The 57,671-nt window shown below is 69.5% G+C and carries 50 protein-coding genes (1 of these 50 only partly in view); 22 read left to right on the plus strand and 28 right to left on the minus strand.

The window, feature by feature from the left end:
* Positions 1–210 precede the first annotated feature (210 nt).
* From CHB84_RS16000 to CHB84_RS16030, 7 genes are all read right to left on the minus strand, one after another.
* A complete protein-coding gene (locus CHB84_RS16000; protein ID WP_089302426.1) occupies positions 211–957 on the minus strand; it encodes a CPBP family intramembrane glutamic endopeptidase in 747 nt (248 codons plus the stop codon).
* Positions 957–1,655, minus strand: coding sequence for a CPBP family intramembrane glutamic endopeptidase (locus CHB84_RS16005; RefSeq protein WP_245818782.1), 699 nt, complete (start codon positions 1,653–1,655; stop codon positions 957–959). The genes CHB84_RS16000 and CHB84_RS16005 overlap by 1 nt, the downstream gene beginning before the upstream one ends.
* A gap of 74 nt (positions 1,656–1,729) precedes the next feature.
* Positions 1,730–2,857: an amidohydrolase family protein gene (locus CHB84_RS16010; protein WP_089302428.1), complete on the minus strand. Its 1,128-nt coding sequence runs from the start codon at positions 2,855–2,857 to the stop codon at positions 1,730–1,732.
* Positions 2,858–2,875: 18 nt separating this feature from the next.
* On the minus strand, positions 2,876–4,414 hold the full coding sequence (ffh, locus tag CHB84_RS16015; protein WP_089302429.1) for a signal recognition particle protein: 1,539 nt from the start codon (positions 4,412–4,414) through the stop codon (positions 2,876–2,878).
* 466 nt (positions 4,415–4,880) lie between these two features.
* A complete protein-coding gene (locus CHB84_RS16020) occupies positions 4,881–7,232 on the minus strand; it encodes a [protein-PII] uridylyltransferase (protein WP_089302430.1) in 2,352 nt (783 codons plus the stop codon).
* Between the two features lie 34 nt (positions 7,233–7,266).
* Positions 7,267–7,605: a P-II family nitrogen regulator gene (locus tag CHB84_RS16025; protein WP_089302431.1), complete on the minus strand. Its 339-nt coding sequence runs from the start codon at positions 7,603–7,605 to the stop codon at positions 7,267–7,269.
* Entirely contained in the window at positions 7,602–8,912 is a 1,311-nt protein-coding gene (locus CHB84_RS16030) for an ammonium transporter (protein ID WP_089302432.1), read from the minus strand. The genes CHB84_RS16025 and CHB84_RS16030 overlap by 4 nt, the downstream gene beginning before the upstream one ends.
* A gap of 308 nt (positions 8,913–9,220) precedes the next feature.
* Here CHB84_RS16030 and CHB84_RS16035 point away from each other — a divergent pair, with 308 nt between their 5' ends.
* Positions 9,221–9,898 (plus strand): (2Fe-2S)-binding protein, encoded by a 678-nt coding sequence (locus CHB84_RS16035; protein ID WP_141134714.1) that lies wholly within the window; start codon positions 9,221–9,223, stop codon positions 9,896–9,898.
* 48 nt (positions 9,899–9,946) lie between these two features.
* Here CHB84_RS16035 and CHB84_RS16040 read toward each other — a convergent pair whose 3' ends face one another.
* Complete coding sequence (locus tag CHB84_RS16040) at positions 9,947–11,368, minus strand: NCS1 family nucleobase:cation symporter-1 (RefSeq protein ID WP_089302433.1); 1,422 nt, start codon at positions 11,366–11,368, stop codon at positions 9,947–9,949.
* On the opposite strand from CHB84_RS16040, the gene CHB84_RS16045 reads away from it, so the two are divergent.
* Positions 11,327–11,650, plus strand: coding sequence for a cupin domain-containing protein (locus CHB84_RS16045; protein ID WP_217898587.1), 324 nt, complete (start codon positions 11,327–11,329; stop codon positions 11,648–11,650). The two genes, CHB84_RS16040 and CHB84_RS16045, sit on opposite strands and share 42 nt — an antisense overlap.
* 87 nt (positions 11,651–11,737) lie before the next feature.
* On the opposite strand, the gene aceB is transcribed toward CHB84_RS16045, so the two are convergent.
* Positions 11,738–13,315, minus strand: a complete 1,578-nt coding sequence (aceB, locus tag CHB84_RS16050) for a malate synthase A (protein ID WP_089302434.1) — start codon at positions 13,313–13,315, stop codon at positions 11,738–11,740.
* A 132-nt stretch (positions 13,316–13,447) separates the two neighbouring features.
* Between aceB and CHB84_RS16055 the strand changes: the two genes are divergently transcribed.
* The 18 genes from CHB84_RS16055 (at position 13,448) to CHB84_RS16140 (ending at position 36,029) form a co-directional block, all read left to right on the plus strand.
* Positions 13,448–14,230 (plus strand): IclR family transcriptional regulator, encoded by a 783-nt coding sequence (locus CHB84_RS16055; RefSeq protein WP_089302435.1) that lies wholly within the window; start codon positions 13,448–13,450, stop codon positions 14,228–14,230.
* A 467-nt stretch (positions 14,231–14,697) separates the two neighbouring features.
* Positions 14,698–15,450, plus strand: a complete 753-nt coding sequence (locus CHB84_RS16060; protein ID WP_089302481.1) for a GntR family transcriptional regulator — start codon at positions 14,698–14,700, stop codon at positions 15,448–15,450.
* A gap of 472 nt (positions 15,451–15,922) precedes the next feature.
* Positions 15,923–16,795 carry an NTP transferase domain-containing protein gene (locus CHB84_RS16065; protein WP_089302436.1) on the plus strand — a complete coding sequence of 291 codons (873 nt, stop codon included), beginning with the start codon at positions 15,923–15,925 and terminating at the stop codon, positions 16,793–16,795.
* A 5-nt stretch (positions 16,796–16,800) separates the two neighbouring features.
* The gene (locus CHB84_RS16070; RefSeq protein WP_089302482.1) at positions 16,801–18,603 is read left to right on the plus strand and encodes an aldehyde ferredoxin oxidoreductase family protein; all 1,803 of its coding nucleotides are present in this window, start codon (positions 16,801–16,803) and stop codon (positions 18,601–18,603) included.
* A complete protein-coding gene (gene fdhF / locus CHB84_RS16075) occupies positions 18,600–21,506 on the plus strand; it encodes a formate dehydrogenase subunit alpha (RefSeq protein ID WP_089302437.1) in 2,907 nt (968 codons plus the stop codon). Before CHB84_RS16070 ends, fdhF begins: the two co-directional genes overlap by 4 nt.
* Complete coding sequence (locus CHB84_RS16080) at positions 21,503–23,194, plus strand: NAD(P)H-dependent oxidoreductase subunit E (RefSeq protein WP_217898588.1); 1,692 nt, start codon at positions 21,503–21,505, stop codon at positions 23,192–23,194. Before fdhF ends, CHB84_RS16080 begins: the two co-directional genes overlap by 4 nt.
* A gap of 19 nt (positions 23,195–23,213) precedes the next feature.
* Positions 23,214–24,440, plus strand: coding sequence for a molybdenum cofactor synthesis domain-containing protein (locus CHB84_RS16085; RefSeq protein ID WP_089302438.1), 1,227 nt, complete (start codon positions 23,214–23,216; stop codon positions 24,438–24,440).
* Between the two features lie 81 nt (positions 24,441–24,521).
* Positions 24,522–26,471: a molybdopterin biosynthesis protein gene (locus CHB84_RS16090; RefSeq protein ID WP_089302484.1), complete on the plus strand. Its 1,950-nt coding sequence runs from the start codon at positions 24,522–24,524 to the stop codon at positions 26,469–26,471.
* The gene (locus CHB84_RS23815) at positions 26,468–26,848 is read left to right on the plus strand and encodes a substrate-binding domain-containing protein (RefSeq protein WP_281251766.1); all 381 of its coding nucleotides are present in this window, start codon (positions 26,468–26,470) and stop codon (positions 26,846–26,848) included. Before CHB84_RS16090 ends, CHB84_RS23815 begins: the two co-directional genes overlap by 4 nt.
* Positions 26,845–27,666, plus strand: coding sequence for an ABC transporter substrate-binding protein (locus CHB84_RS16100; protein ID WP_089302440.1), 822 nt, complete (start codon positions 26,845–26,847; stop codon positions 27,664–27,666). The genes CHB84_RS23815 and CHB84_RS16100 overlap by 4 nt, the downstream gene beginning before the upstream one ends.
* Positions 27,666–28,322: an ABC transporter permease gene (locus tag CHB84_RS16105; RefSeq protein WP_217898589.1), complete on the plus strand. Its 657-nt coding sequence runs from the start codon at positions 27,666–27,668 to the stop codon at positions 28,320–28,322. The genes CHB84_RS16100 and CHB84_RS16105 overlap by 1 nt, the downstream gene beginning before the upstream one ends.
* Entirely contained in the window at positions 28,307–29,422 is a 1,116-nt protein-coding gene (locus CHB84_RS16110) for an ABC transporter ATP-binding protein (RefSeq protein ID WP_089302441.1), read from the plus strand. The genes CHB84_RS16105 and CHB84_RS16110 overlap by 16 nt, the downstream gene beginning before the upstream one ends.
* A 78-nt stretch (positions 29,423–29,500) precedes the next feature.
* A complete protein-coding gene (locus tag CHB84_RS16115; protein ID WP_089302442.1) occupies positions 29,501–30,304 on the plus strand; it encodes a hydroxypyruvate isomerase family protein in 804 nt (267 codons plus the stop codon).
* Positions 30,305–30,328: 24 nt separating this feature from the next.
* Positions 30,329–31,213 carry a 2-hydroxy-3-oxopropionate reductase gene (locus CHB84_RS16120; RefSeq protein ID WP_089302443.1) on the plus strand — a complete coding sequence of 295 codons (885 nt, stop codon included), beginning with the start codon at positions 30,329–30,331 and terminating at the stop codon, positions 31,211–31,213.
* 48 nt (positions 31,214–31,261) lie between these two features.
* A complete protein-coding gene (gene gcl, locus CHB84_RS16125) occupies positions 31,262–33,088 on the plus strand; it encodes a glyoxylate carboligase (protein ID WP_089302444.1) in 1,827 nt (608 codons plus the stop codon).
* 6 nt (positions 33,089–33,094) lie between these two features.
* Positions 33,095–34,270 carry a glycerate kinase gene (locus tag CHB84_RS16130; protein WP_089302445.1) on the plus strand — a complete coding sequence of 392 codons (1,176 nt, stop codon included), beginning with the start codon at positions 33,095–33,097 and terminating at the stop codon, positions 34,268–34,270.
* Positions 34,271–34,390: 120 nt separating this feature from the next.
* Complete coding sequence (alc, locus tag CHB84_RS16135) at positions 34,391–35,572, plus strand: allantoicase (RefSeq protein ID WP_089302446.1); 1,182 nt, start codon at positions 34,391–34,393, stop codon at positions 35,570–35,572.
* Positions 35,573–35,663: 91 nt separating this feature from the next.
* The gene (locus tag CHB84_RS16140; RefSeq protein WP_425432310.1) at positions 35,664–36,029 is read left to right on the plus strand and encodes an allophanate hydrolase-related protein; all 366 of its coding nucleotides are present in this window, start codon (positions 35,664–35,666) and stop codon (positions 36,027–36,029) included.
* Between the two features lie 100 nt (positions 36,030–36,129).
* Here CHB84_RS16140 and CHB84_RS16145 read toward each other — a convergent pair whose 3' ends face one another.
* From CHB84_RS16145 to CHB84_RS16190, 10 genes are all read right to left on the minus strand, one after another.
* Positions 36,130–37,563, minus strand: a complete 1,434-nt coding sequence (locus CHB84_RS16145) for a nucleobase:cation symporter-2 family protein (protein WP_245818779.1) — start codon at positions 37,561–37,563, stop codon at positions 36,130–36,132.
* Positions 37,536–38,441 carry a factor-independent urate hydroxylase gene (gene pucL / locus CHB84_RS16150; RefSeq protein WP_089302448.1) on the minus strand — a complete coding sequence of 302 codons (906 nt, stop codon included), beginning with the start codon at positions 38,439–38,441 and terminating at the stop codon, positions 37,536–37,538. The genes CHB84_RS16145 and pucL overlap by 28 nt, the downstream gene beginning before the upstream one ends.
* A gap of 2 nt (positions 38,442–38,443) precedes the next feature.
* Positions 38,444–38,776 carry a hydroxyisourate hydrolase gene (uraH, locus tag CHB84_RS16155; RefSeq protein ID WP_089302449.1) on the minus strand — a complete coding sequence of 111 codons (333 nt, stop codon included), beginning with the start codon at positions 38,774–38,776 and terminating at the stop codon, positions 38,444–38,446.
* Positions 38,773–39,315, minus strand: a complete 543-nt coding sequence (gene uraD / locus CHB84_RS16160) for a 2-oxo-4-hydroxy-4-carboxy-5-ureidoimidazoline decarboxylase (protein ID WP_089302450.1) — start codon at positions 39,313–39,315, stop codon at positions 38,773–38,775. The genes uraH and uraD overlap by 4 nt, the downstream gene beginning before the upstream one ends.
* Before the next feature lie 259 nt (positions 39,316–39,574).
* Entirely contained in the window at positions 39,575–39,952 is a 378-nt protein-coding gene (locus CHB84_RS16165; protein ID WP_089302451.1) for a helix-turn-helix domain-containing protein, read from the minus strand.
* Complete coding sequence (locus CHB84_RS16170; protein ID WP_089302452.1) at positions 39,945–40,199, minus strand: thiamine-binding protein; 255 nt, start codon at positions 40,197–40,199, stop codon at positions 39,945–39,947. Before CHB84_RS16170 ends, CHB84_RS16165 begins: the two co-directional genes overlap by 8 nt.
* Before the next feature lie 52 nt (positions 40,200–40,251).
* On the minus strand, positions 40,252–41,580 hold the full coding sequence (gene allB, locus CHB84_RS16175) for an allantoinase AllB (protein ID WP_089302453.1): 1,329 nt from the start codon (positions 41,578–41,580) through the stop codon (positions 40,252–40,254).
* A gap of 159 nt (positions 41,581–41,739) precedes the next feature.
* Positions 41,740–43,179, minus strand: coding sequence for a signal recognition particle-docking protein FtsY (gene ftsY / locus CHB84_RS16180; protein ID WP_089302454.1), 1,440 nt, complete (start codon positions 43,177–43,179; stop codon positions 41,740–41,742).
* 72 nt (positions 43,180–43,251) lie between these two features.
* Positions 43,252–46,890, minus strand: a complete 3,639-nt coding sequence (gene smc / locus CHB84_RS16185; RefSeq protein ID WP_089302455.1) for a chromosome segregation protein SMC — start codon at positions 46,888–46,890, stop codon at positions 43,252–43,254.
* A 272-nt stretch (positions 46,891–47,162) separates the two neighbouring features.
* Positions 47,163–47,444 carry an acylphosphatase gene (locus tag CHB84_RS16190; protein ID WP_089302456.1) on the minus strand — a complete coding sequence of 94 codons (282 nt, stop codon included), beginning with the start codon at positions 47,442–47,444 and terminating at the stop codon, positions 47,163–47,165.
* A 245-nt stretch (positions 47,445–47,689) separates the two neighbouring features.
* On the opposite strand from CHB84_RS16190, the gene CHB84_RS16195 reads away from it, so the two are divergent.
* A complete protein-coding gene (locus CHB84_RS16195) occupies positions 47,690–48,385 on the plus strand; it encodes a hypothetical protein (protein WP_089302457.1) in 696 nt (231 codons plus the stop codon).
* Positions 48,386–48,464: 79 nt separating this feature from the next.
* On the opposite strand, the gene mutM is transcribed toward CHB84_RS16195, so the two are convergent.
* The 7 genes from mutM to rsmD form a co-directional block, all read right to left on the minus strand.
* Positions 48,465–49,364 (minus strand): bifunctional DNA-formamidopyrimidine glycosylase/DNA-(apurinic or apyrimidinic site) lyase, encoded by a 900-nt coding sequence (gene mutM, locus CHB84_RS16200; RefSeq protein WP_089302458.1) that lies wholly within the window; start codon positions 49,362–49,364, stop codon positions 48,465–48,467.
* A complete protein-coding gene (gene rnc, locus CHB84_RS16205) occupies positions 49,357–50,100 on the minus strand; it encodes a ribonuclease III (protein WP_089302459.1) in 744 nt (247 codons plus the stop codon). Before rnc ends, mutM begins: the two co-directional genes overlap by 8 nt.
* A 14-nt stretch (positions 50,101–50,114) precedes the next feature.
* Positions 50,115–50,297 carry a 50S ribosomal protein L32 gene (gene rpmF, locus CHB84_RS16210; RefSeq protein ID WP_089302460.1) on the minus strand — a complete coding sequence of 61 codons (183 nt, stop codon included), beginning with the start codon at positions 50,295–50,297 and terminating at the stop codon, positions 50,115–50,117.
* Positions 50,298–50,380: 83 nt separating this feature from the next.
* Positions 50,381–51,016 (minus strand): YceD family protein, encoded by a 636-nt coding sequence (locus CHB84_RS16215; RefSeq protein ID WP_089302461.1) that lies wholly within the window; start codon positions 51,014–51,016, stop codon positions 50,381–50,383.
* 175 nt (positions 51,017–51,191) lie between these two features.
* Positions 51,192–51,911, minus strand: coding sequence for a DivIVA domain-containing protein (locus CHB84_RS16220; RefSeq protein WP_089302462.1), 720 nt, complete (start codon positions 51,909–51,911; stop codon positions 51,192–51,194).
* A gap of 140 nt (positions 51,912–52,051) precedes the next feature.
* Entirely contained in the window at positions 52,052–52,534 is a 483-nt protein-coding gene (coaD, locus tag CHB84_RS16225) for a pantetheine-phosphate adenylyltransferase (RefSeq protein ID WP_089302463.1), read from the minus strand.
* A gap of 65 nt (positions 52,535–52,599) precedes the next feature.
* Positions 52,600–53,172, minus strand: coding sequence for a 16S rRNA (guanine(966)-N(2))-methyltransferase RsmD (gene rsmD, locus CHB84_RS16230; protein ID WP_089302464.1), 573 nt, complete (start codon positions 53,170–53,172; stop codon positions 52,600–52,602).
* 298 nt (positions 53,173–53,470) lie between these two features.
* On the opposite strand from rsmD, the gene CHB84_RS16235 reads away from it, so the two are divergent.
* Positions 53,471–55,645: a HelD family protein gene (locus tag CHB84_RS16235; RefSeq protein ID WP_089302465.1), complete on the plus strand. Its 2,175-nt coding sequence runs from the start codon at positions 53,471–53,473 to the stop codon at positions 55,643–55,645.
* Here the strand turns inward: CHB84_RS16235 and CHB84_RS16240 are convergent.
* Entirely contained in the window at positions 55,605–57,230 is a 1,626-nt protein-coding gene (locus CHB84_RS16240; protein ID WP_245818780.1) for an adenylate/guanylate cyclase domain-containing protein, read from the minus strand. The genes CHB84_RS16235 and CHB84_RS16240 overlap by 41 nt on opposite strands.
* A 24-nt stretch (positions 57,231–57,254) precedes the next feature.
* Positions 57,255–57,671, minus strand: the final stretch of a protein-coding gene (locus tag CHB84_RS16245; RefSeq protein ID WP_089302466.1) for a pyruvate carboxylase. The gene runs 2,958 nt beyond the window's last position; the window shows 417 of its 3,375 coding nt (coding positions 2,959–3,375); its start codon lies beyond the right edge, outside the window — the gene reads right to left on this strand; it ends in the stop codon at positions 57,255–57,257.

The following is a 57,671-nucleotide window of genomic DNA, read 5'->3' on the forward strand; positions in this document are numbered from 1 at the left end:
TGAATAACCCTCCTTGCATCTGTCCGTTCGATCGTGGTCGGCCACGCGCCATCCGAGTGGGGGGCGGACGCCGCAGCCGGAAGGCTGTGTTCATCAGAACCTCGACACGGTGAGAGGGCCCGGTCGAGGCAGGCAAGGATTCATTGTGCCAGACGTCGTCCCCGTCCTCGTCGACCACCCTCGGGCATCCGAGCCCCGCACCGTCCGTCCCTACAGCTGCAGCACGCCCAGTGCGGTCAGCAGGATCGCCAGAGCCGGGAAGAAGTTGTTGACCTGGTGCGCGATGATGCTGGCGAGCAACCGCCCTGTCACCAACCTGGCTAGCCCGATCGGGATGGCGATCACCAGCAACAGCGTGGTCCGCAGCGGTTCCAGGTGGCTGACGGCGAACACCGCCGTGGAGATCACGAACGCGGCGAACCTGCCCCACAGCATCGTCTTCCACTGCAGGCGCTCGATGGCGCTCCACAGCAGGCCACGGAAGATGATCTCTTCACAGATGGGGCCGACCAGCCACAGGTAGAAGAACACGGTCAGCGCGGCATACACCGACAGCGGCCGGTCGGCCACCAGCGCGCCGATCGCCGACTGCGCGTCGTCCTCGCCGACGAACCGGGTCCACACGGCGACGCCGAGCGTGGTGATCACCAGACCGAGCGCACCGAACCGCAGGCCTGTCTTGACGTCGTCCCAGCGCGGTTGGAGTGAGAGGTCCCGGACGGGGCCGTTACCGCGCACCACCGTGACGAGTAACGCGACGGCCACCGCGACGAGGGTCGGCGTGATGGTCCCGATCAGCACGTGCCGGGTCGGGATGCTCGCCCCATCCGACGACGACCCCAGCAGCGCGGAGACGAAGGCCGCTGTGGTCAGCAGCACTGCCTCCACCAGCAAGAACGCGCCGAACCCCCAACGAGGGCTCGGCAGCGACTCTGTTCGCACCTGCACCGACGCCATCAGGACACCAGGAACAGCAGGATCGCGGGTGGGAGGTTGTTCGTACCATGCGCGACCACGCTCGCGCCGAGGCGACCGGTGACGTAACGCGCGAGGCCGATCGCGACACCCTGCCCGAACAGCGCGAGAGTTCGCGCGGGCTCGGCGTGCAGGTACGCGAACAGTACGGCGCTGAGCACCACGATGGCCCAGGCAGGCACCCGGTAGTGCGCGAGCGCGTTCCACAACGCGCCCCGTACGAGCAGCTCCTCGGTGAGCGGGGCCACGATCACCAGTGCGCCCGCGAACACCAGCAGCCACACCAGGTCGTCCCCCAGCCCTTCGGCGAGCCCGTGCAGCGGGCTGTCCGTGAACTCGTCCGACCCGTAGACAGTGATCGTGACCAGGTTGATCAGGTAACCGGCGAGCAGGGCGAAGCCACCGCAGGCGACGCCGATCTGCACATCACGCCAGTTCGGCAGCAGCGCGTAGTCGGAGCGCGGCCCCTGCCCCCAGAGCCGGGAGCCGAGCAGGGGCCCGACACCGAGAAGCAGGTTCGGCACGAAGGCGAGCAGGAGCACCGGTCCGAGCTCGGGCACGGTCAGCGGCCCGACGCCCGGTTCGGCTCCGGTCACCGCCAGCCCCACGAGCAGGCCGGCGAGGTGGTACCCGCCCAGCCCGATGAACAGCGCCAGCAGGCCCCAGTGCGTACCGAGCACGAGACCGTCGCCTGCGGGCGCCCGCGCCTCGGTCGGCTCCCGCCGCCCCGGCTCGCCGTCCCCCGTAGGTGTACTCACCGGACAACCGTGCCCCGGAGTACCACGCGGGCCGGTGTGCGCACCACGCCGACGTCGGCGCGGGGGTCACGATCGAACACGAGCAGGTCGGCCTCGGTCCCGTCGTCGAGCCGGTGGTACCCGAGCCACTCCCGCGCGCTCCAGGACGCGGCCCCCAGCACCCGCTCGTCGGGCATCCCGGCGTCGCGTAACGCCACCATCTCGTCGGCGATACGGCCGTGCGCGATCGTCCCGCCCGCGTCGGTTCCCGTGTAGATCGGCACGCCGGCCTCCAGCGCAGCCCGGACCATCTCGCCTGCGCCCGCGTGCAGCGCCCGCATGTGGGAGGCGTAGGTCGGGTACTTGCGTGCCTGGTCCGCGATGGCCGGGAAGGTCTCGATGTTGATCAAGGTCGGGACGACCGCGACACCGCGCCGCGCGGCCTCGTCGACGAGCCCTGCCGACAGCAGGCCTGTGGCGTGTTCGAGGCAGTCCACCCCCGCTTCGAGCAATCCGGGTAGCGCATCCTCGCCGAACACGTGCGCGGTCACCCGCGCGCCCGCGCCGTGCGCCACCCGGACCGCTTCCGCCAGCACACCATCGGGCCACAGCGGGGCGAGATCGCCGACCGACCTGTCGATCCAGTCGCCGACGAGCTTGACCCACCCGTCGCCGGCGGCGGCCTGCTCTGCGACGGCTTGGCCGAGCAGCTCGGGATCGTCCAGCTCGATACCGAGGCCGGGGATGTATCGCTTGGCCAGTGCGATGTGCCGGCCGGCACGGATGATGCGCGGCAGGTCCGGTTGGGACTGCAGGGGACTGTTGTCCATCGGCACGCCGCAGTCGCGGACCAGCAGCGTACCGCCTTCCCTGTCGGCGATGGCCTGCTCGCGCGCCTCGCCGAGCGTCGCGGCCGTCGTATCGCCCGTACCGATACCAGGGTGGCAGTGCGCGTCGACCAGCCCAGGGAGCGCGTAGCCGGACTCGGCGATGGTGCGTGCTCCGGGGACCGGGGTATGCCAGACCTTGCCGTGCTGGACCCACAGGTCACGCTCGTCGCCGTCCGGCAGCACGACACAGCGCAGGTGCAGCGCAGGCTCCGAGGGCTCCGCACCGTCCTGGCTCGACCCTTGTGGCTCGGTCATCAAGCGGGCAACACTCGCTTACTTCTTCTTCGGCAGGTTGAGCTTCGACGGATCGAAACCGGGGGGCAGCTCGTTCATGCCGCCGCCGAGCTTGGACATGTCGGGCATGCTCTCGCCGCCACCGGCAGGTGGCATCGGCATCCCGCCCGGCATACCGCCCTTGACCTTGGGCGGCGTGGGGCCACGGCCCTTGCCCTTCTTGCCTTTCTTGCCCTTGCGGTTCTTCTTGCTTCCGCCGGCGCCGCCTCCGAAGCCGAAACTGCCCGCCATCTGGGCCATCATCTTGCGCGCTTCGAAGAACCGGTTGACCAGGTCATTGACATCGCGTACCGCTACGCCGGACCCGTTCGCGATACGCAGCCGCCGCGAGGCGTTGATGATCTTCGGGTTCGCGCGTTCGGCGGGCGTCATGCCCCTGATGATCGCCTGGAGCCGGTCCAGGTGGGAGTCGTCGAAGTCGGCGAGCTGCTCCTTCATCTGACCGCCACCGGGGAGCATGCCGAGCAGGTTGCCGATCGGCCCCATCTTGCGCACCGACAACATCTGCTCGAGGAAGTCCTCGAGGGTGAGCTCGCCGGTGCCGATCTTCGCGGCGGTCTGCTCGGCCTGCTCCTGGTCGAAAGCCTGCTCAGCCTGCTCGATCAGCGTGAGCATGTCGCCCATGCCCAGGATCCGGCTGGCCATCCTGTCCGGATGGAACGCGTCGAAGTCCGCCAGCTTCTCACCGTTCGACGCGTACAAGATCGGCTGCCCGGTGACCTCACGAACGCTCAGTGCCGCACCGCCACGCGCGTCGCCGTCGAGCTTGGTGAGCACCACACCGCTGAAGCCGACGCCGTCGCGGAACGCCTCCGCAGTCGTCACGGCGTCCTGACCGGTCATCGCGTCGACCACGAACAGGGTCTCGTCCGGCTGCACGGCGTCCCGGATGTCGGAGGCCTGCCGCATCATCTCCTCGTCGACACCCAGCCGCCCTGCGGTGTCGACGATCACGATGTCGTGCTGCGCGCCGCGCGCCTCGTCGACACCGCGCCGCGCCACGTCAACCGGGTCCCCGACCCCGTTGCCCTCTTCCGGGGCGAACACCGGCACGCCCGCACGCTCGCCGACGACCTGCAGCTGCGTCACCGCGTTCGGCCGCTGCAGGTCGCAGGCGACCAGCAGTGGCGTGTGCCCCTTGCCCTTGAGATGCATCGCCAGCTTGCCCGCCAGCGTGGTCTTACCGGACCCTTGCAGGCCGGCGAGCATGATCACGGACGGCGGGTTCTTGGCGAGGTTGAGCCTGCGGCTCTCCCCGCCGAGGATGCCGACGAGCTCGTCATTGACGATCTTGATGACCTGTTGCGCCGGGTTCAGCGCCTGCGAGACCTCGGCACCCTTGGCCCGCTCCTTGACCTGACCGATGAAGGAGCGCACCACCGGCAGTGCCACGTCGGCTTCCAGCAGCGCCACGCGGATCTCGCGCGCCGTCGCATCGATATCGGCTTCGGTCAGTTTGCCCTTGCTGCGCAGGTTCTGCAGGACCGACGTGAGGCGGTCGGAGAGGGTGTCGAACACAGGTCGCACTCCAGCTGGTCGTGGTTGCTCTGCCGGGACCGTTCGGCCGCGAGGTACCCAGCCACCCCCACAGTATCCCGACGGCTCCCGGTTCGTGCGAGGGCCGGATCGAGCACGCCGTTCGAGCCGGCAGGTGACCGGGCGTCACCGGACCGGGCCGATCGCTGCGCCGGGGTGCCGGGAACGCCTCTCGCGGTGTCGCGTACCGGCACGTGTCCCGTGAGCCTACGCGGCGCGCGGGGCGGGGTGAGGTTACGAGCGTGTCAGAGGTTGACCCGCCCCCTCGAACGAGCCGACCTCTGACACGCGGTCTCGCGCGCCTCCCCGCAAGCCGGGCCTGTCGCCAAACCCCCAGTACCTGGCGTCACGCCTCCCGGCTCGCTGTCCCGCCGCGCGACGCCTGCCAGAGTGCCCGACTCGCGCCGCCGCGCACAGCGGGAATCCCCCTGGGAGCCGGTGAGTAGTTCTACGCATCTCGCCCCTCCCGCAGTGCCGCGTGGACCTCACGCTCCACCCGCAGGCGCCACTGGTGGTCGGGGGCGCCGTCCCGGCGCCGCAGCGCGAAGGAGTCGACGCTCCACGCCCCGTACGTCTCCGCGCGAAGCCAGCCGACCTCGGCTCCCGCCGCCCGCAGTGCGCAGGCTATGCGGTGCAGCAACCCGATACGGTCGGTGGCACGCAACTCCAGCAGCGCGGCGCCCTGCCGGGGTAGGTCCTCGTCGAACCACTGCACCCGTACGCCCGGCCGGGCCCCGCTCGGCTCCGGGTAGTCGCGCTCCTTGCCTGCCAGCCGCTCGGCGATCGGCAACGTGCCGTGCAGGGCGCGTACGACCTGCTCCCTGAGGAACGTGGTGTCGGGCGGCGTACCGAACCGTGGCGACGCCGTGAACACACCCACCGGGATGCCCGCGTGCCAGTGCACAGCTGCCGCGTGCACCTTCAGGGAGTGCACAGCCAGCGCGCCGGTGACGGGCACGAGTACCTCCGCACCGCGGGCGGCTGCCGCGACGACGGTGACGACAGCGTCGTCGGTGCTCACCCGCACACCGGCATCCCCGCTGCGTGCCGCCTCCGCGGCGAGCGCCCGCTGTCCCTCGTCGAGCGGTTCGGGACGGGTGAGCCGCTTGCCTGCCATGACCTGCCTGCACCGGCTCGCCAGGTCCGCGAGCAGGCGGGCCTTCCATGTCGACCACGCACCGGCCGTGGTGGCGCGCGCGTCCGCGTGCGCCAAGGCGTGCAGCAGCTCGAGCAGTTCGGGGTCGGACCCGATCGTGCGCACCACCCTGTGCACGGTCGCGGGCTCGCTGATGTCCCTGCGCAGTGCCGTGTGCGGCAGCAGAAGGTGATGGCGCACCATCCCGGCCACCCGGTCGCGGTCGGCGGGGTCCAACCCGATGCGGTGCCCGATGCGCGCGGCGATGTCCGCGCCGAGCACCGAGTGGTCGCGGCTACGCCCCTTGCCGATGTCGTGCAGCAGCGCGCCGAGCATCAGCAGGTCGGGCCGCGAGACCGTCGTCGACAGGCTCGCGGCTGCCACGCAGGTGGCCAGCAGGTGACGGTCCACGGACCAGGAGTGCACCGGCTCGGCGGGCTGCAGGTCGCGAATCGCGCCCCATTCGGGAAAGAGCCTGCCCCACAGTCCCGCTCGATCCAGCGCCTCGACGGCGTCGTGCACGCCTTCTCCCGAGCCGAGCAGGCTGGCCAGGTCGGACCGCATCGCCGAGGGCCACGGAGCGCGCGGCTCCGGTGCGGAGTCGGCGAGAACCCGCAGGGTGCCCTGCGAGATCGGGTACCGTCCGCGCGCGGCGGCAACCCCGACACGGAGCGACAGGCCCTCGTCGCCACGCGGGTCGGCGCCTTTGGCGAGAGCGACCTCCCCGTCGTGCAGCACGACGCCCTCCGCGAGCGGTGTGCGCCGTACGCGGAAGCCGCGGGGACGCCTCGCGGCGCGCGCGCTCGAGCGCAGCGCGACGTCAAGGGCGTAGCGTACGGCCCGGCCACCTGCGGAGAGCTCGCGTGCGAGGGCGAAACGGTCCGCGAAGCCCAACGTACGGGCGATCGTCGCGGCGTGCTCGGCCGCGAGCACGTCGCGGTCCCTGCGCAGCTCCCTGCGCAGCTCGGTACGCACGTCGAGCAGCAGCGACCTCGCCGCGTGGACCTCGTCGCCGCAGCGGTCCACCAGCTGAGCCGCGGCGAGCGCGTCCAGCAGGGCGATGTCGCGCAGCCCTCCCCCGGCATGCTTGAGGTCGGGCTCGGTGACCCCGCCGATCTCCCCCACGGTGTGCCAGCGGTGCCGTACCCCGTCGGCGAGCTCGCCGACCCGGACGCGCGCGGTTCGCTGCCACTGCTGCCTCGCCGATCGGGCCAGCCGCTCCGCGAGCCCGGCGTCACCAGCGATCAGCCGGGTGTCCAGCAACCCCAATGCGGTGCGCAGGTCGTTGTTCGCGACAGCGAGGGCCTCACCGGGCGTGCGCACGGAATGGTCGAGTCCCAGCCCGGCGTCCCAGAGCGGGTACCACAGCTCGTCCGCGATCTCGGCGATGCTCGCCGCACCACGCCCGCCGTCGTGGACGAGCACGAGATCGAGGTCGGAGAACGGCACGAGCTCGCGGCGCCCGAGTCCGCCGACCGCGACCAGCGCGACATCGGAGTTGCCGATGCCCACGCCGGCCGCGGTCGCGTGGTGACTCAACCAGAACTCGTAGAGGTCCACGAGGCCGGCACGCAGCGCGGCCGCGCCGGGACGGCCGTGCGGCTCGCCGCCGTACCCGCCCGACAGGAGCCGGTCGGTCGCGACCAGCAGTTCGGATGCGGACACGGTGCACCTCTCGAGCCTGGTCGGTTACCCGCGGTCAGAGGGCGTCGGTGCCGCGCTCGCCCGTACGCACGCGCACGACCGTGTCCACCGGACTCGCCCACACCTTCCCGTCACCGATCTTTCCGGTGTGGGCGGCGTTGGTGATCGCCTCGATGACGCGCTCGGCTGTGGAGTCCTCCGTGACCACCTCGATACGCATCTTGGCCACGAAGTCCACGGCGTACTCGGCGCCGCGGTACACCTCGGTGTGCCCCTTCTGCCTGCCGTAGCCCTGGACCTCGGTCACGGTCATCCCGAGTACACCCAGGCGTTCCAGCGCGGAACGCACGTCCTCGAGCGTGAACGGTTTGATGACGGCGGTGATGACCTTCATGCTTTACTCCCCTCGGTCTTGGGGCCCGCGCCGGCACCGGCGGAGGTCGCGGCGGCGACGCGCCTGCTGCCCGAGGGCCCGAACTCGTAACCGACCTCGGCGTGCTCGCTCTCGTCGATCCCGCCGACCTCGACGTCCTCGCTGACGCGGAAGCCGATCGTCTTCTGGATCGCGAAGCCGATGATCAGTGCCAGGACGAACGAGTAGATCATGACGCCGACCGCGCCGACGAGCTGCAGGCCGAACAGCTCGATGCCGCCGCCGTAGAACAGGCCGTTGTTCTCGCCATCGATCGCCTCGGTGGCGACGAGCCCGATCATGGCCGTGCCGACCAGACCACCCACCATGTGGATGCCCACGACATCGAGCGAGTCGTCGTAGCCGAACTTGTACTTCAGGCCGACAGCCAGTGCACACAGGATGCCGGCGACGAACCCGATGGCGAGTCCGCCCCACAGGTCGACGTGCGCTGCAGCGGGCGTGATCCCCACCAGGCCCGCGACGATGCCGGACGCGGCGCCGAGGCTGGTCGGATGCCCGTCACGGATCCGCTCGATGAGCAGCCAGCCGAGCATCGCCGCCGCGGTGGCACCGAACGTGTTCACCGTCGCGATGCCTGCGACCCCGTCGGCGGCGTAGGCGGACCCGGCGTTGAAGCCGAACCACCCGAACCACAGCAGGGCCGCACCGAGCATGACAAGGGGCAGGTTGTGCGGCTTCATCGGTTCCTTCAGCCAGCCCTTGCGCCTGCCGAGCACGACGGCGAGGGCGAGGGCGGCTGCACCCGAGTTGATGTGCACAGCCGTCCCCCCGGCGAAGTCGACCGTGCCGATCTCCTCGACCCAGCCGCCTCCCCAGACCCAGTGGGCAACGGGGAAGTAGACGACGGTCGCCCACACGGCCGCGAACAGCAACCACGCGCCGTACCGCGCGCGGTCGGCGATCGCGCCCGCGATGAGGGCGACCGTGATGACCGCGAACATCGCCTGGAACGCCACGTCCACCGAGGCGGGAACCGTGCCCTCGAGGGCGTACTCCCCGGCGGAGTCCGGGCCCATCAGGCCGCTGAGACCGAAGAACTCGCCAGGGTCACCCAGCAGGTAGCCGAGGCTGTCGCCGTAGGCGATCGAGTAGCCGTAGATCAGCCACAGGACACCGACCACGCCGATCGCACCGAAACACATCATCATCATGTTCAGCACGCTCTTCGAGCGGACCATGCCGCCGTAGAACAGTGCCAACCCAGGGGTCATCAACAGCACGAGTGCTGAGCTGATGAGCAGCCACGCAGTGTCACCGCTATCCATGCTTTCTCCAACACTGTCTCGGGTTCACAGCTCCGGCCGCCGGAGGTGACAGCCACGTTCGACCGGTCACCGGTCGCCGGTGCAATGACTCGCTTGCGGGTCTTGGGCACGAGCATGGAAGAGTCGTATTGCGACAGATCGCGTGCGACGTTTCGGGAGCGTGAACGCGGGGCGCGGCGGCGTTACGGTTGCGTTTCGCCGTGCGGCGAGCTCGGCGGGCGAGCCGGTTGAGGAGGAGAATGAGCGGTCTCGATGACATGGCAGACATGGCAGACATGGCAGACGTGTACCGCACCCTCGGTCACCGCATGGCCGGGCACGCGGGCGCTGCGGCCGGCGCGGGCAGCCTGCCGGTGCCCGCTGAGCGGCTCACCGATCCGGACTGGATCGCAGGCAGGGTCGAGCTGGCAGCGTCGCTGTACGGCCGGGCTTCCGACGCCGTGCTGGCGACGGTGTCGTGGTACTCGGCCTCGTCGGTGCTCCTCGCCCCTGCCATCGAGTCGCTCGTGCTGCACGGCAGCGCCCTGGACCCGTCGCTCGACGCGGTGACCCTGCACGTGCGGCCGGATGGTCGCTTCACAGGGGCGCGCTCCGCGCGGATGTGCCCGACAGCGGGCCTCGAGGGGCTCGGGGCGCGGTTCGCGGACGCCATCGGCGCCGTCGTTGAGCGGTTCTCCGCCACGAGCGGCGCGCGGAGCAGGGCGCTGTGGGCGATCGCGGCCGACTCCATTGCCAACCGGCTGCTGTGGGCGGGACAGGCTGCCGGCGACGTCCACCGCGCTACCGCGCTTGCCGCACCGCTGGCCGAGGCGATCGGCACGGACCTGCCGCGTCCCCGGTACACCGAGATCGGGCCGCACCGTGTCGTGCGCCGGGTGTCCTGCTGCCTGATCGACAGGGCGACCGGCGGCGAGAAGTGCGTCAGCTGCCCCAACCAGCATCCGGATGTCCGCGACCGTCGTATCCGCCGGGCGCTGGGCTCCTGAGGCGCGGGTGGGGCGGCGCGGTTCCGCCGCCCCACCCGCGCGAGGCGGTCACGACGTGGGGAGGGCCTCGCGTGCGGTGGGGCGCATGAACAGGAAGTGCGCGGCACCGCCGATCGCGGCTCCGAGGATCCATGCGAAGCCGGAGAGCTCTTCCAGCGCAGGCACCCATACGGTGGCCACGGAGAACACCGCGGCAACGCCGAACGCGGCAAGGGCCCTGAGGTTCCAGCCCTTCGTGAAGTAGTACGTACCGGCAGGGTCGGTGCTGAACAGCGCCTGCAGCTGAACGCGCTGCCGCCGGATCAGGTAGTAGTCGGCGACCAGGATCCCGTACAGCGGCGCGAGTACCGCTCCCAGGGTGTCCACGAACTGGGCGATTCCCATCTGGCTGATGACCGATACCCACAGGCCACCGATCACGAACGCGATCATCGCCGTGATGATGCCGCCCGTGCGCGCGGTGATCCTCGCGGGGATCATGTTGGCGAGGTCGTAGGCCGGCGGGATGAAGTTCGCCACGAGGTTGATCCCGACCGTGGCGACGAAGAACGTGAGTGCGGCGATCACCGTCAGCCAGGTGTTGTCGACGCGTTCGACGATATCGGTCGGGTTGGTCAGGGCCTCACCGTAGAGCACCCCGCTGCCCGCGGTGATCACCAGCGCCAGGAAGGAGAACACCGCGAGGCTGACCGGAAGCCCGAGCAGGTTGCCGAGCTTCATCTTGCGCTCCGTCTTGACGAAGCGCGAGAAGTCTCCGTAGTTGATGATCACCGCGGCGAAGTAGGCGATCATCGTGCCGACGACGGCGACGAACGCGGTCACCGGCCCGCCGGAGTAGTCTCCCCCTCCCGCGAAGACCGAGCCGAGCCCGCCCCACAGGTCGCTGCCTGCCTGGATCCAGATGGCCAGCATCAACGCGATCATGACCCCGTAGACCAGCGGGGCGGCCCAGTCGAGGTACCTCGTGATCCACTTGATGCCGCGCAGGAACAGCCCGAGCTGGAAGACAGCGACGATGGCGTAGGAGACCCAGCCCACCGAGGTCATCCCGAGGAACGTTCGTTCGCCCTCGACATCGAACACCGCCGTGATGAGCAACGCGATCGCTGTGGACGCGAAGTACGTCTGTACGCCGTACCAGAAGATGGCGACGATGCCACGCAGCAGCGCGGGGAACTGGGCGCCGTGCACACCCATGCTCATGCGGGCCGCGACCGGGAACGGTATCCCGTACTTCACGCTCATCTTTCCGGTCAGGTTGACCAGGAACATCACGATGAAGCCTGCGAGGATGATGCCGGTGAGCACCGCCCAACCGTTCAGCCCGTAGGAGATGAACAGCGTCGCGGCAAGGGTGTAGCCGAACAGGCTCTGGATGTCGTTCGACCAGACGTTGAAGATCTCGAACGCGCCCCACCGCCTGCGGCCGTGCGACAACGGGGCGAGGCCGCCGTACTGACCCTCGGCCACGGCGTGCGCTACCGCAGGCTGAGCCCGACAACCATGCCGGGCTTCGAGGTCTACGAGTCGAGTTACCCACCGGGGTCGAGCTCCTCGCAGGACGGCGAGTTCCTGCGGCACAGCGGCCACGAGATGGGCAGCGTGCTGTCGGGCACCCTCACTGTCGAGATCGGCTTCGAGCGTTACGAGCTCGAGGCGGGCGACGCGATCACGTTCCCGTCGACCACACCGCACCGTATCCGCAATCCCGGCGAGGCACCCGCCGTGGCGGTCTGGATCAACATGCCGTGAGAGGTCGCGTCAGGGCCCGCGCGGCGGCAGCGGTGATGTGGCGGCGTGGTGCGGGGTCGCTCGAGCCCGCACCACGCCGCAGCATGATCAGCTGATCCGCTCGTACGCGGGCAGCGTGAGGAAGTCCGGGAACTCGTCGGCGAGCGCGACCTGCTCGAACAGCTCCGCGGCAGGCTCGAGCAGGTTGGCGTCGATGACCTCGGACAGCTCGGCGCGGACCTCGCCGAGCACCTCCCTGACGAGATCGCTTGTGACCTTCTCCCCTGTGTCGAGCACGATGCCGCCGTGCACCCACTGCCAGACCTGCGAACGGGAGATCTCCGCGGTGGCCGCGTCCTCCATCAGGTTGTGGATCGCGGCGGCGCCGGTGCCGCCGAGCCAGGAAGCGATGTAGCGCAGGCCGACATCGATGGCACCACGCAGCCCGTCCCTGGTACGGCCACCCGGCGTGGAGGCGACTTCCAGCAGCTGCTCGGCGGTGACGGAGACGTCCTCGCGGGTGCGGTCGAGCTGGTTCGGCTTGTCCCCGAGGACTTCGTCGAAGATCTCCCGGCACACCGGGACCAGATCGGGGTGGGCGACCCACGAGCCGTCGAAGCCGTCGCCTGCCTCGCGGTTCTTGTCCTCGCGGACCTTCGCCAGCGCGCGCTCGGTCACCTCGGGGTCGCGACGGTTCGGGATGAAGGCGGCCATGCCCCCGATGGCGAAGGCGCCACGCTTGTGGCAGGTGCGCACGAGCAACTCGGTGTAGGCACGCATGAACGGCGCCGTCATCGTCACGGCGTTGCGGTCCGGAAGGGTGAACTCCTCGCCGGACTCGCGGAAGTACTTGATCACGCTGAACAGGTAGTCCCAGCGCCCCGCGTTCAGCCCTGCCGCGTGGTCACGCAGCTCGTAGAGGATCTCCTCCATCTCGAAGGCCGCCGGGATCGTCTCGATGAGCACGGTCGCGCGCACCGTGCCGTGCGGGATACCGAGCTCGGCCTGCGCGTGGGTGAACACGTCGTTCCACAGCCGCGCTTCCAGGTGGCTTTCCAGCTTGGGCAGGTAGTAGAACGGCCCGGCACCCTGCTCGGCCAGGTACGCGGCGTTGTGGAAGAAGTGCAGGCCGAAGTCCACCAACGCCCCGATGGCCTGCTGCCCGTCGATGGTGATGTTGCGCTCCGGAAGGTGCCATCCCCGCGGACGCACGACAACGGTCGGGTGCTCGATGTCGGTGCGCACCGTGTAACTCTTCTCGGCCGTGTGCAGCTCCACCTGCTTACGCGCGGCGTCGTAGAGGTTGACCTGGCCGGAGACCACGTTGTCCCAGTGTGGGGTGTTGGCATCCTCGAGGTCGGCGAGCCAGACCTTGGCTCCGGAGTTGAGCGCGTTGATCGTCATCTTGCGGTCCGTCGGGCCGGTGATCTCGACCCTGCGGTCGCGCAGCGCTTCGGGGGCCTCCGCGACCTGCCAGTCGCCCGAGCGCACGTCGGCCGTCTCGGGGAGGAAGTCCATCTTCCCGGTGCGCGCCGCTTCCTGGCGCCGCGTCTTGCGCGCCCGCAGCAGCTCGTCGCGCCTCGCCGCGAAGGCCTCGTGCAGGCTGCCGACGAAGGCCAGCGCCTCCGGCGTGAGGATCTCGTCGCCGCGCTCCACCGGACCGCCGACCACACGAACTTCAGACATGCAAACACTCCACCCTGAGTACGACACGGACTGCACTTATCTACTTGACGGACTATAGTTTCTGCATTACGAAAACTACAATGCGGGTGTGGCGCGAGGCATGGATCCTACCGCGCCAAGAGAGGAGTGAGCGTGACTGAGCGCAAGCCCGGACCCGGTGGGGGCGTGCAGTCCTTGCAGCGGGCCTTCGAGCTACTGGAAGGGCTCGCGGACACCGGGGGCGAGGCGAGCCTGTCCGAGCTCGCCGCGACGACCGGGCTGCCGATGCCGACCATTCACCGGCTGATCCGTACCCTGCTCACCCTTGGCTATGTACGCCAGAACTCCAACCGGCGCTACGCGCTGGGCTCCCGGTTGATCCGGCTTGGCGAAGGCGCCAGCAGGCAGTTCGGCACCTGGGCACGTCCGTACCTGGCGGAGCTGGTCGAGCAGGTCGGTGAGACCGCCAACCTCGCCGTGCTCGAACGCGACGAGGTCGTCTACGTCGCCCAGGTGCCCTCGACACACTCCATGCGGATGTTCACCGAGGTCGGACGCAGGCTCCTGCCGCACGGAACGGGAGTCGGCAAGGCCATGCTCTCCCAGGTACCCCCGGAGGAGGTACGCGAGCTGCTGCACCGCACCGGCATGCCCGCCTACACCCCGCACACCCACACCGAACCCGAGGAGCTCCTGGAGCACCTGCGCGGCATCGCAGCGCAGGGATTCGCGCTCGACGAGAGCGAGCAGGAGCTCGGGGTACGCTGCATCGCCGTCCCGCTGGCCGACACGCCGGTGCCCGCCGCGGTGTCGGTCTCCGGCCCGGAGGGGCGCCTGACCAAGGAAGCGGTCGACCACCTCGCTCCCCTGGTCCAGCGGACCGCCGCGCAGCTGTCCGCGCATCTGGCCGAGGCCGACCTCGAGTTCGGGGCCTGAGCGCGCCGCGCCAGGTGAGGCTGCGGCGAGGCGCCGCTGAAGTAGCCCTGGGCGCTCACCGAAGTACCCTCCCACGGGGTCGGCAAGTACCGCATCACGCGCCCCGGCTCCCGTGCCTGCCAGCACGGCATCGACGTCGGGCGCCGCAGGATCTCGCTCGCCGGATAGCGACACACAACAGGGCAGGGCCACGGATGCCCCACCCCGGCCGGCGACAGCCGCACGACCATTACACTCTCGCACAACTATGCATACAGTATTCTCTATACATATCGACCATCCAGGATGATACGCTTCGCGCGCGAAACCAGGGCATACCGGTCCGGGTTAGGGCAGAGACGAACATCACCCGCCGTAGCAATAGCAGTCACTGCGCACACCGGGATTGAGATTGTATGGTGTAGGCAGAAAACACGCGACATGAACGGTTGGCGGTTCACACGCGGCCGCGCGTTTCGGAGTACTACATGCAGCCGAACGAAATCTCGCAGCAGGCATCCGCGCATCGGATCGACCGTCCGATCCCGCTACGCGAGCGGGTTCGCCAGTCCATGCAGGAACTGATCATCTCGCGGCAGCTCGCACCGGGCCAGCATCTGGTGGAAAGCGAGCTCGCCGAGATGCTCGGGGTGTCACGTCAGCCGATCCGCGAGGCCCTGCAACTGCTGAACTCCGAAGGATGGGTCGAGCTGCACCCCGGCTACGGGGCGTTCGTGCACTCGCCGACCGTGACAGAGGTGGATGAGCTGCTCGCCGTACGCTCGGCACTCGAGTCCGAGTCCGCACGACTGGCCGCGGAGCGTGTCGACGCCGACGGCATCGCACATCTGCGCAAGCTCTGCGCGGACGGCCAGGCGGCCCTCGAACGCGACGACATCGACTCCATGGTCAACGCGAACGCCGAGATACACCGCTACATCACCGAACTCTCCGGCAACCGCGTTCTGCTGGACTTCGTCTCCCAGGTGGACAGGCGGGTGCGCTGGTACTACACGCCGATCGCACGCAGCCGCGGCCAGCACTCCTGGCAGGAGCACGCCAGGCTGGTCGATGCCCTCGAAGCGGTCGACGCGGATGCCGCTTCCCGGATCATGCGGGAGCACACCGAGCACACCCGGCAGATCTACCTCGACGAGCACGCCGAGGACGGCGACCAGACCGAGCAGCCTGCCAAGCCGCGCACGCGCAGGCGCAGGACCGTGCGAACCTCAGCGTCCTAGTCGCAGGCCCCGGGTAAGGCTCCCCGGCCACCGGCCCGGCACGACGACGTGCCGCACGATCACGGGTACCCGCAACAGTGCAGTCGGATGCTCGCATACGGCGAGGCCTCAGAGGCCCCACTCGATCGCGCGCTCCGCTGCCGTTCGACGCAGGTCATCGGAACGGGAGCGCCGCTGCCCCTCGAGTGAGGCATCACCCGTCCACACCAACCGCCCCATCCAATCAAGATCAACTACACGGGCCCGCTCCTGGACCGCCGCCGCTCGCGCGTTCGACCTGCTGGCATACCGCAGACGACGGCCAGGGCGCGAGCCGTCCGTCCACCCGTGACCAGCGCCGAAGCTGGAGTAGCGTGCTGGCACGCGGGTACCGTAGGAACTGTGGTCGGAGCGTGCCGGACGGTGGTCAACGACCTACGGACACGTCGAACCCGAGGAGGCAGACATTGACATATCGTATACCGTCTACAGAATGAATGGAGCCGCGGGGATCGTGCTCGCAGGCGGCCGCTCCTCCAGGATGGGGACATCCAAGGCGGCCCTCGAATGGCACGGTTCCACCTTACTACGGCAGGTCACAGGCGTACTCGATCGCGCGGTCACCGGACCGGTGATCGTTGTCCGCGCTCCGGAGCAAAAGCTCCCGGAACTCGACCCGAGGGTCGTCGTCCGGGACGACCCGGAGGAAGGCCACGGCCCGATGCAGGGGCTGGCCGTCGGGCTGGACACCGCGCACACGTACGCCGATACCGCCTTCGTGTGCTCGACCGACCTACCGTTCCTCCACACGGCCTTCGTACACGCCGTGCTGCGTGGCTTCCAGCTCGACCGGGAACAGGGAGAGGAGGCACCGATCGACGTGGTACTCCCGCTCGTGCACGGGTACCGGCAGCCGATGGCCGCCGGCTACCGCACCGGTCTGGCCCCTCTCGTGGCGCAACAGCTGCGCACCGGCAGGCACAAGCCCGCGCAGCTGTTCGAGGAGTGCCGGGTCCGCAGGCTCACCGACGAGGAGCTGCTGACCGACCCGCGCCTGGCCAGGGCCGACCCGGAGCTCGATTCCGTCGTCAACGTCAACACCCCCGAGGACTACGAACGCGCTCGTGCCCGGCCGGCTCCGGAGGTAACGGTGGAACGGTTCGGTGTGCTGGCCACACGCGGCGGCACTCGGGGCTCCGTGCGGGTTCGCGCGGCAACCCTCGCCGCGGCCGCCGAGCAGGTAGGCTTGGAACTGGACGGTCATATCGTGGCAGCTGTCAACGGCGACCAGATCCGCGATGACGGTCAGTGCCCGCTGCTGGGCGGCGATACCGTCTCGTTCCTCTCTGCGGATGCGGGCGGGTGAGCGTGATGACGTCACCTCCAGGTGGATACTTCGGTCAGGCACTCCTCGTCGACGTTTCCGAGGGCGATGTCCGGCGCGTGCCGCTACCCGATGGGGTGCTGCGCGAGTATCTGGGCGGCGCGGGACTCGGTACCTGGCTCTCGACCGAGCTCGGACCGGCAGGCATCGACCCGCTGGATCCGGCTGCGCCGCTGTCGTTCGTCTTCTCCCCTCTCGTCGGTACCCCGCTGACCACCAGTGCGAAGTTCGCCGTCGTGGCCAAGTCACCGTTGACCGGCCTGCTCACCGACGCCCTTGCCTCCAGCCACTTCGCCATCTCGGGCAAGTTCACCGGCCACGACGCGATCGTGATCACCGGACGTGCGGCCGGGCCCACGCACGTGTTGATCTCCGAGGAGGGGGTCGAGCTGGTCGATGCCACGCCGGAGCTGGGCTTGTCGGCGACCGCGGCCGAGGAAGCCGTGCGCGAGAAGTACGGGCGCAGGTGGCGCGCGGCCAGCATCGGTGTGGCGGGAGAGCGGCAGGTTCGCTACGCGACCATGTCCCACGACGGCCGTCATGCCGGCCGCGGTGGCCTCGGGGCCGTCCTGGGGGCGAAGAACGTCAAGTGCGTCGCCGTGCAGGGCAGCAGGCGTTCGGAGCTCGCCGACCGTGCTGCCGTGCTCGCCGCAGCCAAGGACCTGCGCAACCGCTCGTTCGGCCCCGCCACCGCGAAGTACCGCGAGCTGGGCACGCTCTCCAACCTGCTGGCGTTCAACGCGATCAACACCTTGCCGACAAGGAACTTCCAGAGCTCGACCTTCGCCGAGGCTCCCGCGCTGTCTGCGGAGGACCTCGCGGAGAGCCGTTCGGTGGCCCGCTCGACGTGCGCATCGTGCAGCATCGGCTGCGAGCACATCTACGCGTCCAAGTCGGGGAAGAAGGCGCGGGTCGAGTACGAGAACGTCTTCGCGCTCGGGCCGATGTGCGGAGTGTCCGATCCCGACCAGGTACTCGAGGCGAGCGCGCGCTGCGACGAGCTCGGTCTGGACACCATCTCCGCGGGCGGGACCATCGCATGGGCGATGGAATGCGTCGATCGCGGCCTCCTGGACGTACCGTGGTTGCGCTTCGGCGACGGCGCCGCCCTGTTGCGCGTGCTGGACGAGATCGGCGAGCGGACCGGGATCGGGAAGCTGCTCGCCCAGGGCTCGCGGAGCGCCGCCGAGGTGGTCGGGCAGGGTTCGTCGGCGTTCGCGCCGCATGTGAAGGGCCTGGAGATGCCCGGGTACGAGCCCCGCACGATGCAGTCGATGGCACTGGGCCTCGCAGTCAACGCCCGCGGTGCCGACCACAACCGTTCCGGCGCGTACGAGGCCGACCTCGCTGGCGGCCTCGACCGGGTGCACGGCACGGACGAGCACGTCCGTGCGGCCATCGAGACCGAGGACCGTGCCGCGGTCATGGACTCGTTGATCCTGTGCAAGTTCCTGCGCGGGGTGTTCACCGAACCGTTCGAGGAATGGGCGGGCCTGCTCGGCCCGATCACCGGATGGGACATCACCGGGACCGAACTACGCGAGACCGCACAGCGCATCGTACTGGCCAAACGAGCCTTCAATCTCCGGGAAGGGTGGACTGCCGCGGATGACTGGCTTCCCGAGCGGTTTCTGGACGACTCGGTCGAACTGGATTCCGGACGGACCGCGACGCTGCCTGCCGAACGACTACGCGCCATGATCGATACCTACTACGCGGAGCGTGGACTCGACCAGCACGGTCGGCCACAACTCGTGCAGACGGATTCAGGAACGGAGCCGACACCATGACCCTGACACACCGTGCTCCGGCGGAGCCCGAACAAACCCCCGAGCAGCGCACCGTCACGCTCACCATCGACGGCCGGAGCATCACGGTCCCCGAGGGAACCACGGTCTGGCAGGCTGCGCGTGAGCTGGGCATCGACATCCCTGCGCTGTGCCACGACGAGCGCTACGAGCCGGTCGGTGTCTGCCGGATGTGCGTCGTCGACACGGGCGGGCGGGCATTCGCGGCTTCGTGCGTGCGCCCGTGCGAGCCCGATATGGAGGTCACGACCTCCACCCCGGAGGTCGAGCAGAGCCGCCGCGTGCTCACCGAGCTGTTGGTGGTCGACCAGCCGGAGCGCGAGCACGACCCCAAGCAGACGACGACGGCCGACAACGAGCTCATCGCGGTGGCCGACGACTACGACGTCATCGGGGTCGACGACCTGTTCTCCGGTCCGGCCAAGGGCACCGACCATTCGAACCCGGTGATCGCGGTCGACCACGACGCATGCATCCTGTGCGACCGCTGTGTCCGGGCGTGCGACGACGTCCAGGGCAACGACGTCATCGGGCGCACAGGTAAGGGCTACGGCTCCCGGATCGCCTTCGACCTCAACGACCCTATGGGCGCGTCGTCCTGCGTGACCTGCGGCGAGTGCGTATCGGCCTGCCCGACGGGCGCGCTGACGAACAAGCCCATCAACAACATCCCGATCCAGCCGAAGGAGCAGCTCGACGCGGTCGACACCGTCTGCCCCTACTGCGGCGTGGGTTGCGCGCTGACCTACTACGTCGACCGCGAGCGCGGCGGCATCTCGTACGCCGAGGGTCGGGACCAGCCGGGAAACCAGAGCAGGCTCTGTGTCAAGGGCCGGTACGGCTGGGACTATGCCGCCTCCCCGCAGCGGCTGACGACACCGCTGATCCGGGTCGACGCGGCCTACCCGAAGGGGCCGCTCTCGGCCGATGTGAAGGAGGACAGCGGCGAGGACGGCGACGGAAAGCGCGGGCGCAAACCGGGCGGTCTCGTCCCCTACGAGGAGGTCATGCCGCACTTCCGGGAGGCCACATGGGACGAGGCGCTCGACCTTGTGGCGCGGCGGCTCGGCGAGATCTACGCCGAGAGCGGCTCCGACGGGATCGCGGGGTTCGGCTCGGCCAAGTGCTCGAACGAGGAAGGTTACCTGTTCCAGAAGCTGATCCGCACGGCGTTCCGTTCCAACAACGTCGACCACTGCACCCGGTTGTGCCACGCGTCCAGCGTGGCGGCCCTGTTCGAGGGCGTCGGTTCCGGCTCCGTGTCGACCACCTACGGCGACATCGCCAACGCCGACGTCGCGATCATCACAGGGAGCAACGCCACGGCCAACCACCCGGTGGCCTCATCGTTCTTCAAGCAGGCCCGGCGTGACGGCACCACGATCATCTACATCGACCCCCGGGCCGGTACGGTCGCCGACCACGCCGACATCTTCTGCCAGCTCAAGCCGGGTACCGATGTCGCGCTGTACAACGGCATCATGCACGAGATCATCCGGCTGGACCTGGTCGACCACGACTTCGTCGCCGACCGGACGGCCAACTACGAGCAGCTTGCCAAGACGGTCGAGGCGTACCCGCCGGAACTGGCCGCGCAGATCACCGGCGTGGATGCCGAGACCATCCGCAGGATCGCTCGCATCTGGGGTGAGGCAGGCGCAGGCGTCATCTACTGGGGCATGGGTATCTCGCAGCACACCACCGGTACCGACAACGCGCGCTGCCTGATCGCGATGTGCTCCATCACCGGCAACGTGGGCAGGCCCGGCACCGGCCTGCACCCGCTGCGCGGGCAGAACAACGTGCAGGGCGCCTCGGACGCGGGGCTGATCCCCATGTTCTACCCCAACTACCAGTCCGCATCGGACAGCGCGGCACGGCAGCGGTTCGAGCGGGCGTGGGGCGTGCAGCTCAACCCGAACAACGGGCTGACCGTCACCGAGGTCATGGCCTCCGTCCTCGACGGCGGCGTGCGGGGTATGTACATGCTCGGGGAGAACCCCTTCCTGTCCGACCCCAACATCAACAAGGTCCGCAAGGCGCTGGCCAAGCTCGACTTCCTCGTCGTGCAGGACATCTTCCTCACCGAGACGGCCGAGTTCGCCGACGTCATCCTGCCTGCCTCGTCGTACCTGGAGAAGGACGGCACCTACACCAACACCGACCGCCGTGTGCAACGCGGACGTACCGTGTTCGACCCGCCCGGCCAGGCCCGTGTCGACTGGCAGATCGTGCAGGACATCGCGCAGCGCCTCGGCCTCGGCTGGGACTACCGCTCCCCGCGTGAGGTGTTCGAGGAAATGGTCGAGCTGATGCCCGACTACGCGAACCTGACCTACGACAACCTCGGCTCGACCGGCAAGCTCTACCCCAACCCCGACCCGGAGCACGAGGACGGGACCGTGGTGCTGTTCGACGACAGGTTCAACACCTCGGACGGGCTCGCACACCTGGTGCCCGCCGAGTGGCTGCCCGGCAAGGAGCTACCGGACGAGGAGTACCCCTACGTCCTCAACACGGGCCGGCTGCTCGAGCACTGGCACACCGGGTCGATGACGCGGCGTTCCTACGCGCTGGACTCCATCGCGCCGCGCGCGGAAGCCTATGTTCATCCCGGCGACGCCGCCGAGCTCGGGCTGACCGACGGCGGCCGCGCCAGGGTGGTCTCCCGGCGCGGGGAGATCGAGCTGCACGTCAAGGTCTCCCACAGGGAGGCACGCGGCAACGTATTCATCCCGTTCCACTTCCGGGAGGCCGCCGCGAACCTGCTCACGATCGACGAGATCGACCCTACGGGCAAGATTCCCGAGTTCAAGTTCTGCGCCGTGCGGATCGTCCCCGTGGCCGACCGCGAGAGCGCCCCAGCCGGAGGGAGCACAGCGTGACTGCGGAGGTCCACCCCAAGCAGGACAAGGTCCCCGGTGTCGAGGCCCGGGCCGGGAAGTTCCCCGGCCCGAGCCTGATCCCGATGCTCAAGGAGATACAGGACCGGTGTGGCTGGCTGCCGCGGGAGGAACTGGAGGCACTCGCACGGCGGCAACGGCGCCCGCTGTACGAGATCGAAGGCCTGGTCACCTTCTACCCGCACTTCAGGACCGAACCGCCGACCGGGATGACCGTCGGCGTCTGCCACGACCTCACGTGCTGGTTGAAGGGCGCCGACGAGCGGATCAAGCACCTGCACGAGCAGTACGACGGCGAGAGTGACGTCGAGGTCACCGAGGTCTCCTGCCCCGGTCGCTGCGACATCGCCCCCGCCGCGACGGTGGACGACCGGCCGGGCAGGGTCGAGGACGTCGCCGAGCTCGTCGAGCAGCGGCGGCAGGGAAGCACGGAGCCGGGTGCCACGGTCGCCTACGCTCCCCGGGGCGGCTGGCCGAACGACCCGTACACGCGACGCGACGAGCACTACGGCACGCTCAGGGCGCTGCTTTCCGGAGAGATCGCTCCCGAGACGGTCATCGGCAACCTGAAGGACTCCGGCCTGCGTGGCATGGGGGGTGCCGGCTTTCCCACCGGCAAGAAGTGGGAGATCGTGCGCGCTCAGGACACCGGCGTCAAGTACGCCATCTGCAACGCGGACGAGTCCGAGCCCGGCACGTTCAAGGACCGCCAGCTCCTCGCGGAGCAGCCCCATCTCGTGCTCGAGGGCATGCTCATGGGAATGGTCGTCGCGGGCGCCGAAGAGGGAACGGTCTTCATCCGGCACGAATACGGCCCCGAGGAAGGGGTGCTGGACGCCGAGATCCGGCACCTGCACGACATCGGGCTGCTCGGTGACGACGTTCTCGGCAGCGGGCAGCGGCTGAGCCTGGACATCTTCACCTCGCCAGGTGGCTACATCCTCGGCGAGGAGACCGCCCTGATCGAGTGCATGGAGGGTCACCGCGGCGAACCCCGGAACAAACCCCCGTTCCCCGGCGTCTACGGGCTGTGGGGCAAGCCCACCCTGATGAACTCGGTCGAGACCTTCGCCGACGTTCCGATCATCGCCTCCCGCGGCGCGAGCTGGTGGGTGGAGCAGGGCACCAACGGCAGCGGCGGGCTGAAGTTCTTCGCGGTCTCCGGACACGTCGAACACCCGGGTGTCTACTGTGTACCGATGGGTACCACGATCCGGGAGCTGCTCGACCTCGCGGGCGGCGTCGCTGGCGGGGCCGGGCTCCACGCGGTCCAGCCGGGAGGCGCATCGTCCGACTTCCTCGGTCCCGAGCACCTCGACGTGCCGATGGACTTCGGCACCCTTGCCGAAGCGGGATCGATGCTGGGTTCCGGCGCGATGGTGGTCATCGCCGAGGGAACCGACGCGCTCGCTGCCGCGACCAACGTGCTGAGGTTCTTCCGCAACGAGTCCTGCGGCAAGTGCGTACCGTGCAGGGCGGGCTCGACCAAGGCCCACGACCTGCTCACCGACACGCTGCACAACGGCGGTGAGCTCGACGACGCGCGCAAGGCCCGGCTGCGCGAGCTCGAGATGGTCATGCGCAAGACCTCGATCTGCGGGCTGGGACAGGTCGCCATGGGGCCCGTCGTCAGCGTCCTGAACCGCGAGGAACCCGGCGCGCAATCGTGAACGAAGGAACGGGTCCACTGTGAGCGGCAGGGAGTTCTTCACCGCGTTGCCGGTATCCGAGGCGCTTGCCGGGTTCCGGCCGGGCAGGCGCACCGGCACCGAGCGTGTCGACCGCGCCGACGCGCTCGGGCGCGTACCGGCGTCCCCGGTCACCTCGCGGGCCGCACTTCCCGGGTTCACCCGCTCGACCGTGGACGGGTACGCGGTACGTGCCGCCGATACGCACGGCGCGAGCGAGGCGTTACCTGCCTACTTCGACGTGGCCGGTTCCGTGCGGATGGGAGCTCCGGCAGGGGTCGCTGTCGGGCACGGTACGGCGGTCGCGGTACCGACGGGGGCGGCCCTTCCGGAGGGCGCCGACGCTGTGCTCATGGTGGAGCACACCCAGCAGACCATGCCGGGGATGATCGAGGCGAGCCGTCCCGTCGCGGTGGGCGACGGGACGGTCCGCGCCGACGAGGACGTCGCCGCCGACGACGAGCTCGCCCCCGCAGGCCGCCCGTTGCGCGCCCAGGACCTCGGGTTGCTGGCCGCAGCAGGCACCGGCGTCGTCGAGGTACGCGCGAAGCCACGGGTCGGCATCATCTCCACCGGGGACGAGGTCGTGCCGCCCGAGACCGAGCAGCTGCTCGCAGGCCAGGTCCGCGACGCCACCACGTCCGCGCTGGCCGGCCTGGTCGTCGACGCCGGGGGCACCCCGTGCCCGCGCGGCATCGTGCCGGACGACGCGGGTGTGCTGACCAGGACGCTGGACAAGGCTGTCCAGGAGTGCGACGTGGTCGTGGTCTCGGCAGGCTCGTCGGTCGGCGCGCGCGACGAGACGGTGGCCGCGGTGGAGGCACTCGGCGAACCGGGGGTGTTCTGCCACGGGCTGGCCATCAAACCGGGTAAGCCCACGTTGCTCGCGCAGGCAGGCGAGGTCCCGATCATCGGGCTTCCCGGCAACCCGCTGTCGGCGCTGGTCGTGTTCCGCCTGGTCGGTGTCCCCATCGTGCGCCGGGTCGGAGGTGTCACCATGCCACCGGCCGAGCCGAGTACCACCGCGGAGCTCGCGCGCCGGGTGGCCTCGGCCGCGGGCAGGCTCGACGTGGTGCAGGTACGCGTGCAGGATGGCCGGGCGGTACCGCTGTTCGGAGCTTCCGCCCTGCTGTCGTTACTGACCACAGCGGACGGTTACGTTGTGATCGACGAGTCGGCCACCGGTCTCGACGAGGGTCAGCACGTCACGGTGACGCTGTACAGGTGACCGCGATGAGAGCAGGTTCCCGCACGCGCCCGCCCGCCCTCGAGGTGCGGGCGGCGGATCGGCCAGGGTAGGTTGGCGACCGTGCAGGACAGCCCGTTCATCAGCGACGTTCCCGCAGAGTCGGCCATCCAGGCATGGCGTCGGGCCTGCCTGTCGCATGGATGTGCCGAGCGGACCGACACCGTCACGGTGGCACTGGCCGATGCGGTCGGGCGGGTGACTGCCGAGCCCGTCTGGGCCAACCGCTCCTCCCCCGTCGGCGACGTGGCGGCGATGGACGGCATCGCCGTACGCGCACGGGATACGCACGGCGCCAGCGAGACCACCCCGCTGTGGCTGGCGCCCGGCTCCTACGAGGTCGTCGACACCGGCGACCCGATGCCGGAGCAACGCGACGCGGTCATCATGCGCGAGCACGTGCACTACGTCGCCAGCGGCTCAGGTGAGAGTGCCGAGATCCTGGCGGCGGTCCCGCCTTACCACAACGTCCGTTCCATCGGTGAGGACGTCAGTGCCGGTGAGCTGCTGCTACCCGAAGGACACCGGCTCCGGCCGGTCGACGTCGCCGCCGCTGCGGCCGCCGGGGCGACGGAGCTGACCGTGCGGCGCACACCGCGGGTGGCTGTCATCCCGACCGGGGACGAGATCGTTCCGATCGGGTCCCCGCCACGGCAGGACGAGATCGTCGACACCAACTCCCTCATGCTGGCCGCGCAGGCACGCGAAGCCGGCTGCGAGGCGTGGACCACAGCCGTCCAGCCCGATGACACCGGCCGCATCGGTGCGGCGGTACGCGACGCCTCGGCCACGGCCGACCTGGTCATCGTCATCGCCGGTTCGAGCGCGGGTCGTGACGACTACACCGCCAGGGTGATCTCCGAGCAGGGCACACTCGCGGTGCACGGCGTGGCGGTACGACCCGGCCACCCCGTCGTCCTCGGCGCCGTCGATGCCGCACCGGTGATCGGCGTGCCGGGTTACCCGGTGTCGGCGGCACTGACCTTCGACATCTTCGCCGCACCGATGCTCGCCGAGCTCGAGGGCGCTGCGCCGCCGCACCGGCCCGAGACACGCGCGCGACTGGCCAGGAAGCTCCCGTCGGTGGTCGGCATGGACGACTGGGTGCGGGTGCGCCTCGGCTCGGTCGGCGGAACGGTGGTCGCGACCCCGCTTCCGCGCGGCGCGGGTGTGCTGACCTCACTCGTCCGAGCGGACGGGCTGCTGTTCGTCCCCGCTGCCGTCGAAGGACACCACCCGGGCGAGGAGGTATCGGTTCAGCTGCTGCGCCGGTACCCGGAGATCGAACGCACGATCGTGGCAATCGGGTCCCACGATCTCGTACTCGACCTGGCAGCCAACGCGCTGCGGTCCAGCGACCCCACGCTGACGCTCGCGTCGTCCAATGTGGGCTCGCTCGGGGGGCTCGTGGCGTTGCGGGACGGGCTGTGCCATATCGCGGGATCACACCTGCTCCACCCGTCCACCGGCGAGTACACGCTCCCCTACCTCGACGAGATGATGCCCGATCGCGAGCTCGCCGTCGTGCGTCTCGTGCATCGCGACCAGGGACTGCTCGTCCCGCCCGGTAACCCGCACGGCATCACCGGCCTGCACGACCTCGTCGAGCGGGACCTGTCGTACGTGAACAGGCAGCGCGGCGCGGGAACCAGGATGCTGCTCGACCACGAACTGCACTGCCGCGAGATCGACCCGCAGCGCATCAGCGGGTACGCGCGGGAGGAGCCGACGCACCTCGCCGTGGCCGCCGCCGTATCGGCGGGCCGCGCGGACTGCGGGCTCGGGATCCTGGCTGCCGCGCGGGCGTTCGGCCTCGACTTCGTCCCTGTCGCCCAGGAGCCTTACGACCTCGTCCTGGACGCGAACACCCTGGACGACCCGCTGCTGGCTCCCCTGTGGGAGCTGCTCGACTCCCCCGCCTTCCAGGCGTCCATCCGCGAGCTCGGCGGCTACGACACCGAGGAGACCGGCCGGGTTGTTCATCGCTCGGGCCGCGCACGGCCTGCCACGTGAGGCGCTACCTCTATGCGCACCACAGCAATAACTGTATACTGTATTCGTTACACACGTGGTACAGGAGCTCGCGAACGCCGTCGCGAGCGACGCCCCGGCCACAGGGCGACCTGGCCGACTCCCATATCGGGGTCGCGGTGGCCGTCTCGAGCGGCGCGGCCGACGCCGGTCTGGCCGTGCGCGCGGCTGCCACGGCGGTCGACACCGACTTCGTCCCCGTCGGCCACGAGGACTTCGAGCTGGCCGTCAACCCGGATGCCACGGCCGCACTGGCACCGCTGCTCGACGTGCTGGCAACACGCTCGTTCCGGAAGCGACTATCCATGATGGCCGGATATGACTTCTGCCGGACAGGTGCGTTCAGGGAGGCGACATGAGAATGCGGTGGGCCGGTATCGGCTCGGCAATCGTACTGACGGTGGCGGCAGGGTGCGCATCGGGCTCGGCCGGGGGCGAGGCCAGTGGCCCCATGGTGCTGGCGACGACCACGAGCACGCAGAACTCCGGGCTGCTCGACGCGGTACTGCCCGACTTCGAGTCGACGACCGGGTGTACGGCAAAGACGGTGGCCGTCGGATCGGGTCAGGCCATGGCGATGGGTGAGCGTGGCGAGGCCGATGCGGTGCTCGTGCACTCGCCGGAGGCGGAAGAGCGGTTCATGGAACAGGGGCACGGCTCCCTCCGGGAGCCGGTGATGCACAACGACTTCGTCCTGGTCGGACCACCGGGAGATCCGGTGGACCTGGACGGCTCAGGAAGCGCAGCCGAGGCGATGCGGCGGATCGCCGAGGAGGGCGCGGCGTTCGCGTCCCGGGCCGACGACTCCGGAACCCACGCCAAGGAGCTGTCCCTGTGGGAGGAGGCGGGAACCGAGCACTCCGGGTCGGCATACATCGAGACGGGTCAGGGTATGGGCGAGACACTGACGATCGCGAGCCAGCGGCAGGCTTACACATTGACGGATCGCGGCACGTTCCTCGCAACGTCCGGACTGGACTCCGAGATCGCGTTCGAGGGCACCGACGACCTCCGCAACGACTATCACGTGATCGTCGTCGACGGCGAGAGCGTCAACAGCGGCTGCGCCGAGGCGTTCGCCGAGTGGATCCGCGACGAACCCACCCAGGAAGCCATCGCCGAGTTCGGCACCGAGGAATACGGGGAGCCGCTGTTCTTCCCGGACGCGGTGGACTGATGTACGACACCGTCATCGAGGTACTTGCCCGCTCAGCACTGGTATCGGTCTCCGCGACGCTGGTCGCGGCCCTGGCCGGTATCTCGCTGGGCACGGCCCTGGCACTGGCACGGGTCAGTGACAGCAGGGCGGTTATCGCCCTGGTCAACACCGGGATGGCACTGCCGACCGTGGTCGTCGGCCTGGTCGTCGCGATGCTGCTGTGGCGTAGCGGCCCGCTCGGTGGTCTCGGCCTGATCTACACGATACCCGGGATGGTCATCGCCCAGGCACTGATCGTCACGCCACTGGTCACCGGGATCACGATGGCCGCGTTACGGCAGCTACCGCGCAGCCTGCCCGACCAGCTCCGCACGCTCGGCGCCAACCGGCTGCAGATGGTGCTGCGCCTGTGGCTCGAGGCGCGCGTGGCCCTGCTGGCCGCCGCGATGGCGGGCTTCGGGCTCGCGATCTCGGAGGTCGGGGCCGTGACCGTCGTCGGTGGCAACATCCACGGCCATACCCAGGTGATGACCACCGCGATCGTGGAGAACGTCAGCCGGGGCGAGTTCGGGGTGGCGATCATCTACGGCTCGATCCTGCTCGGACTCGCGTTCCTCATCAACGGGTTACTCGCCTCCGTACAGAGAAGGGCTGCGGCATGGGAGCGCAACTGAGAGTGGACGGTGTCCGGCACTACCGTGGCGGTCACGAGGTACTCCACGTGGACTCGCTCGACATCCACGACGGCGAGCAGGTGTGCGTGCTCGGGCCGAACGGCGCAGGCAAGACGACGCTGCTGCGGCTGCTCGCCGCCGCCGAGAGACCACACACCGGCCGGGTGAGCGTGGACGGGACCGACATCGAGCACGGCGGTATCGCCCTGCGACGACGAGCGGCGTACGCCACCCAGCGTCCCGGTCTGCTCAGCACCAGCGTGGCGCGCAACGTCACGTTGCCGCTGGCATGGCGGAAGGTCCCCCGGAAACGGCGGCGTGACCTCGCCGATGACGCGCTCCGGCTGCTGGGTGTGGCGCACCTGGCCGACCGCCAGGCCGCCGGACTGTCCGGGGGCGAGCAGCAGCGGGTCAACCTCGCACGCGCGCTGGCCATCGACCCGGACGTGCTGCTGCTCGACGAGCCCGCGGCAAGCCTGGACGCCGAGTCGCGCCTGTCCTTCCTGCACGACCTCGGCCGCGCTCTCACCGGCCGCACGACCACCGTCGTGCACGTCTCACACCGCGCGGACGATGCGCTGCGGCTGGCCGACCGAGCGATCGCCCTCGTCGACGGGAACGTGTGGCAGGACGACACGGCGGACGCCGTGATCCGCAGGCCCGCGGACGCGAACGTGGCAGCGCTCGTCGGGTACGACAACCTGCTCGACGCCCACGTCCGCACGGACGGCGAGGTGACGGTGCGCGGCGAGCACACCGGACTGCCCTGGCACGGCGAGCCGGGACCGGTCGTGGTCGCCGCGTTCGCGACCGGTGTGTGCGTGGGTTCGTCCGCGTCCGCGGGCGTACCGGCACGTGTCGAGCGGGTGGTGCCGGGGCCGGGCTACCGGACCGTCGTGCTCGAAGGCAACCCGCCGCTCCTGGCCAGCATCCCGCTGCGCGCACCGGCCCCCTCGGCCGGTCAGCACGTGCGGATCTCGTTCGACCCCGACCTCAGCAGGGTGTTGCCACGCTCGGTAGCCACGCACCGTGGCCCGGCGCCGGCACCCGCGCCCTCGCCGCGAGTGCCGGCACACGCCGCGACTGCCTCCGGAACTTGACGCGCATCACAGCATCTCGATAAGCTCATTTCACAAACCAAAACTAAGTTTTCGGATGATGAAAGTGAGTGAGCGAAGATGGCGCAGAAGGCAGGCCGCTTCGCGGTGAACTGCTCGCTGCTGTTCACCGAGCTTCCCGTGCTCGAACGCCCCGCAGCCGCCAAGGCCGCGGGCTTCGACGCCGTCGAGTTCTGGTGGCCGTTCTCCGAGGCGGCCCCGTCCGGCGCCGAGGTCGACCGGTTCGTCACCGCGCTCGGCGACGCGGGCGTGTCCCTCGTCGGCCTCAACTTCTTCGCCGGTGACATGCCGGGCGGGGACCGGGGCCTCGTGTCGTGGCCCGGCCGGGAGCAAGAGTTCCGGGACAACGCCGCGCTCGTGGCCGCGATCGGCGAACGCACGGGGTGCCGGGCGTTCAACGCGCTGTACGGCAACCGGATCGACAGTGCCGACGCGGCGGCACAGGATGAGCTGGCCATCGAGAATCTCGTGCACGCGGCCAAGAACGTCGAGGCGATCGGCGGGACCGTCCTCGTGGAGCCGGTCAGCGGCGCACCGAAGTACCCCTTGCTGACCGCGGCCGACGCGCTCACCGTGATCGACAAGGTGCGTGCGCACGGGGCACGCAATGTCGGCCTGCTCGCCGACCTCTACCACCTGAGCGTCAACGGCGACGACATCGCGCACGTCCTCGACGCCCACGCCGCGGAAATCGCGCACGTGCAGATCGCCGACGCCCCTGGCCGCAACGAACCCGGTACCGGCGAACTGGAGTTCGAGCGCTACTTCGCGCAGCTCGACGCTTGCGGCTACACCGGCTGGATCGGGCTCGAGTACAAGGCGTCCGGCGCCAGCGCGGACAGCTTCGACTGGATCAACAAGTAGGACACGCGACGAGGAGCTACCACCATGACCACTGTGGGATTCATCGGCCTCGGCATCATGGGCGGCCCGATGGCCGCCAACCTCGCCTCGGCAGGCTACGACGTCATCGGCTACAACCGCAGCAGGCCCGCGATCGACAAGCTCGTCGAGCAGGGCGGCCGCGCGGCGGACTCGATCGGTGCGGCCGTCCGCGACGCCGACATCGTGGTGTCGATGCTGCCGGACTCCCCCGACGTCGCCGAGGTGGCGCTCGGAGACGACGGTGTGCTGGCCAACGCCAAGGACAACCTGCTCTACATCGACTGCAGCACCATCCGGCCGGACACCTCGCGTACCGTCGCCGAGCAGGCCTCGACAAGCGGGGTGCGGGTACTCGACGCGCCGGTCAGCGGGGGTGAGCAGGGAGCCATTGACGGTGCTTTGTCGATCATGGTCGGGGGTGCGGACGCCGACTTCGCCGCCGCCGAACCGGTACTGAACACGGTCGGCAAGACCGTGGTACACGTCGGTCCGGCCGGGGCGGGCCAGACCGTCAAGGCAGCCAACCAGCTCATCGTCGCAGGCACGCTCGAGCTCGTCGCCGAGGCCATCGTCTTCCTCGAAGCGCACGGGGTGGACACCGAGGCAGCGGTCAAGGTCCTCTCCGGCGGGCTGGCAGGCAACGCGATCCTCGACCGCAAGGGCGCGGCCATGCTTGCCCGCCAGTTCAACCCGGGCTTCCGCCTCGAACTGCACCACAAAGACCTCGGGATCGTGCAGGCGGCGGCACGCGATGCCGGCGTGACCATCCCGCTTGGCTCCGCGGTCTCCCAGCTGGTCGCAGCTCTGGTGGCGCGCGGGGACGGCGCGCTCGACCACTCCGGCCTGCTCAAGCTCGTCGAGGAGCTGTCCGGCCGAGCGGACCACTAGGACGACCCCGCCTGTCCCCCATCCCTCGCTTTCCCCAGGAGAATGGCCATGCCTCGAATGACGGCCGCCCGCGCGGCAGTGGAAGTCCTCAAACGCGAGGGCGTGTCCGACGCCTTCGGCATTCCCGGCGCCGCGATCAACCCCCTGTACGCGGCGATGCGCGACAGCGGAGGCATCGATCACGTGCTGGCAAGGCACGTCGAGGGTGCCTCGCACATGGCCGAGGGCTACACGCGAACGGCCGCAGGCAACATCGGCGTGTGCATCGGCACATCGGGTCCCGCGGGCACGGACATGATCACGGGCCTGTACTCGGCGTCCGCCGACTCGATACCGATCCTGTGCATCACCGGACAGGCGCCCCGGTCGCGGCTGCACAAGGAGGACTTCCAGGCCGTCGACATCCCGTCGATCGCCAAGCCGCTGACAAAGATGGCGCTCACGGTCCTCGAGCCGTCCCAGGTTCCGGGCGCCTTCCAGCGGGCCTTCCACGAGATGCGCTCCGGGCGGCCGGGGCCGGTGCTCATCGACCTGCCTCTCGACGTGCAGCAGTCCGAGATCGAGTTCGACCCGGACACGTACGAGCCGATGCCGGTCCACCGCCCGTCCGCCACCCGGGCGCAGATCGAGAAGGCACTCGGGATGCTCTGCCGGGCCGAGCGCCCGCTGATCGTCGCGGGCGGCGGGATCATCAACGCCGACTCCTCGGACCTGCTCGTCTCCTTCGCCGAGACCGTCGGCGTCCCGGTCGTTCCCACGCTCATGGGCTGGGGAAGCATCCCCGACGACCATGAGCTGATGGCAGGCATGGCCGGCCTGCAGACCGCGCACCGCTACGGCAACGCCACCCTGCTCGAGTCCGACTTCGTGCTCGGCATCGGCAACCGGTGGGCCAACCGGCACACCGGTGGGCTGGAGACCTACACGCGGGGTCGAACCTTCGTGCACGTCGATATCGAGCCGACCCAGATCGGCAGGGTCTTCGCGCCCGACTACGGCATCACCTCGGACGCGGGCGCCGCGCTCGAGCTGTTCGCCGACATCGCGCACGAGTGGGCCGAGCAGGGACAGCTGCCGGACCGCCGGGCCTGGGTCCGCGACTGCGCCGAGCGCAAGGAGGCCCTGCATCGCCGGACACACTTCGACAACGTGCCGATCAAGCCGCAGCGGGTGTACGAGGAGATGAACAGGGCGTTCGGGCCCGAGACCCGGTACGTCAGCTCGATCGGGCTGTCCCAGATCGCCGCGGCGCAGTTCCTGCACGTGTACCGGCCGCGGCACTGGATCAACTGCGGCCAGGCAGGCCCGCTCGGCTGGACGGTCCCCGCCGCACTCGGCGTGTGCAAGGCCGACCCCGAGGCCACGGTCGTCGCGCTGTCCGGCGACTACGACCTCCAGTTCCTGCTCGAGGAGCTGGCGGTCGGTGCCCAGTTCAACCTGCCCTACGTGCACGTCGTGGTGAACAACTCCTACCTCGGCCTCATCCGGCAGGCACAGCGCCAGTTCGACATGGACTACTGCGTCCAGCTGTCCTTCGACAACATCAACACCCCCGAGCTGGGCGCATACGGGGTGGATCACCTCAAGGTCGCCGAAGGGTTGGGATGCAAGGCGCTCCGGGTGACCGAGCCGGACCAGCTCCTCCCCGCTTTCGACGAGGCGCGCAAGCTGATGCTCGAGTACCGGGTTCCGGTTCTGGTCGAGGCTATTCTCGAGCGCGTGACCAACATATCCATGGGAACCGAGATCGACGGCATCAACGAGTTCGAGGACCTGGCCACCACGCTGGAGGATGCCCCGACGAGCGTGGTGCCGCAGGCCCGCCAGGACGGCGCAACCGGGCCGGAACACGCCCGGCCTGCCCTGACGGACTGACCGGCGATGAACACCGGTCATGTCCTCATCGCCCCGGACAAGTTCAAGGGCTCACTGACCGCTCCCCAGGTCGCCGGGCACCTGGCCGCAGGCCTCGCCCGCGCGTTGCCCACCGAGTCGCACGGCCCGGACCTGCGCCTGGTGCCGGTGGCCGACGGCGGGGACGGCACCCTGGAGGCCGCTCTCGCAGCGGGTTTCCGGTCCGTTCCGGTGCCGTGTACCGGGCCGACGGGGCAGCCGATCGAGTCGTCCTATGCCGAACGCGACGGCGTCGCGGTGGTCGAGCTCGCCGACGCCTCCGGGCTGCGCAGGCTGCCCGGCGGGGTACGCGCGCCGATGCGCGCCTCCTCCTACGGCACCGGTGAGCTGGTCCGCGCCGCCCTGGACGCGGGATGCCGCGAGATCGTGCTCGGCCTCGGCGGCAGTGCCTGCACCGACGGAGGTGCGGGAATGCTGCGGGCGCTGGGGCTTCGCCTGACCGATGGGCACGGCGCCGACCCGGGGCCGGGCGGCGAAGGGCTGCTCGAGGTCGCCAGCGTGGACACATCGGGGCTGCACCCTGGCGTGCACGGTGCGCGCATCGTGGTGGCGTGTGACGTCGACAACCCGCTTCTCGGGCCGCACGGGGCCGCGCAGGTGTACGGCCGCCAGAAGGGCGCCGACCGTGTCCTCGCGGGCGAGCTGGACCGCGCGCTCGCGCGCTGGGCGGAGGTCCTGCACCGCGACGCAGGCATCGCAGACGGCTCGGCCGAGATCCCCGGCGCCGGAGCGGCGGGCGGCGTCGGTTTCGCCGCTCTCACGGTGCTGGGCGCATCGGTCCGCCCCGGCATCGAGTACCTGCTCGATCTGGTGGGCTTTCACTCGGCACTGGCAGGCGCCGGGTTGGTGATCACCGGCGAGGGCTCGGTCGATCGTCAGACCCTACGCGGTAAGGCCCCGGCCGGGGTAGCCAAGGCCGCCCGCCGTGCCGGGGTGGACGTACTGGCCGTGGCCGGCCGCTGCCTCATCACCGGCACCGAGCTCGTCGACGCGGGCTTCGCGGGCGCGTACGCGCTGACCGACCTCGAACCCGATCCCGACCGGTGTGTCGCCGAAGCGGGCGCCCTGCTCGAGCGGCTGGCAGCGGAACGGCTCGCCAGGGACCCGCTGATGCCGCCGGCCCCGGCACCGGACGGCCGATGAGCCGGAAGCCGGCGGCAGGCGCCGCCCGCTGACCTGCCGGCGGCGACCGGCGCGCATCAGGAATACCCTTTCCCGTACGGCGGAGAATGTCAGCACCAGCAGCAAGCAGGAGGGACGGCCATGACGACCATGGACTTCGGCGCGTTACCCGATCTGGCAGGGCGCGCCCTCGGTGGCGCCGTCGTCGCGGCGAGCGACGAGTTCTTCGCCGAGAAGGAGAACCTGCTCACGCCGCAGGCGCCGGAGTTCCGGCCGCACACGTTCGGCCACAAGGGGCAGGTCTACGACGGCTGGGAGACACGGCGCAGGCGCGATACCGGGTACGACTGGGCGGTCATCCGGCTGGGTGCCCCCGGGATCATCCACGGCGTCACGGTGGACACCGCGTTCTTCACGGGCAACTATCCCGAACAGTGCTCCATCGAGGCGACCTCGGTGCCCGGTTACCCCTCGCCGGAGGAGCTCGGCGACGACAGCGTCGAGTGGGTCGAGATCGTACCGAAGGAGGCTCTCAAGGGGGACTCGAACAACCTGTTCGCCGTTTCCTGCGACCAGCGTTTCACCCATGTGCGGTTGAACATCTTCCCGGACGGCGGGGTGGCCCGGTTGCGCGTGCACGGCGAGGTCCTCGCCAACCCCCGATCGTTCGCCGGTATGCCGCTCGACCTGGCCGCGCAGGAGAACGGCGGCGTGGTCACCGGCTGTTCCAACCGCTTCTTCTCCTCCCCGAACAACCTGCTGATGCCCGGGCATGCCCGCGTGATGGGTGAGGGCTGGGAGACGGCGCGGCGACGCGACGACGGCAACGACTGGGTCGAGGTGCGCCTGGCGGCGGAGGGGAGCGTCAACCAGGTGGAGATCGACACCACCCACTTCAAGGGCAACGCCCCCGGCTGGTTCCGGCTCACCGGTACGGCCCGGACCGATGACCAGCCGCACGAGGTGGAGCTCCTCCCCCGCACCCGCCTGCAGCCGGACACGCGGCACCGGTTCCCCGTCACGGCATCCGAGCCCGTTGACCACGTCCGCGTCGACGTCTACCCGGATGGCGGGTTCGCACGGCTCCGCGTCTACGGTGACCTCACCCCGGCCGGGCGCGCCCAGATCGGCCTCGCATGGTTCAACAGCCTCCAGCACGACCGCGGCGCAGCGCTGCTGAGCGAGGAGGGCGGCCTGCCCGAACGTGCCACGAGCGCGATCCTCGCAGGCCGCCCGTACAGCGACGTCGAGGCGCTGCGCACCGCCGCGCACCGCGCTGGAGCCGACCCGTCCTCGGTAGCGGAGCTCGTGCTCGGCACCTGACGCCGGACCCGGCGTCGAACTACCCAAGCCCCAAGCCCCCGACGAAGCGAGCGACACAGCACGAACGGCTCAGGAGGTCGATGTGGTCCACATGTTCCTCAACGGCGGCGGCATGCGCGGCGGCCCGCTGCATCCCTACCTGCGCGGCGCGCCGCTGGTGCGGACCGCACGCACCGCGCCGAAGTACCGCTTCTACTCTGTCGACGACCGCTTCCCCGCGCTGGAGCCGACCGACTCGGCGGGTGCCTCCGTGGCCGGTGAGGTCTACGAGCTCCCCCTCGAGACGCTGCGTGACTCCCTGCTGCCCGCCGAGCCCCCCGAGGTCGAGCTCGGCGTGATCGAACTCGAGGACGGCGCGCCCTCGCTGGCCGTACTGCTACGCAAGGAGTACCGGCAGGAGGCCCGGCTGACCGACATCTCGCACCTCGGCTCCTGGCGCGAGTACCAGGACAGCTGATCCGAGGGTCCCGGCTCGGGCACGGCAGCACCCCGTGTCGGGCACACGAACACCCCGTGTCGACCGCGTCGGCACGGGGTGTTCGTCGCGCGGCGCTCACTCACTCGCGGACCGTGTCCTCCTGCGCGAGGCCCGGGCTCCCGTCAGCGGGCGCACCGGCACCGTCGCCACCACTGCTCGCGCGCCCGAGGACGTTGAACAGCAGGTTGAGCACCAGCGCCGCCACGAAGCCGCCGACGATGCCGGAATGCATGATCATGGCCAGCCACTCGGGGAGGCCCTCGTAGAACTCCGGCGCCGCGATAGGGATGACACCGAAACCCAACGCGACCGCCACGATGACGAGGTTGAGGTTGTTGTCAAAGTCGACCTTCGCCAGCGTCCGGACCCCTGCCGCGGCCACCGATCCGAACAGCACGAGGCCCGCCCCGCCGAGTACCGGCATCGGGATTGTGGCCACGATACGCCCGAGGATCGGGAACAGGCCGAGCGTGATCAGGATCAGGCCACCGACAGCGACGACGTACCGGCTCTTGATCCTGGTGAGCGCGATCAGCCCGACGTTCTGCGAGAAGGTACTGCCGGGGAACGAGTTGAGTACCGGCCCGAACACGGCAGCGCTCACGTCGGCTCGCAACCCGTTCGCCAGCCTCCGGCTGTCCACTTCGGTCTCCACGATCTCCCCGACCGCCAGGATGTCCGCGATACCCTCGGCGAGGATGACCACCATGACGATGCACATCGTCACGATCGCGGCGATGTGGAACTCCGGGAGTCCGAAGTAGAAGGGTTGACCGAGCGAGAAAACCGGCCCCTCGCCGACCTCGCTGAAGTCGACCCGACCCGCGGTCCCGGCGATCACGGTGCCGAGGACCAGTCCACCGAGCACGGCCAGCTTGCTCGCCGCCCCGGGCAGAAGCCGCGCGAGCACGAGGACGATGACCAGTGTCACGGCGGCCAGCCCCAGGTCACCCAGAGGCGGAGAGCCACCGTCGGCCCCTTCCGTGATCCAGCCGGCAGCCACGGGCAGCAGCGACAACCCGATCACTGTGATCACGCTTCCGGTGACCACCGGTGGGAAGAACCGGCGCAGCCCGGCCATGAACGGGATCAGCAGCAAGCCGAACACACCGGAGGCCATGGCCGCGCCGAACACCACTGCAAGGCCGCTCTCCTCGGCGATCGCGGTCATGGCACTGACGGGGACGAAGGAGATCCCGATGACCACCGGAAGCTGGGCGCCGAACCGCCAGACACCCAGGGTTTGCAGCACCGTAGCCAACCCGCTGACCAGCAGTGCCGCGCTGACGAGGATGCCGAGTTCGGCGGTGGTCAGACCGATCGCACCACCGATGATCAGCGGGGGTGTCACCACGCCCGCGTACATCGTGAGGATGTGTTGCAGGCCGTAGAGCGTCAGCAGGTGCGGCGGCAGTTTCTCGTCCTCCGGCCGCGCCGGGCCGGGCCGCTGGGAGGTTCTGCGTAGCGAGAACATCACGCCCCTCTTCAGCAGAAGCCCGGTACCGCGTGCCACGCGGCTCCGGCCTCGGCCACGTCGTCACGGCGCACGGACACGTCGATCAGCCCGTACGGGCGATCCGCCGCATGGAACACCTCGCCGGGGTTGTCCAGCCCGAACGGTGCGAGGTCGAACAGGAAGTGATGCTTGTTCGGCGCAGAGAAGCGGATCTCGACGATGTCGGTGTGCTGCTCGAGCACAGCCTTGCCCATTTCGTAGAGCGACTGCTGCAGTGCCTTGCTGTGCACCTCGGCGAACCGCCGCAGCAGGGTGTCTCGCACCTCCGCGTAGCTCTTGCCCCAGTCCACCTCCGTGCCGAGGTAGCGCCACCTGGCGACCAGCGAGGTCGCCAGCACCCGGTCGTCGGTCTCGGCGAGCGTGGTGTAGCCGTCGGTGCGGAATCCCTGGAACTCCGAGCCGGTCGTCTTGGCGAGCACGAGGTCGTTCAACCCGGAGATCACCCACGCCTGCCTGTCGGTGCCGTGCCCGCGGACGGTGACCACGGTGGTCCGGGTCTCCTGCCCGGACCGCACGAAGGAATGATCGTGACCGTGACCGTCGATATCGATGCGATCCCAGCCTTGCTCGGAGATTTCGATCTTGGCTTCGGTGGCCGCGGGCGTCTGCCGTACGAAGTGCTCCCCCAACTCGAGCGCGAAGTCCTCGATCTGCCCGACGCCTCGCTCGGACGCGAAGGCGAACACCGTGTTCTTCTGCGTGTCGGTCGGCAGTACCTCACCCTGGTCGCCATCGACGTGGGCCTCGGCGAAGTCGCCGCGCAGTGCCGTGGAGACCGTGAGGTCTCGGATATGGTGCCGTGCGGTGTCGCGATATACCCGGACGACGTGGCACTCGGCCTTGCCGTACTGGTTGGTGCCAAGGACAACAGCCATGGTCAGCTCCCTCGGTAGGTGGTGTAGGAGTACGGGCTGAGCAGGATCGGGACATGGAAGTGCGCGTTCGCGCCTGTGACGGTGAATGTCACGACGACCTCGGGGAAGAAGCAGGGCCGCCCCGCGTCTGCGAAGTACGTGCCGGTGTCGAAGACGAGCCGGTAGGTACCCGTGCCCGCCGCCCCGTCGAAGGATCCGATCCGGCCGTCGGAATCGGTGGCGTCCGAGCCGAGCAGGCGCTCGCCGTCGGCCTCCCGGCTCTCCAGCCGTACGGGGACCCCGGCTGCCGGCAGGCCCCGCGCGGCGTCCAGGACGTGTGTGCTGATCGTGGTCATCCGTCGAGCACCCTTTCCACACGCAGTAGTGCGATCTTGCGGAGTTCCTCCGCCACGACGCGCCGCTCGGTCGCCTCGTCATGGCCGAGCCGGGCGCGCGCGGCATCGAGAATCTGCTCCGAGGTCATTCCCGCGGCGCAGATGAGGAACACCCGCCCGAACCGGCGTTCGTAGTCCAGGTTCACCTCCTTCAACTGCCGCAGCGACGCCTCGTCGCGTTCCACGCCGCGCTGCTCGCCCCGCGACCACGACGACTCGCGGCCGGAGTCCGCTGGAAGGTCGCCGATACGAGGATGCGCGGCGAGCGCGCGGTCCACTTCGGTGGGAGTCAACCGTCGCGCCGCCAGATCGGCATGGTCGAGTAGCCGGCAACGATCGGCGTACGGCCGGCCGCGCAGCACCGCCTCCACCCAGGCGGGGACGTCACAGCAGGCGTGCAGAAGCTCCCGCGCCTCCACCGCCGGTAGCTCGTTGAACCGCGTTACGCCGGACTCGCCGAATTCATCGGAGGAGCTCTGTACCGGATACGCCGCAGCCATTTCCAGCCACCCTTCCCGGATTCGCACGCGGGTGACCTGCACGTTTCCCGCTAAGCGAAATCGTGGTTTCGGTTAACGGAAACAGTAGGATCCAACACTCATCCGAGTCAACAGTTTGTTGAAGATTGGGGTGACTCGGATCTCAGCGCGCGTCCGTGGACCTCCCGGCCCGGCGTCGTCCGCGCGGGCACGGAGACGACCACTGACGCGCCTTCCTCGACGGCGCCTGCACGAGGTGTCGGGTGCCGGGCGGAACCGCTCAGCCGCGATCCCGGTTGAGGTAGTTGTACACGGTGAAGCGGGTGACCCCGATCGACTCGGCGATCGTCTCCACCGCCCTGCGCCATTCGAAGGCCCCGCGCTCCTCGAGCAACCGCACCGCGCGTTGCTTCTCCGTCCGCGGCAGCGTGTGCAGCGGCCCACCGAGCTCGTCGGAGACCTCACCGATGAGCCTGCTCAGCCCGGCGGCGCCATCGGCGACCGGGAGCCGGACGTAGGCGACCTCGACACCGTCCCAGCACAGCCGCACATCACCGCTACGGGCCCGCTCCGGGGGCACGATGGTGGCCCGAATGGCCTCGACCAGCGGCCGCACCGCATCCACGAGCGGATGCTCCGGCGCACCGGCATCACTCATCGTCGGTCACCCTGTCGACGCGCACCGTCATGCGGGTGGCACCCTGCTCCAGCGCGGCGTGTATCGCCGCATTCAGGGCATCCAGCACCTGCTGCGACGACCCGTTCATCGAGGTACCCAGCGGGCCGAAGTCGCACCGCAGGCCCGCGCTCTCCACGGCGTCGCGCGCGGCCACCGCGTGCGGCGGCGGGTCCGGCCGTTCCCCCTCGAACGGCTCCGTCGTGAACTCCACCTCCAGGCGCGTCATGGCGCAGACCCTACCGCCGGCCGGCTGCAGCGCGCACCCGAGCGCGCTGCGGTCAGCACGCGCCGTTGCTGAGCAGCGTGCCGTGCGGCCGGTCGCCGGTAATCTCGGTTCCCCGCAGCCACGTATCGCGTACGACACCGGCGAGCGGCCGCCCGTGGTAGGCGGTAACGGGATGGCGGTGCCGCAGGCTCTGCCCGTCCACGACGAAGGCCTCATCGGGCGCGAAGACGCAGAAGTCGGCGTCATACCCCAGCGCGATATGCCCTTTCCTGCGCATACCCGCCTGTGCGGCGGTGTTCTCGGCCATCCACCGCACGACGTCGGTCAGCGCGAATCCCCGCCGGCGCGCCTGCGTCCACACCGCGGGCAACCCGAGCTGCAGTCCGGAGACCCCGCCCCAGGCCGTGCCGAAGTCGCCGGTATCCAGCCGTTTGAGCTCGGGGCTGCACGGGGAATGGTCACTGACCACCGAGTCGATGATCCCGTCGGCCAGGCCACGCCACAGCTGCTCGCGGTTGGCCGCCTCCCGGATCGGCGGGCAGCACTTGAACTGCGTCGCGCCGTCATCGATCTCCTCGGCGACGAAGTTCAGGTAGTGCGGGCAGGTCTCGACGGTCAGCCTGACGCCGTCGCGCCGGGCCGAGGCGATCATCGGAAGGGCGTCCGACGAGGACAGGTGCAGGATGTGCGCCCGCGTTCCTGTCCAGCGGGCCAGCTCGATCACCTGTGCGATCGCGACGTTCTCCGCGCCGCGCGGGCGTGACCGCAGGAAGCTCTCGTAACGACCTCCGTACGCGCGCGGCGCGCGCTCGATCGCCTCGGAGTCCTCGGCGTGCACGATCATCTGCGCGTCGAAGCCGCCGAGCTGCCGCAGCACACGCTCGAGCGCCTCGGCGTCGAGCGGCGGGAACTCGTCGACCCCGGAATGCAGCAGGAAGCACTTGAACCCGAAGACGCCGGCGTCGTGCAGCCCACGCAGTTCCGCCTCGTTCCCCGGGATCGCGCCACCCCAGAACCCCACGTCGACATGCACTCGGCCGTGCGCGGCCTTGCGCTTGACCTCGAGCGACGGGATGTCGACTGTCGGTGGGAGCGAGTTCAGGGGCATGTCGACGATGGTGGTGATGCCCCCGGCGGCGGCGGCGCGCGTCGCCGTCTCGAACCCCTCCCACTCGCTGCGGCCCGGGTCGTTGACGTGGACGTGCGTGTCCACCAACCCCGGTAGGAGCACGACGTCGGGGCCGAGCTCCACCGTCCGGGCGGCATCCAGCTCGGCTTCGTACGGCTCGACGGCGACGATCTCACCGCCACGAACACCGATGGTGCGAGCACCTTCCCCCGCACTGGTGATGACACGCTGTGCCTTGAAAACCACATCCATGAGCCGGCCTCACGTCCCTCGTCCTCGTCGGAACGGCCATCACCGGCGACCCGCCGCGCCTGCCGCCAGCTGCATACCAAGATTCCGTGACTTGAAACAATCGTATTGTCTTGTGGAATCGATACTGCGTCACGGCACTGCGCTCGTCAACCGGGTCCGCTAATCCAGCAACGCGTCGACGAAGGACTCCGGCTCGAACGGCGCAAGATCGTCCGCCCCCTCCCCGAGGCCGACCAGCTTGACAGGGACGCCGAGCTCACGCTGTACCTGGAACACGATGCCTCCCTTGGCCGTGCCGTCGAGCTTGGTCAGCACGATCCCCGTGACATCGACGACCTCGGAGAACACCCGCGCCTGAGCGAGGCCGTTCTGCCCTGTCGTGGCGTCGAGCACCAGGAGGACCTCGTCCACCTGCGCCTGCTTGTCGACCACCCTCTTGACCTTGCCGAGCTCGTCCATCAAGCCCGTCTTGGTGTGCAGCCGACCCGCCGTGTCGACGAGCACGGCATCCACCTGACTGGCACCGCCGCGTTCCACGGCATCGTAGGCGACCGAGGCCGGGTCAGCGCCCTCGTCCCCGCGCACCACCTCCGCGCCCACTCGCTCCGACCAGGTCTGTAGCTGGTCGGCCGCGGCGGCCCGGAACGTGTCGGCCGCCCCGAGCAGGACACGGTGCCGCTGCGCCACCAGCACCCGCGCGAGCTTGCCTGTCGTCGTGGTCTTTCCGGTCCCGTTGACCCCCACGACCAGCACGACAGCGGGCTGCTTGGCTCCGTCGGACTCGTGCGGGAGTGCCCGCACCGCGCGATCGAGCTCGGGGTGCAGGGCCTCGATCAGCACCTCCCGGAGGACCTGCCTGGCGTGCTCCGCGGAGCGAACGCCGCGCGCGGACAGCTCGGCACGCAGCCTGTCCACGACCTCCTCCGTCGTCGCTGCGCCGAGGTCGGCAACCAGCAGGGTATCGGAGATCTCCTCCCAGGACTCCTCGTCGAGGTCGCCTGCCCCGAGCAGGCCGAGCAGGCTCTGTCCCAGCGCCGAACGCGACTTCGACAGCCTGCCGCGCAGCCGCTCGATCCGCCCGCCTGCCGGTTCGATCTCCTCGGCGGGCTCGGCCGCAGGCTCTGCCGTATCCGCAGGTGCACCAGCGTCCGCGGGCTCGCCTGCCTCGTCCGCGCCGACCGCCTGTTCCGGGACCTCCGGCTCCTGCGGGAGCACGACGTCGACGATGTCACGGCGCGGGGCGTCGCGAGGTACGGCGGCATCCTCTCCGACGCCGGGCTCACCGTCGACCTCCGTACGCTCCCCCGCGGGATGCGCCGGCCCAGCGGCATCGACGGGGGGATCGACAGCGGTGTCCGCTCCGGCGTCCCCGGGACCGCCCCCGGCAGTCCCCGTCCCGTCCCGCGTACCGCCCGGTGCCAGCGCGACGCCACCGCCGGCCTGGTAACCGCCCCCGCGGGCACCGTCGTCGCGCTGCGCGCGCTCGTTCTCGGCGAGACTGATCCTCCGTCGCCGGGCAAGCAGCAGCCCGGCGAGGACGGCCAGTGCCGCCACGACGACGGCCAGGACAACGATCCAGAACCAGAGACTATTCGACACGCAGCAATCGTCGCACCCGGCTCGCGGCGAGCGCCGGGGGGCGGTCCGCTGCCGGTGCCCCTCCGGTGGGCACTAGGCGGTATCCGGCTGAACGTCTGGCTGGGCGTCCGGTTGGACGTCACGTTCGACGTCGGGTTCGCCCGACCGGAGCCGCTGGGAGATCACCTGCGTGATGCCGTCGCCTGCCATGCTCACGCCGTACAGCGCGTCGGCGATCTCCATGGTCGGCTTCTGGTGTGTGATCACGATCAGCTGCGAGCTCTCCTTGAGCTGTTCGAGCAGGTTGAGCAGGCGCCGCATGTTGGTCTCGTCCAGCGCGGCCTCCACCTCGTCGAGCACGTAGAAGGGGGACGGCCGGGCACGGAAGATCGCGATCAGCATCGCCACCGCGACCAGCGACTTCTCCCCACCGGACAGCAGCGAGAGCCGCTTGACCTTCTTGCCGGGTGGCCTGGCCTCGACATCCACGCCGGTCGTCAACGGGTCGTCGGGGTCGGTAAGCACCAACCTGCCTTCCCCGCCGGGGAACAGGGCCGAGAACACCGCCTCGAACTCGCGCGCCACGTCCGCGTAGGCCGTGTTGAACAGCTCGAGGATCTTCTCGTCGACCTCGGATATCACCGAGAGCAGATCCTTACGGGTGTCCTTGAGGTCCTCGAGCTGGGTGGACAGGAACTTGTAACGCTCCTCGAGCGCTGCGTACTCCTCGAGCGCGAGCGGGTTGACCTTACCCAGCGACGCGAGGTCCTTCTCCGCCCGCTTGGCCCGGCGTTCCTGGGTCGGCCGGTGGTACGGGATCGGCTGCGGCTCGCTCACGTCCTCGCCGCGTTCCTTGGCTGCGGAGTACTCGGCCATCTCCTCCGCACTGGGTGGCACGGGCTGGTCGGGGCCGTACTCGGCGACCAGGTCATCCGGCCCGATCCCGTACTCCTCAGCGATCTTGCCTTCCAGCTGTTCCAGCCGGGTGCGTTGCTCCGCGCGCGCCAGCTCGTCACGATGCACCGCGTCGGTCAGCTTCTCCAGCTCACCGTTGAGCTCCCGAACCCTGGTGCGGACCTGGGCGAGCGCCTCCTCCCTGCGTTGCCGGGCCTGCTGCGCGGCATCGCGCTCGGCCGTCGCGCGCTGCAACGAGACCTCGATGCGCTCCAGCGCGCTCTCCCCGCCCTCCACGACGACAGCCGCGATGTCGGCTGCCCGCTTGCGCGCGATCCGTGCCTTCTCGGCGCGCTCCCGCGCCTGCCGCTCGGCTTCCGCCGCCTGGCGCAGGGACTCGGCCCTGCCCGAGATGCCCTGCACGCGTTCCTCCGACGTACGCAACGCCAGGCGGGCGTCCACCTCGGCCTGCCGCATCTCGGACAGCGACGCCGCCGCGGCGTCCCGTTCGGAGGTGTCCGGGTCCTCGTCCGCCGGCTCGTCCGAGACCGCTGCCAGCCGCTCCTCCAGCTCGGCAAGCTTGGTCAGCGCGTCCTCCCGGGACTGGTACACATCGGCTCGCTGCTTGCGGAGTCGCTCCACATCGGCCTCCGCCGAGCGCGCAGCCTGCTCCAGCCGCTCGATCCGCTCCGTGGTTCGCGCCTTACGCACCTTCGACTCGGAAAGGGCCTCCTTCGCCGAGACGACGTCGTCCTCCCTCGCGCGCTGTTCCGCCCGTGCTCCCTCGAGCGTGGCCTGCGTCTCGCTCAGGCGTTGCTCGGCAGCGCGCAACCGTTCCTGGGCGTCTTCCACGGCCGCTTGCACCTCGATGGCGCTCTCGCCGCCGACCGAACCACCCGATGCCCAGTCCGAGCCAAGCACGTCACCATCGAGGGTGACCCCGCGCACCTCGGGGTGCGCACGCACGAGACCCTCGGCCGCCGGCAGGTCCCCGACGATGGCGACCCGGTCGAGCGCACGCTCCACGGCGCCACGCAACGCCTCAGGTGGGGTCACCACGTCCCGTGCCCATACCGCACCGTCCGGCAAAGCCGGCCATGCGGCGGGTTCGGCGCCGGGCCCACCGCCGAGAAGCATCCCTACCCGTCCGGCCTGCTGGGCCTTGAGGTGGTCCATCGCCGCGACAGCCTCCGAGGTGCCCCGCATCGCGACAGCCTCCGAGGCCGGGCCGAGCGCCGCGGCGACCGCCACCTCGTAGCCCTGCGTCACGTCCAGCAACTCGGCGACGACGCCGAGCAACCCGCCCACGTCATCGCCCGCTTCCAGCAGCACCGCCGAGCCGTCCTTGCGTTCGCGTCCCATCGACAGCGCGTCCAGTCGCGCCTTCTCCGAGGCGATGTCCCGTTCCGCGGACCGCTCGGCCTCGACCAGCTCGTCGACACGCCTCGTCGCCGCATCTCTGGCCTGCACAGCCTGCTCGTAGCGGCTGTCGAGATCGGCATCGCCCTCGTCGGAGATGCCCCCCTCGGAACGTGCCTGCTCGAGCTCCTCGGCAGCCTGCTCGGCGCGCCGGGCCGCCTCATCGATCCCCGAGGTGAGCCGCTCGATCTCCTCCTCGGTAGCGGCATCCTTGCTGCGCAGCGCGTCGACCTCACCACGCAGCTTGGCCACGCCCTCCCGACGGTCGGCGATGGCCCGCACGGCGGCCATATGCCGCTCATCGGCTGCCTGCACGACACGCTCCACCTCTTCGCGCTTGGCGATCGTGTCGTTCAGCGTCTGCCGCGCCTGCTCCATCGCCTCGGTGAGCTCGGCTTCCTGCTCGGCGACCTCCTCGGCCTCGGCGAGCATGTCCTCGGGGTCGCGTTCACCGGTGTGCTCGTGCACGTCGGTGGACAGGTGCCGCTGCCGCTCCACGGCCAGCCGGACGGTGCCGCGCAGCCGCTCGGCCAGCGCGGAGAGCTTGTACCAGGTGTCCTGCGCAGCCGCGAGCTTCGGGGCATCGGAGGCGAGTGACTCCTCCAGCTCGTTCTGCTCGGCCGTCGCCGACTCCAGTGCCTGCTCGACCTCGTTGCGGCGCGCACGAGCCGCCTGCTCATCGGCCTCTTCCTTGGCCAGGGTGGTCCGTTGTGTCACGAGGTCGTCGGCGTACAGGCGCAGCCGCGCGTCGCGGAGCTCGGACTGCACGGTCTGCGCCTTCCTCGCCAGCTCGGCCTGCTTGCCGAGCGGCTTGAGCTGCCTGCGCAACTCGCTGGTGAGGTCGTTGAGCCGGTCCAGGTTGGCCTGCATACCGTTGAGCTTGCGCAGGGCCTTTTCCTTGCGCTTGCGGTGCTTGAGCACACCGGCGGCCTCCTCGATGAAGGCCCTGCGGTCCTCCGGCTTGGCGTGGAGTACCTCGGAGAGCTGCCCCTGGCCGACGATGACGTGCATCTCGCGCCCGATACCGGAGTCGGACAGCAGCTCCTGCACGTCCATCAGGCGGCACGTGCTGCCGTTGATCTCGTACTCGCTTGCGCCGTCGCGGAACATGCGCCGGGTGATCGATACCTCGGTGTACTCGATGGGCAGTGCCCCGTCGGAGTTGTCGATCGTCAGCGACACCTCGGCACGGCCGAGCGGCGACCGGCCGGACGTACCTGCGAAGATGACGTCCTCCATCTTGCCGCCCCGCAGGTCCTTGGCCCCCTGCGTACCCATGACCCAGCGCAGCGCGTCGAGGACGTTCGACTTGCCGGAACCGTTCGGGCCCACGACGCAGGTGATACCCGGTTCGAAACGCAGCGTCGTGGCGGATGCGAAGGACTTGAACCCCTTCATCGTGAGGCTCTTCAGATGCACGAAGCTGTGTCCCTACTGATCGGCGCCTTGTTCATCGATCCGGCCATTCGCTGCCGGCCGTCCTCGCGTGCGGGTGGTCGACAGCCCGCCGGGTGGAGTGCTTACCCAACCACCGACCGAGGATACCCGCGCGACCGGCGCGTTCCTTGTTGGCACGGCGGGTGCGGCGGAAACCGACGTGCACCGGCACACACGGTGACACAACACGGGAAGTGCGGCTCCGTGCCGAGCCGGGAGCGGGGCCGCCCGGAGCCCGGGCCTACAGCCGTACCTCAGCGTTCCACGAAGCCGACAGCGTCACCACGCGGCTCTGACCAGCGTTCGACGACCATCTCCACTCGACCGGGTGATGCACCCGATCGCAGCAGACCGAGGAGTTGCTCGCAGTGCTCGCGCCGGCCCTCCGCGACGACCTCGACCCGGCCGTCCGGCAGGTTGCTCGCGCTTCCGACCAGGCCGAGCTCGAGCGCTCTACTTCGCGTCCACCAGCGAAAACCGACGCCTTGCACACGGCCGTGTACCCATGCCGTCATCCGGACCGCACCGTCTCCCATGCTCACGTGTCTATCGTGCCTGATATTCAGCAGCGCCAGAGAAACACCGAAGCGTGTGACATGACTGCTGTAACATCACAATTCGTAGTTGACCCGGGGCTACATGCGGTACCTGACGTGTCACACGCCCCCTGACGGGTGATAGAGTGCGCCCGCTGCCGATATCGGGAGCGGCAGCCGGCCGCGTTCAGGACCAGCCTGTGACCCAGCCCACGTAGACAGTCCCGGCAGGGCAAGGAGTGAGTATGCCGCCGAGTGATGGGGCGCACGACGAGTTACGAATCGCGGTCGCACCGCCTGATGCCGTAACCGGCAAGTCCCGCAGACGCGGTTACCTCGCACTGGCGGCGAGCGGCCTGCTCACAGCGACCGCTTTCGCAGGCGTGGCGGACCTCGCCGCTGACGGCTTCCACGGCGCCGAGGCTCCCCAGAGCATCCAGGAGTACGAGCGCGACAAGGGTGATTCCGACGGCGGACGGGACCGCGTCGCCGGTGATGCCAGCGCCGAGCACACCACCGATCCGATCGACGACTCCGTCGCCAGCGAGACACTACGCAGGCAGCGCTCCACGGAGAGCTCGGTGATCATCACCCGGCCGGACGGGACCACGACGATCAGCTCGACCCTTCCCGGGACCACCGGTGCCGGCACGTCCGCGCGTTCGGGCGGCGTCCCCACGACCGACGAGCCGACGTCGAGCTCGAGCACCGAGACGACGAGTTCCACGAGCTCGACGAGCTCGACGAGTGAGACAACCAGCTCGACCAGCGAGACCACTACCTCGGAGTCCGAGACGACGACGTCCGAGACCGAGACCACTACCTCGGAGTCCGAGACGACGACCTCCGAGACCGAGACCGAGGGCAGCGGCTCCGGCGGCGAGGAGGGCTCCGGCGACGGCGACAGCGGCGAGGGTGACGCGTCGACGTCAGCCGAGTAACCCCTACCGGGTTGCCGCGGCGGGCAACGGCGACCTCGGAGACCGCCGGACCCGCCCGCGTCCTACCGGCAGGCCACCGTCAGGGGCGTGCCGTATGCGGAGGTGTCCCGCGGGCTCGCCGACTGCTCCGCGGGCGCGGCTGGCAGGTGGGGCAGAAGTAGGACGAGCGGTTCATGAATACCTCACGCCGGATCAGCGCTGCGCACCGCTCGCACGGCTGGCCGTCCCTCCCGTACACCGCGAGGGCGCGCGAGAAGTAGCCGGAACGGCCGTTCACGTTCACGTACAGCGCGTCGAAGGACGTCCCTCCCGCAGCGAGTGCCTCGTCCAGTACCTCGGCCACGGCGTGGAACAGCACCTGCCCCTGCTTGCGCGTCAGCCGCCACGTCGGGCATGTGCCGTGCAGCCTGGCACGCCACAACGCTTCATCGGCATAGATGTTGCCGATCCCGGACACCAACGACTGGTCGAGCAAGCCGCGTTTGACCTCGGAACGCCGCGCACGCAGCGCACGCACCACGTCCTCGGCCCGGAAGTCCGGATCTACCGGGTCACGCGCGATATGGACGATCTCCGCGGGCACCTGCCCGCCCTGGGTCGGCCGCAGGTCGGTAACCTGCAAGCCTCCGAAGGTGCGCTGATCGACGAAGCGGAGCTCGTCACCGCCGTCCGCGAAGCGCATCCGCACGCGGAGGTGTTTCTCGTCCGGGGTCCCCGCAGGCTGCACGCGCAGCTGGCCACTCATACCCAGGTGCCCGAGTACAGCGGTTCCCGAGTCCAGCTCCAGCCACAAGTACTTGCCCCTGCGGCGGACCGCCTCGACCCGCTCGCCGAGCAGGCGAGCACGGAAGTCCTCCGGGCCGGGGACGTACCGTCGAACCGCCCGCGGATGGAGAACCTCGACATCGCTGAGGGTTCGATCGACAACATGTTCGGCCAGGCCGGCTCGGATGACCTCGACCTCGGGAAGCTCAGGCACGTTCGGGAGAGGCGTCGTCCCGTTCGGCCGAGAGCACACGCCACGCCGTCTCGGCCGCTTTCTGCTCGGCTTCCTTCTTGGTCCCACCTTCGCCGTGCCCCAGCTCACGGCCACCGACGAGAACCGTGGCACTGAAGACCTTCTGGTGATCCGGCCCGGTGTCGACCACCCGATACTCGGGCACACCCAGCGCAGTGGCTGCGGTCAACTCCTGCAGGCTGGTCTTCCAGTCCAGACCGGCCCCCCGCATCGGGGCCTCGGAGAGCAGCCCGGCGAACAACCGATGCACCAACCGGCGGGACTGCTCGATGCCGTGCTCGCGATAGACGGCACCGATCATCGCCTCGAGCGTGTCGGCGAGGATGCTCGCCTTGTCCCGGCCCCCCGTCATCTCCTCGCCCTTGCCGAGCAGCACGTGTGCGCCGAGGCCGCCCTCGCCGAGCTCACGCGCCACGCCAGCCAGGGCTTGCATGTTCACCACGCTCGCGCGCAACTTGGCGAGCTGCCCCTCGGGCAGGTCGGGATGCTCCGAGTACAGGTGATCGGTGATGACCAGACCGAGCACGGCATCCCCGAGGAACTCGAGCCGCTCGTTCGGCGTCAGCCCGCCGTTCTCGTAGGCGTAGGAACGATGCGTCAGCGCGAGTGTCAGCAGTTCCGGGTCGAGGTCGACGCCGAGCGCCTCGACCAGTGGCGTGGTGTCGGCCGCTGGACCCGTGTCCGAGTTAGCCGCCATGATGTTCCAGCCACTCAGGCGGGTTCAACGACCTGACGCCCCGCGTACTGACCGCAGCTCGGGCACGCCACGTGTTGCGGCTTGGGCTCCTTGCATGCCCGATTCGAGCACGGCACCAGGTGAACCGGGCTCGCCTTCCACTGCGAGCGCCGGGTGCGCGTGTTCGACCGCGACTTCTTCCGCTTGGGGACGGCCACCGTTAACTCTCCTCACCGTCACGTACCGATGCGGCGCAGGGACCCGACCGGTCCGTACCGGTCATCCCTGGCCGACATTACCTTCACGAGTCTTCACGAGGGCTCTCGTCGGACAGCTCTTCGAAGCGTTCGACGAGCGCTGCCCACCGGGGATCTATACTCTCATGCTCGTGTCCGGGCTCGAGTTCGGCCCACTTGACGCCACAACCATCGCACAGCCCCTGGCACCCGTCGTCGCACAACGGTACCAGCGGAAGCGCGAGCACCACCGCGTCCCGAACGACCGGCTCGAGGTCGATCCGGTCGTCGATGACGTGGCTGACCTCGTCTTCCTCGGTGGTCTCCTCGGTCGTCGAGTCCGGGTAGGCGAACAGCTCGGTGAGGTTGACCGCGATGTCCTCGGTCACCGGATCGAGGCACCGCGCGCACTGGCCGTGCGCGCGTACCGAGACGTCCCCCGTGGCGAGGACGCCTTCGACCACCGACTCGAGCAGCAGGTCGAGCGTGAACGGGGTACCACCGGTGACCTCTATCACACCCGAGACACCGATCGTGTAGTCCACGGATACACGTGCCTGCACGGCTCGGCTGAGTCCGGGTCGGCGCCCGAACTCGCGCGTATCGATCACCCACGCACCCTCGTCGACATGGGCCGTGGACGACTGCCCGGTCGGGGCGGCACGAGCGCCAGGGTTGTCGTGCTCGATCGGCTCAGACATCGGGAGAACTCTCAGACTCGCAGGAGGAAGGTACGTGCGCACCGCCGGGGGCGAGGACGGCTACGTCGGCGTGGCACGCACGAGTATGCCAATTGTCCATGGTAACCGCGTGCTGTCCAGCGGACGGTAAGCAGCCGGAGACAGCTACGCGTGACCGGTCGCCCTACCGTCGAGGCTACCGGTGATAGTCGTACGGGCCGCGGCCGTTGGAGCCGCCCCCCGAGCCGCGCAGATGGTTCCTCCCCTGGTCCACGGTACGCAAGGTCTGCGACAGCAGATCGGAGAACTCGGCGAGCTTGCCGTCCACGTAAGCGTCGCACTCCTCACGCTGCCGGTCCGCCTCCGCGTTCGCCTCGTCGACGATGCGTGCCGCCTCGTTGTGTGAGGCCTGCACGACCTCTGTCTGCGCCACCAATCGCTGCTGCTCGGTCATGCCCTCCTGCACGGAACGCTCGTAGGCGTCCTTGCCTGCCTGAACCATACGGTCGGACTCGGCACGCGCGCGCTCGGTCAGGTTCTCGTACTCGGTACGCCCGGCGGCGACGGCCCGATCCGCTTCGGCACGCGCGTCGGCGAGGATCTGGTCGGCCTGCTCGCGCGCCTCGTTGACCAGGCGCTCGGCTTCGCTCTTGGCATCGGCGACGGTGCTCTCGGCGTTGCTGTTGGCGGCACTGACCGTCTCATCGGCCTGCTGGCGCGCCGAGTTCAACACCTCGTCGCGCTTGTCCAGCACGTCCTGCGCGTCGTCGACCTCCCTGGGCAGCGCGTCACGCACGTCGTCGAGCAGCTCGAGGACATCCCCGCGGGGCACCACACAGCTCGACGTCATGGGGACCCCACGCGCCTCTTCCACGATCGTGACGAGTTCGTCGAGTGCCTCGAAAACCCGGTACACGGCACTATCTCCCTTGCTCAAGGTGCACTACGCACTTACCGGAGCAAGTCTGCCTCACCACGACCGCCAGCGCGTGCAGGTCACCCGACACCGGGCGTGTCCCCGCACGGCCTCAGCGCGGTGCGCGCCTACGCCCGCCGTCAGGCCAGCTCGTCCACGCGGGCGGTGAGCCTGCGGCCGATGCTCTGGGGAACCAGGTGTGACACGTCCCCGTGGTAGGTGGCGATCTCCTTGACCAGCGAGCTGGACAGGAAGCTGTACTCGGGGTTGGTCGAGATGAACAGCGTCTCGACCCCGGACAGCCGCTGGTTCATCTGCGACATCTGCAGCTCGTAGTCGAAGTCGCTGACCGCACGCAGCCCCTTGGCGATCGCCGGGATGCCGTTGGCCCGGCAGTAGTCGACGAGCAGGCCGTGCCAGGAGTCCACGCGCACGTTCGGCAGGTGCGCGCACACCTCCCTGATCATCTCCATCCGCTCCTCGATGGAGAACAGCCCTTTCTTGCTCTTGTTGATCAGCACGGAGACGACGACCTCGTCGAACAACTGCGAGCACCGCTCGATGATGTCGACATGCCCGTTCGTCACGGGGTCATAGGAACCGGGGCACACCACACTGATCATGCGCCGGACGGTAGCAGGCGAGTCCTCCCGCCGACGACACGCCACCGCCGGTGACCCGGCGGGCCTCACCCGGCGACGTGATCGCCCGGCCGGTACTCGGCCCAGTAGACGGTCGTGTCGCGGTACCGCTGTACCCGCGCCACGTGAAACCCCTCCGGCCAGCACTGCTCGCCGTCCGGTGGCGCGCGCTCGATGATGACGAGCGCCCCATCGGCGACCCATCCGTTGTCGGCCATCGCCTGCATCTCCACGAGCAGCTGCGCGTCGGTGACGGCGTACGGCGGGTCGACAAGAACGAGGTCGACCTCCTTGTCCGCGGGCTGTGACAGCGTCGCCTCGACGGTCCCGTGCCGGATCGTGCCACCGAGCCCCACCTCCTCGAGGTTGCGGCGCAGGATTCCTGCGGCAGCGCGGTTGCTCTCCACGAAACACGCGTCGACGGCCCCGCGGGACAGCGCCTCCAACCCGAGCGCCCCCGAGCCCGCGTACAGGTCCAGCACCTGGGTGCCGACGACCTCGTCGGCAGCGTCCAGGGCATTGAACAGCGCTTCCCGAACGCGCTCGGTCGTCGGTCTCGTGCCGCGCTGCGGCACACGCAGCCTCCGGCCACCGGCGGTTCCTGCCACGATCCTTGTCACAGGGGTATCTTCTCGCACCGCCGGACGGCACGCGCACGCACCGGTGAAGCAGCGTACTCTCGGTGGACGGCACTCGCCTGCCGGGTCGTGCCCGGATCGTACGGAGTATTCTCGGACCTTCCCCGCACAGGCGCGTCGCTACTGATATGGCACGTTCCTGATCCGGCGGGCGGGGTGCTTCCGGCTCCGGGTAATCGCTCGGTTCACCCGTTGACCGCGGTGGATGGCGGGTGAGTGAATGGCCCGGCTCGTGCGGCAACCCGCCCGAGCCCCGAGGTGAGTCGTTGAGGAGAGCCGCGTGTCGGAGTCTGTGGTTCTGCGGGCCGAGATCGCCACCGAGCAAGCCCACGTCGACCGCGTGTACCTGCGGCTCGACGAGCTCCGTAGCCAGGCCGAGTCGATGCGCGACCGGGGCTACGAGCTCGGCCACGGTGCCCGGCACGAAGCGGTCTTCGAGCAGGCATCCATGCTGTTCGAGCGGGACGTGATGGTGCATCACGCCAATCAGACCCTGCAGGTGCTCGACGCCGAGCACGAAGGCCTGGTCTTCGGCAGGCTGGACACGCACGAGCGCGAGACGGTCTACGTCGGCAGGCTCGGCATCCGGGACGGCGAGTTCGACAACCTGGTCACCGACTGGCGCGCGGACGCGGCCGCGCCGTTCTACCAAGCCACGGCCGAGCAGCCGATGGGTGTGATCCGGCGCAGGGTCATCCAGAGTTCCGGACGCTCGGTCACCGGCATCGAGGACGACGTCCTCATGCCGCACGACCTTCCCGAGGAGATGCGCGTGGTCGGCGACGGCGCGCTGATGGCCGCGCTCGCCAGGGCACGTGGCGAGCGGATGCGCGACATCGTTGCCACCATCCAGCGCGAGCAGGACGAGGTGATCCGCGCACCGTGGCGCGGCGTAACCGAGATCACAGGTGGCCCCGGCACCGGGAAAACGGCGGTCGCCCTGCACAGGGCCGCCTACCTGCTCTACCGCTACCGCAAGCAGATCGGCGGTGGCGGTGTCCTCGTCATCGGGCCGTCGGAGGCGTTCACCACCTACATCTCCCGCGTCCTGCCCTCCATGGGGGAAACCAGCGTGGAGTTGCGTGCCGTCGGCGAGCTGCTCGACGGTTACGAGGCCACGCACACCGACCCCGCCCCGGTCGCCACGATCAAGGGGGCGGCGCGGATGCGCGGCGTGCTGCGGCGAGCGGTGCGCGGCACACCCCCGGGTGTGCCGTCCGAGCTGCGCATCACCTACCGCGGCGAGGTACTGCGGTTGGCAGGCGACCAGCTCGAACGCGTGCGCAGGCGCGTGCACGGGCGCGGGGGTCAGCCCAACCGCTGCCGGGTGCACGCCGCTGAGGCGCTCCTGGAGGCGCTCGCGGACGTCGCGCAACGCCACGCCGAGAGCGGCGGCCCCGAGGTCGATCGCGCCCGGCTGGTCACCGAGCTCGGCGAGCGCATCGAGTTCCACCGCTTCCTGGTCGACTGGTGGCCGGTACTGCGCCCCGAGGAGGTGCTGAGCCGGCTCGGGGACGAGCAACGCCTCCGCACGGCCGCGCGCTCACAGCTGACGCCGGACGAGATCAGCATCCTGGCCGCCTCGTTCGCCGACACAGCGACGGGCTACTCGGTGGCCGATATCGCACTGCTCGACGAACTGCGATCGCTCGTGGGAAAGCCGAGGCGCAGGCGCGTGGCGGCGGAGGATCCCCAGCAGGATCCCCAGCAGGATCCCCAGCAGGACCCCCGGCAGAACCCCCGGCAAGCCCGGCCACCGGGAGCAGCGCGGTCCTCGTTACCGGAGCACTACGACGAGTTCGGCCACGTGATCGTGGACGAGGCGCAGGACCTCTCGCCGATGCAGTGGCGCATGATCGGCAGGCGCGGACGGCACGCCAGCTGGACCGTCGTCGGGGATCCCGTGCAAAGCTCCTGGTACAGCGCGGCGGACGGCGCCGATGCCGACGCGGCCGAGGCCGACGGAGTGCTGGGGTCCCCCTCGGCACGCAGGCGCTTCACCCTCCGGACCAACTACAGGAACTCGGCGGAGATCTTCTCCCTCGCCGCACGTGTCGTGTCCGGGCACGCAGGCGCGGACCAGCTGCCCACCGCGGTCCGTGCCACCGGTATCGACCCCACGGTCCGCACCGTCGACACGGCCTCACTGGAGTCCGAGGTCCAGCAGGCAGCTATGGATGTTCTGGCGCGGGTCGAGGGAACGGTCGCCGTGATCGGCGCGATGAACCGCGTGGCCGACCTCGAGAAGTTCATGTCCCCTGTGACCGACGAACGACTCACGGTCGCAGGCAGCCTCGACTGCAAGGGACTGGAGTACGACGCGGTGGTGCTCGTCGAACCGGGCGAGTTCCTCGCCGAGTCGGTTGCGGGCAGACGCGGGCTCTACGTGGCGATGACCAGGGCGACGCAGCGGCTCACGGTGCTGACGTCGGATCCGGGCTGGAGGCCGGAGTGAGCGCCTCGGACGAGGGCGGGCCGGAGCTCGGCACGGCCACCCGCGTGCGGGTCGCCCGCCCGCGAAGCGCGACCACATCGTGCTCGCGCCAGTGGCGCCGCTCCCGCTCGGAAGCCCGCTCGACCACCGACATGGCCGCAGCGACGTTGACGGGGAGCCGCTTGGCCAGCTCGGTGAGCCGGGCCGCCATATTGACCGGGTCCCCGATCACCGTGTATTCGAGCCTGCTTTCCGCCCCGACGTTGCCCGCGACCGCCTGACCACCCGCGACGCCGATACCGACGGCGAACTCCGGAACCTCGGCGGCCAGCCGCTCGATGGTCGCCCGCGCGGCCGCGAGCGCCTTGCTCGACGCGCAGTCCACCGGTGACGGCGCCCCGAAGATCGCCAGTGCCGCGTCGCCCTGGAACTTGTTGACGAAACCGTCGTGCGCGTGGACCTCGTCCACGACGACGGTGAAGAACCGGTTCAGCACCTCGACGACCTCGGTCGGCGGCCGCGTCTGGGCGATCTGCGTCGAGCCGGTCACGTCCACGAACAGCACCACGACATCCCTGACCTCACCGCCCAGCTCGAGCTGCCGGGAAAGCGCCGCCCTCGCGACCTCCTCACCGACGTGCTTGCCGAACAGGTCCCTGATGCGTTCCCGTTCGCGCAGCCCCGCAACCATGCGGTTCACGCTGGACTGCAGCTCACCGAGCTCCGTCCCGTCGAAGACGACGACCTCGGTGTCCAGGTCACCGCGCTCGACCCTGGCGAGAGCGGCACGGACGGTCCGGATCGGTGCGGTCGTGGCACGGGTACTGAGCACCGTGAGCATGAACCCGGACAGCAGCGACACCAGGCCCAGGGCCAACACGGTCACCACGAGCTGGAACTGCGTCACGCCCGGCTGGAACAGGGTGAGCAGGGCAACGACCATCAGACCGACGACAGGCACCCCCGAGCCGACGCCCCAGAACACCAGGGTGCGCACCGTCACGCCGAGGGCGAGCCTGCGTGGTGTCGGGCCGTGCGCGAGCACCCGCGCCGCGATGGGGCGTAGCGAGAACTCGCTGAGCAGGTACGCGTTGGCGCACGTGACGGTGCCACTGAGCATGATGCTCAACGCGACCTTGGGTACCACCTCCGGCTGCACGAACGCGTACAGCACGGTGAACAGCACCAGCCCACCCAGCCAGGCAAGCGCCTGCATGAAGGTCAGCTCGGCGGGCAGCCGAAGGGTGGCGCGCCGCTGGTACTCGTCGAGCTCGGCACCGTCCGTCGCCCACCGCAGCACGCGCAAGCCACGTACGATGCCCCAGGTCGTGCCGCCGATCAAGGCCGTGAGGATATACACGGGCACGGCCACGAAGTTCACGAGCAGCAGGTCCCTGACGAACACGTTCGGACCGGGGATCACCACTGTCACCAGGGCAATCGCCACGGCAGCGCCCACGGCGTTGGCCGCGAGCAGCGATCCGGTCAGCAGGAACCGGACACGCAGCCGCACCCGGCGACCGTGCTCCTCCCCGGAGCCGAGCAACCACGAACCCAGCGGCCGCTCGCGCAGCACCCTGTCATCCCGTGCGCCCCACCCCAGCACGTCACTGCCTCTGGTTCCGCACGCTCACTCCACGACCAGGAGGAGGTCGCCGCCTTCCACCTGCTGGACCGAGTTGATCGCCAGGCGTGAGACCCGGCCGCCCTTGGACGCGGTGATCGCGGCCTCCATTTTCATCGCTTCGATCGTGGCCACGGTCGCGCCTGCCTCCACGGTGTCGCCTTCGGAGACCGAGAGGGTGACCACGCCTGCGAACGGCGCGGCCACGTGGCGGTCGTTGGACTTGTCGGCCTTCTCCGCGGCGGGGAGTTCGGAGACCACCGACTGGTCGCGTACCTGGATGGGACGCAGCTGCCCGTTGAGGGTGGCCATGACCGTGCGCATGCCGCGTTCGTCGGCCTCCGAGATGGCTTCCAGCTCGATGAGCAGGCGAACGCCGGGTTCGAGGTCCACGGCGTACTCCTCGCCGGGCCGCAGCCCGTA

It is taken from the genome of Haloechinothrix alba, assembly GCF_900188115.1.
Taxonomy (GTDB): Bacteria; Actinomycetota; Actinomycetes; order Mycobacteriales; family Pseudonocardiaceae; genus Haloechinothrix; species Haloechinothrix alba.

Coding starts and splice junctions, on each gene's coding strand:
- CHB84_RS16000 (WP_089302426.1), bottom strand. CDS start 957: ATGGCGTCGGTGCAGGTGCGAACAGAGTCGCTGCCGAGCCCTCGTTGG.
- CHB84_RS16010 (WP_089302428.1), bottom strand. CDS start 2,857: ATGACCGAGCCACAAGGGTCGAGCCAGGACGGTGCGGAGCCCTCGGAG.
- CHB84_RS16025 (WP_089302431.1), bottom strand. CDS start 7,605: ATGAAGGTCATCACCGCCGTCATCAAACCGTTCACGCTCGAGGACGTG.
- CHB84_RS16030 (WP_089302432.1), bottom strand. CDS start 8,912: ATGGATAGCGGTGACACTGCGTGGCTGCTCATCAGCTCAGCACTCGTG.
- CHB84_RS16035 (WP_141134714.1), top strand. CDS start 9,221: ATGGCCGGGCACGCGGGCGCTGCGGCCGGCGCGGGCAGCCTGCCGGTG.
- aceB (WP_089302434.1), bottom strand. CDS start 13,315: ATGTCTGAAGTTCGTGTGGTCGGCGGTCCGGTGGAGCGCGGCGACGAG.
- CHB84_RS16060 (WP_089302481.1), top strand. CDS start 14,698: ATGCAGCCGAACGAAATCTCGCAGCAGGCATCCGCGCATCGGATCGAC.
- CHB84_RS16065 (WP_089302436.1), top strand. CDS start 15,923: ATGAATGGAGCCGCGGGGATCGTGCTCGCAGGCGGCCGCTCCTCCAGG.
- CHB84_RS16070 (WP_089302482.1), top strand. CDS start 16,801: ATGACGTCACCTCCAGGTGGATACTTCGGTCAGGCACTCCTCGTCGAC.
- fdhF (WP_089302437.1), top strand. CDS start 18,600: ATGACCCTGACACACCGTGCTCCGGCGGAGCCCGAACAAACCCCCGAG.
- CHB84_RS16100 (WP_089302440.1), top strand. CDS start 26,845: ATGAGAATGCGGTGGGCCGGTATCGGCTCGGCAATCGTACTGACGGTG.
- CHB84_RS16105 (WP_217898589.1), top strand. CDS start 27,666: ATGTACGACACCGTCATCGAGGTACTTGCCCGCTCAGCACTGGTATCG.
- CHB84_RS16110 (WP_089302441.1), top strand. CDS start 28,307: ATGGGAGCGCAACTGAGAGTGGACGGTGTCCGGCACTACCGTGGCGGT.
- CHB84_RS16115 (WP_089302442.1), top strand. CDS start 29,501: ATGGCGCAGAAGGCAGGCCGCTTCGCGGTGAACTGCTCGCTGCTGTTC.
- CHB84_RS16120 (WP_089302443.1), top strand. CDS start 30,329: ATGACCACTGTGGGATTCATCGGCCTCGGCATCATGGGCGGCCCGATG.
- gcl (WP_089302444.1), top strand. CDS start 31,262: ATGCCTCGAATGACGGCCGCCCGCGCGGCAGTGGAAGTCCTCAAACGC.
- CHB84_RS16130 (WP_089302445.1), top strand. CDS start 33,095: ATGAACACCGGTCATGTCCTCATCGCCCCGGACAAGTTCAAGGGCTCA.
- alc (WP_089302446.1), top strand. CDS start 34,391: ATGACGACCATGGACTTCGGCGCGTTACCCGATCTGGCAGGGCGCGCC.
- CHB84_RS16140 (WP_425432310.1), top strand. CDS start 35,664: ATGTTCCTCAACGGCGGCGGCATGCGCGGCGGCCCGCTGCATCCCTAC.
- pucL (WP_089302448.1), bottom strand. CDS start 38,441: ATGGCTGTTGTCCTTGGCACCAACCAGTACGGCAAGGCCGAGTGCCAC.
- uraH (WP_089302449.1), bottom strand. CDS start 38,776: ATGACCACGATCAGCACACACGTCCTGGACGCCGCGCGGGGCCTGCCG.
- uraD (WP_089302450.1), bottom strand. CDS start 39,315: ATGGCTGCGGCGTATCCGGTACAGAGCTCCTCCGATGAATTCGGCGAG.
- CHB84_RS16165 (WP_089302451.1), bottom strand. CDS start 39,952: ATGAGTGATGCCGGTGCGCCGGAGCATCCGCTCGTGGATGCGGTGCGG.
- CHB84_RS16170 (WP_089302452.1), bottom strand. CDS start 40,199: ATGACGCGCCTGGAGGTGGAGTTCACGACGGAGCCGTTCGAGGGGGAA.
- allB (WP_089302453.1), bottom strand. CDS start 41,580: ATGGATGTGGTTTTCAAGGCACAGCGTGTCATCACCAGTGCGGGGGAA.
- CHB84_RS16190 (WP_089302456.1), bottom strand. CDS start 47,444: ATGGGAGACGGTGCGGTCCGGATGACGGCATGGGTACACGGCCGTGTG.
- CHB84_RS16195 (WP_089302457.1), top strand. CDS start 47,690: ATGCCGCCGAGTGATGGGGCGCACGACGAGTTACGAATCGCGGTCGCA.
- rnc (WP_089302459.1), bottom strand. CDS start 50,100: ATGGCGGCTAACTCGGACACGGGTCCAGCGGCCGACACCACGCCACTG.
- CHB84_RS16215 (WP_089302461.1), bottom strand. CDS start 51,016: ATGTCTGAGCCGATCGAGCACGACAACCCTGGCGCTCGTGCCGCCCCG.
- coaD (WP_089302463.1), bottom strand. CDS start 52,534: ATGATCAGTGTGGTGTGCCCCGGTTCCTATGACCCCGTGACGAACGGG.